This window comes from Bacillus sp. EU55, assembly GCF_038005925.1.
Lineage (GTDB): Bacteria > Bacillota > Bacilli > Bacillales > Bacillaceae > Bacillus > Bacillus velezensis.
Window position 1 is genome coordinate 4129322 of sequence record NZ_JBBOUE010000001.1, and the last position, 57671, is coordinate 4186992.

At 43.8% G+C, this 57671-nt stretch carries 49 protein-coding genes, 4 pseudogenes and 1 riboswitch (2 of these 54 running past the window's edge); of the genes and pseudogenes, 18 read left to right on the top strand and 35 right to left on the bottom strand.

Going from position 1 to position 57671, the window contains the following annotated elements; genetic code table 11:
* The 4 genes from iolD to iolA form a co-directional block, all read right to left on the bottom strand.
* On the bottom strand, positions 1 to 1661 hold the 5' portion of the coding sequence (gene iolD, locus NYE50_RS21065; RefSeq protein WP_022554007.1) for a 3D-(3,5/4)-trihydroxycyclohexane-1,2-dione acylhydrolase (decyclizing). It extends 253 nt beyond the left edge of the window; 1661 of the gene's 1914 nt are visible here — the first part of the coding sequence; its start codon is at positions 1659 to 1661; its stop codon lies off the left edge, out of view.
* A 24-nt stretch (positions 1662 to 1685) separates the two neighbouring features.
* The gene (gene iolC, locus NYE50_RS21070; RefSeq protein ID WP_014419293.1) at positions 1686 to 2678 is read right to left on the bottom strand and encodes a 5-dehydro-2-deoxygluconokinase; all 993 of its coding nucleotides are present in this window, start codon (positions 2676 to 2678) and stop codon (positions 1686 to 1688) included.
* Between the two features lie 23 nt (positions 2679 to 2701).
* Complete coding sequence (gene iolB, locus NYE50_RS21075; RefSeq protein ID WP_022554009.1) at positions 2702 to 3517, bottom strand: 5-deoxy-glucuronate isomerase; 816 nt, start codon at positions 3515 to 3517, stop codon at positions 2702 to 2704.
* 73 nt (positions 3518 to 3590) lie between these two features.
* On the bottom strand, positions 3591 to 5054 hold the full coding sequence (gene iolA, locus NYE50_RS21080) for a methylmalonate-semialdehyde dehydrogenase (RefSeq protein ID WP_045209395.1): 1464 nt from the start codon (positions 5052 to 5054) through the stop codon (positions 3591 to 3593).
* A 445-nt stretch (positions 5055 to 5499) separates the two neighbouring features.
* Between iolA and NYE50_RS21085 the strand changes: the two genes are divergently transcribed.
* From NYE50_RS21085 to NYE50_RS21095, 3 genes are all read left to right on the top strand, one after another.
* Positions 5500 to 6255, top strand: coding sequence for a DeoR/GlpR family DNA-binding transcription regulator (locus tag NYE50_RS21085; protein ID WP_007614879.1), 756 nt, complete (start codon positions 5500 to 5502; stop codon positions 6253 to 6255).
* Positions 6256 to 6332: 77 nt separating this feature from the next.
* A complete protein-coding gene (locus tag NYE50_RS21090; protein WP_007407843.1) occupies positions 6333 to 7265 on the top strand; it encodes an aldo/keto reductase in 933 nt (310 codons plus the stop codon).
* Between the two features lie 120 nt (positions 7266 to 7385).
* A complete protein-coding gene (locus NYE50_RS21095; protein ID WP_168984717.1) occupies positions 7386 to 8774 on the top strand; it encodes a sugar porter family MFS transporter in 1389 nt (462 codons plus the stop codon).
* Between the two features lie 42 nt (positions 8775 to 8816).
* Here NYE50_RS21095 and htpG read toward each other — a convergent pair whose 3' ends face one another.
* On the bottom strand, positions 8817 to 10697 hold the full coding sequence (gene htpG, locus NYE50_RS21100; RefSeq protein WP_172869668.1) for a molecular chaperone HtpG: 1881 nt from the start codon (positions 10695 to 10697) through the stop codon (positions 8817 to 8819).
* Positions 10698 to 10868: 171 nt separating this feature from the next.
* Positions 10869 to 11117, bottom strand: a complete 249-nt coding sequence (locus tag NYE50_RS21105; protein ID WP_014306134.1) for a hypothetical protein — start codon at positions 11115 to 11117, stop codon at positions 10869 to 10871.
* Positions 11118 to 11245: 128 nt separating this feature from the next.
* On the opposite strand from NYE50_RS21105, the gene NYE50_RS21110 reads away from it, so the two are divergent.
* The gene (locus NYE50_RS21110; protein WP_172869666.1) at positions 11246 to 12067 is read left to right on the top strand and encodes an SDR family oxidoreductase; all 822 of its coding nucleotides are present in this window, start codon (positions 11246 to 11248) and stop codon (positions 12065 to 12067) included.
* A gap of 56 nt (positions 12068 to 12123) precedes the next feature.
* On the opposite strand, the gene NYE50_RS21115 is transcribed toward NYE50_RS21110, so the two are convergent.
* From NYE50_RS21115 to NYE50_RS21130, 4 genes are all read right to left on the bottom strand, one after another.
* Positions 12124 to 12723 carry a response regulator transcription factor gene (locus NYE50_RS21115; protein WP_007407848.1) on the bottom strand — a complete coding sequence of 200 codons (600 nt, stop codon included), beginning with the start codon at positions 12721 to 12723 and terminating at the stop codon, positions 12124 to 12126.
* A complete protein-coding gene (locus tag NYE50_RS21120) occupies positions 12720 to 13856 on the bottom strand; it encodes a sensor histidine kinase (protein WP_167408867.1) in 1137 nt (378 codons plus the stop codon). Before NYE50_RS21120 ends, NYE50_RS21115 begins: the two co-directional genes overlap by 4 nt.
* A gap of 118 nt (positions 13857 to 13974) precedes the next feature.
* On the bottom strand, positions 13975 to 15024 hold the full coding sequence (locus NYE50_RS21125) for a fatty acid desaturase (protein WP_172869785.1): 1050 nt from the start codon (positions 15022 to 15024) through the stop codon (positions 13975 to 13977).
* A 244-nt stretch (positions 15025 to 15268) separates the two neighbouring features.
* Entirely contained in the window at positions 15269 to 16426 is a 1158-nt protein-coding gene (locus tag NYE50_RS21130) for a TetR/AcrR family transcriptional regulator (RefSeq protein WP_159353632.1), read from the bottom strand.
* A gap of 141 nt (positions 16427 to 16567) precedes the next feature.
* Between NYE50_RS21130 and NYE50_RS21135 the strand changes: the two are divergent.
* Both NYE50_RS21135 and NYE50_RS21140 read left to right on the top strand, forming a co-directional pair.
* A pseudogene (locus tag NYE50_RS21135) lies at positions 16568 to 16807 on the top strand (aldehyde dehydrogenase family protein); the annotation flags it as partial.
* A 590-nt stretch (positions 16808 to 17397) separates the two neighbouring features.
* A complete protein-coding gene (locus NYE50_RS21140) occupies positions 17398 to 17622 on the top strand; it encodes a helix-turn-helix transcriptional regulator (protein WP_025650419.1) in 225 nt (74 codons plus the stop codon).
* Between the two features lie 544 nt (positions 17623 to 18166).
* On the opposite strand, the gene NYE50_RS21145 is transcribed toward NYE50_RS21140, so the two are convergent.
* Entirely contained in the window at positions 18167 to 18385 is a 219-nt protein-coding gene (locus NYE50_RS21145; protein ID WP_025650417.1) for a hypothetical protein, read from the bottom strand.
* A 41-nt stretch (positions 18386 to 18426) separates the two neighbouring features.
* Positions 18427 to 18648 carry a Blp family class II bacteriocin gene (locus NYE50_RS21150; protein ID WP_025650416.1) on the bottom strand — a complete coding sequence of 74 codons (222 nt, stop codon included), beginning with the start codon at positions 18646 to 18648 and terminating at the stop codon, positions 18427 to 18429.
* Between the two features lie 294 nt (positions 18649 to 18942).
* Between NYE50_RS21150 and NYE50_RS21155 the strand changes: the two genes are divergently transcribed.
* The 4 genes from NYE50_RS21155 to NYE50_RS21170 all read left to right on the top strand — a co-directional run bounded on the left by NYE50_RS21155 (position 18943) and on the right by NYE50_RS21170 (position 24784).
* On the top strand, positions 18943 to 19203 hold the full coding sequence (locus tag NYE50_RS21155) for a hypothetical protein (RefSeq protein ID WP_159353633.1): 261 nt from the start codon (positions 18943 to 18945) through the stop codon (positions 19201 to 19203).
* A 118-nt stretch (positions 19204 to 19321) separates the two neighbouring features.
* Positions 19322 to 21505, top strand: coding sequence for a peptidase domain-containing ABC transporter (locus NYE50_RS21160; protein ID WP_025650414.1), 2184 nt, complete (start codon positions 19322 to 19324; stop codon positions 21503 to 21505).
* Positions 21502 to 22971 (top strand): HlyD family efflux transporter periplasmic adaptor subunit, encoded by a 1470-nt coding sequence (locus tag NYE50_RS21165; RefSeq protein ID WP_174747412.1) that lies wholly within the window; start codon positions 21502 to 21504, stop codon positions 22969 to 22971. Before NYE50_RS21160 ends, NYE50_RS21165 begins: the two co-directional genes overlap by 4 nt.
* A gap of 475 nt (positions 22972 to 23446) precedes the next feature.
* Positions 23447 to 24784: an aldehyde dehydrogenase family protein gene (locus NYE50_RS21170; protein WP_095352502.1), complete on the top strand. Its 1338-nt coding sequence runs from the start codon at positions 23447 to 23449 to the stop codon at positions 24782 to 24784.
* A gap of 30 nt (positions 24785 to 24814) precedes the next feature.
* On the opposite strand, the gene NYE50_RS21175 is transcribed toward NYE50_RS21170, so the two are convergent.
* Together NYE50_RS21175 and NYE50_RS21180 are read right to left on the bottom strand one after the other, a co-directional pair.
* Positions 24815 to 26038: an outer membrane protein assembly factor BamB family protein gene (locus tag NYE50_RS21175; protein WP_224988561.1), complete on the bottom strand. Its 1224-nt coding sequence runs from the start codon at positions 26036 to 26038 to the stop codon at positions 24815 to 24817.
* A 130-nt stretch (positions 26039 to 26168) separates the two neighbouring features.
* Positions 26169 to 26588: a DUF5391 family protein gene (locus tag NYE50_RS21180; RefSeq protein ID WP_022554012.1), complete on the bottom strand. Its 420-nt coding sequence runs from the start codon at positions 26586 to 26588 to the stop codon at positions 26169 to 26171.
* Between the two features lie 142 nt (positions 26589 to 26730).
* Between NYE50_RS21180 and NYE50_RS21185 the strand changes: the two genes are divergently transcribed.
* The 3 genes and pseudogenes from NYE50_RS21185 (at position 26731) to NYE50_RS21195 (ending at position 28798) form a co-directional block, all read left to right on the top strand.
* Positions 26731 to 27042: an ArsR/SmtB family transcription factor gene (locus tag NYE50_RS21185; RefSeq protein WP_014471266.1), complete on the top strand. Its 312-nt coding sequence runs from the start codon at positions 26731 to 26733 to the stop codon at positions 27040 to 27042.
* 77 nt (positions 27043 to 27119) lie between these two features.
* Positions 27120 to 28273 (top strand): annotated as a pseudogene (locus NYE50_RS21190) (MFS transporter).
* A 69-nt stretch (positions 28274 to 28342) separates the two neighbouring features.
* Positions 28343 to 28798 (top strand): RDD family protein, encoded by a 456-nt coding sequence (locus NYE50_RS21195; protein WP_004393190.1) that lies wholly within the window; start codon positions 28343 to 28345, stop codon positions 28796 to 28798.
* Between the two features lie 66 nt (positions 28799 to 28864).
* Here the strand turns inward: NYE50_RS21195 and NYE50_RS21200 are convergent, their stop codons facing one another.
* Entirely contained in the window at positions 28865 to 29551 is a 687-nt protein-coding gene (locus NYE50_RS21200) for a VOC family protein (RefSeq protein WP_022554015.1), read from the bottom strand.
* Between the two features lie 298 nt (positions 29552 to 29849).
* On the opposite strand from NYE50_RS21200, the gene ahpC reads away from it, so the two are divergent.
* Positions 29850 to 30413 (top strand): alkyl hydroperoxide reductase subunit C, encoded by a 564-nt coding sequence (gene ahpC, locus NYE50_RS21205; RefSeq protein ID WP_004393188.1) that lies wholly within the window; start codon positions 29850 to 29852, stop codon positions 30411 to 30413.
* 13 nt (positions 30414 to 30426) lie between these two features.
* Positions 30427 to 31956, top strand: coding sequence for an alkyl hydroperoxide reductase subunit F (gene ahpF / locus NYE50_RS21210; RefSeq protein ID WP_224988547.1), 1530 nt, complete (start codon positions 30427 to 30429; stop codon positions 31954 to 31956).
* 42 nt (positions 31957 to 31998) lie between these two features.
* Here the strand turns inward: ahpF and NYE50_RS21215 are convergent, their stop codons facing one another.
* Together NYE50_RS21215 and NYE50_RS21220 are read right to left on the bottom strand one after the other, a co-directional pair.
* On the bottom strand, positions 31999 to 33231 hold the full coding sequence (locus NYE50_RS21215; RefSeq protein ID WP_061861691.1) for a Fic family protein: 1233 nt from the start codon (positions 33229 to 33231) through the stop codon (positions 31999 to 32001).
* A gap of 139 nt (positions 33232 to 33370) precedes the next feature.
* Positions 33371 to 34717: an amino acid permease gene (locus NYE50_RS21220; protein WP_224988546.1), complete on the bottom strand. Its 1347-nt coding sequence runs from the start codon at positions 34715 to 34717 to the stop codon at positions 33371 to 33373.
* A 145-nt stretch (positions 34718 to 34862) separates the two neighbouring features.
* Positions 34863 to 34943: riboswitch (glycine riboswitch) on the bottom strand.
* Positions 34944 to 35241: 298 nt separating this feature from the next.
* Between NYE50_RS21220 and fbp the strand changes: the two genes are divergently transcribed.
* Positions 35242 to 37167 (top strand): fructose-1,6-bisphosphatase, encoded by a 1926-nt coding sequence (gene fbp / locus NYE50_RS21225; RefSeq protein WP_224988545.1) that lies wholly within the window; start codon positions 35242 to 35244, stop codon positions 37165 to 37167.
* 39 nt (positions 37168 to 37206) lie between these two features.
* Here the strand turns inward: fbp and NYE50_RS21230 are convergent, their stop codons facing one another.
* The 6 genes from NYE50_RS21230 to NYE50_RS21255 all read right to left on the bottom strand — a co-directional run bounded on the left by NYE50_RS21230 (position 37207) and on the right by NYE50_RS21255 (position 43541).
* Positions 37207 to 37665, bottom strand: a complete 459-nt coding sequence (locus NYE50_RS21230) for a (2Fe-2S)-binding protein (protein WP_224988543.1) — start codon at positions 37663 to 37665, stop codon at positions 37207 to 37209.
* Entirely contained in the window at positions 37658 to 38500 is an 843-nt protein-coding gene (locus tag NYE50_RS21235) for an FAD binding domain-containing protein (RefSeq protein ID WP_224988541.1), read from the bottom strand. The genes NYE50_RS21230 and NYE50_RS21235 overlap by 8 nt, the downstream gene beginning before the upstream one ends.
* Positions 38487 to 40817: a xanthine dehydrogenase family protein molybdopterin-binding subunit gene (locus NYE50_RS21240; protein ID WP_224988539.1), complete on the bottom strand. Its 2331-nt coding sequence runs from the start codon at positions 40815 to 40817 to the stop codon at positions 38487 to 38489. Before NYE50_RS21240 ends, NYE50_RS21235 begins: the two co-directional genes overlap by 14 nt.
* Positions 40818 to 40822: 5 nt before the next feature.
* Positions 40823 to 41443, bottom strand: coding sequence for an NTP transferase domain-containing protein (locus NYE50_RS21245; protein ID WP_159353639.1), 621 nt, complete (start codon positions 41441 to 41443; stop codon positions 40823 to 40825).
* Positions 41440 to 42456 carry an XdhC family protein gene (locus NYE50_RS21250; protein ID WP_159353640.1) on the bottom strand — a complete coding sequence of 339 codons (1017 nt, stop codon included), beginning with the start codon at positions 42454 to 42456 and terminating at the stop codon, positions 41440 to 41442. The genes NYE50_RS21245 and NYE50_RS21250 overlap by 4 nt, the downstream gene beginning before the upstream one ends.
* A gap of 68 nt (positions 42457 to 42524) precedes the next feature.
* The gene (locus NYE50_RS21255) at positions 42525 to 43541 is read right to left on the bottom strand and encodes an FUSC family protein (protein WP_159353641.1); all 1017 of its coding nucleotides are present in this window, start codon (positions 43539 to 43541) and stop codon (positions 42525 to 42527) included.
* A 268-nt stretch (positions 43542 to 43809) separates the two neighbouring features.
* On the opposite strand from NYE50_RS21255, the pseudogene NYE50_RS21260 reads away from it, so the two are divergent.
* Positions 43810 to 43978, top strand: a pseudogene (locus NYE50_RS21260) (fructose-bisphosphatase class III); the annotation flags it as partial.
* Positions 43979 to 44162: 184 nt separating this feature from the next.
* On the opposite strand, the gene NYE50_RS21265 reads toward NYE50_RS21260, so the two are convergent.
* From NYE50_RS21265 to NYE50_RS21295, 7 genes are all read right to left on the bottom strand, one after another.
* The gene (locus tag NYE50_RS21265) at positions 44163 to 45035 is read right to left on the bottom strand and encodes a macro domain-containing protein (RefSeq protein ID WP_159353642.1); all 873 of its coding nucleotides are present in this window, start codon (positions 45033 to 45035) and stop codon (positions 44163 to 44165) included.
* A 118-nt stretch (positions 45036 to 45153) separates the two neighbouring features.
* Positions 45154 to 49068 carry a reverse transcriptase gene (locus tag NYE50_RS21270; RefSeq protein WP_159353643.1) on the bottom strand — a complete coding sequence of 1305 codons (3915 nt, stop codon included), beginning with the start codon at positions 49066 to 49068 and terminating at the stop codon, positions 45154 to 45156.
* Positions 49069 to 49444: 376 nt separating this feature from the next.
* Positions 49445 to 49924 (bottom strand): 23S rRNA (pseudouridine(1915)-N(3))-methyltransferase RlmH, encoded by a 480-nt coding sequence (gene rlmH, locus NYE50_RS21275; protein ID WP_007407874.1) that lies wholly within the window; start codon positions 49922 to 49924, stop codon positions 49445 to 49447.
* A gap of 80 nt (positions 49925 to 50004) precedes the next feature.
* A complete protein-coding gene (locus NYE50_RS21280; protein ID WP_159353644.1) occupies positions 50005 to 50175 on the bottom strand; it encodes a CxxH/CxxC protein in 171 nt (56 codons plus the stop codon).
* A 153-nt stretch (positions 50176 to 50328) separates the two neighbouring features.
* Positions 50329 to 50499, bottom strand: coding sequence for a hypothetical protein (locus NYE50_RS21285; protein ID WP_004393146.1), 171 nt, complete (start codon positions 50497 to 50499; stop codon positions 50329 to 50331).
* A 318-nt stretch (positions 50500 to 50817) separates the two neighbouring features.
* Positions 50818 to 51981 carry a hypothetical protein gene (locus NYE50_RS21290; protein ID WP_224988537.1) on the bottom strand — a complete coding sequence of 388 codons (1164 nt, stop codon included), beginning with the start codon at positions 51979 to 51981 and terminating at the stop codon, positions 50818 to 50820.
* 10 nt (positions 51982 to 51991) lie between these two features.
* Positions 51992 to 52741: a YiiX/YebB-like N1pC/P60 family cysteine hydrolase gene (locus tag NYE50_RS21295; protein WP_159353645.1), complete on the bottom strand. Its 750-nt coding sequence runs from the start codon at positions 52739 to 52741 to the stop codon at positions 51992 to 51994.
* Positions 52742 to 52923: 182 nt separating this feature from the next.
* On the opposite strand from NYE50_RS21295, the gene NYE50_RS21300 reads away from it, so the two are divergent.
* Entirely contained in the window at positions 52924 to 53904 is a 981-nt protein-coding gene (locus NYE50_RS21300) for an aldo/keto reductase (protein WP_159353646.1), read from the top strand.
* A 29-nt stretch (positions 53905 to 53933) separates the two neighbouring features.
* Here the strand turns inward: NYE50_RS21300 and NYE50_RS21305 are convergent.
* The 5 genes and pseudogenes from NYE50_RS21305 to NYE50_RS21325 all read right to left on the bottom strand — a co-directional run.
* Positions 53934 to 54407 (bottom strand): annotated as a pseudogene (locus NYE50_RS21305) (GNAT family N-acetyltransferase).
* 47 nt (positions 54408 to 54454) lie between these two features.
* A complete protein-coding gene (locus NYE50_RS21310) occupies positions 54455 to 54589 on the bottom strand; it encodes a hypothetical protein (protein WP_004393139.1) in 135 nt (44 codons plus the stop codon).
* Entirely contained in the window at positions 54576 to 55691 is a 1116-nt protein-coding gene (locus NYE50_RS21315) for a response regulator aspartate phosphatase (RefSeq protein ID WP_072176788.1), read from the bottom strand. The genes NYE50_RS21310 and NYE50_RS21315 overlap by 14 nt, the downstream gene beginning before the upstream one ends.
* A gap of 130 nt (positions 55692 to 55821) precedes the next feature.
* Positions 55822 to 56712 carry an arginase gene (gene rocF, locus NYE50_RS21320; RefSeq protein ID WP_076424846.1) on the bottom strand — a complete coding sequence of 297 codons (891 nt, stop codon included), beginning with the start codon at positions 56710 to 56712 and terminating at the stop codon, positions 55822 to 55824.
* 73 nt (positions 56713 to 56785) lie between these two features.
* On the bottom strand, positions 56786 to 57671 hold the 3' portion of the coding sequence (locus tag NYE50_RS21325) for an amino acid permease (protein WP_159353647.1). It continues 515 nt past the right edge of the window; only the last 886 of its 1401 coding nucleotides appear in the window; its start codon lies off the right edge, out of view; its stop codon occupies positions 56786 to 56788.

Sequence of the window (57671 nt, forward strand, 5' to 3'; positions counted from 1 at the left end):
TAATCAACGTTTAAAATCTGATTGTCCTCGGTGCGGAACTCGCAGAAATAACTGCCGCTCCCGTGATCCATCTGCAGGTTGTTGATACAGCCGAATCCCGAGTTGTCAAAAAGCAGGACATTGATTTTTTTGTTATATTGAAGCGCGGTAATCAGCTCTGAGTGCAGCATCAGAAAGCTTCCGTCGCCGACGAGTGAATAGACTTCTTTGTCGGGATGAGCCAGCTTGAGGCCGAGCGTGCCTGATACTTCATATCCCATGCAGGAATAGCCGTACTCGAGGTGGTACGTATTCGGGACGTTGGAATGCCACAGCCGCTGCAAATCTCCCGGAAGAGATCCCGCCGAACTGATGACGACGCTGTCTTCAGGAATCGTGTCATTGATGGTCAACAGCGCCGTTGTTTGCGGCAGCTCAGTCTCGAGCGCGTCGGCATACTCGTTTAACACATCCTGCGAGAAATGGTTTTTAATTTCCGGTTCGAACGCATCACGTGTAAAAGTGACCTTGCCGAGCCGGTCCCGTTCAGCCAGCCATTCATCTTTCCAATCTTTAATCGCCGTGCCGAATGCACTTTTATATCCGTCTAATAAGCCGTGCAGTCTGCCGAGCGTCACTTTCGCATCGGCTACGACCTGAAACGCGTCAAGCTTGTAAGCCTGCATGCGGCTGACGTTGATATTCAAAAATTTTGCTTTGTCAAAATCAAACGCCGTTTTCGAGGATGTCGCAAAGTCCGTGTACCGTGTGCCGACACCGATGATCAGATCAGCCTGGCGGGCGGCTTTGTTTGCGGCGAGTGTGCCCGTGATGCCCATGCCGCCCAGATTGTTGGCGAAATCGGCTTCAACCGTTGACTTGCCGGCCTGCGTTTCGACAAGCGGAATGCCGTATGTTTCAGAAAGCGCGATTAATTCCTCACGCGCGCCGGAGTATTTCGCGCCTCCGCCCACTAAAATGACGGGACGGCTGCTCTCCTTAATTTTTTCCGCGGCGCCTTTCAGCTCACGCTCGCTTGGCTGCATCCGGTCAATGTAATGAACGCGTTTTTCAAAGAAGCTTTCATCAAAATCAAATGCTTCTCCCTCTACATCCTGAGATATGCAGATTGTCGCCGGACCCGCTTTTGCCGGATCTGTCATCACTTCAAATGCCCGGATTAAGCTGCTCATCAGCTGCTCGGGGCGGGTGATGCGGTCCCAATAGCGGGACACGGGCTTTAACGCATCGTTTGTCGTGACGGCGGCACTGTATTCCTGCTCCACCTGCTGAAGCACCGGGTCAGGCTGCCTCGTCGCAAAGGTATCGGCCGGAAGCAGCAGCACCGGGATATTATTGGCCAGCGCCGTACCCGCGGCAGCCGTCAAGTTAGCGGCACCCGGACCGACTGATGTCGATACCGCGTAAATTTTTCTTCTCAGCATCTGCTTGCTGTATGCCATCGCGGCATGCGCCATGCCTTGTTCGTTTTTGCCTTGATAGACTTTCAGGTGCCCGGCGTCCTGCTCAAGCGCCTGCCCGATCCCCAACACATTTCCGTGGCCGAAAATCGTGAAGATGCCCTCAACGAACGGCTCTTCTTTTCCGTCAACATGAATGTACTGCCGGTTCAAGAATTTAATCAGCGCTTGTGCTGTCGTTAAGCGAATTGTCTTACCCACAAACGATCCCACCTTTTATACGTTCTATTTACCGTTAAGACTGTGCTGCGCTTCAATCAGTTCGATGATTTCACCGGCAGCCGGCATTGCTTCTGAGGAGCTGTGTTTGCTGACGACGATGGAAGCGGAAGCGCTCCCGTATTTTAAAGCCGTTTCAATATCCCGGCCGCTGACAAGTCCGTAGATGAAAGCTGACGCATAGGAATCACCCGCTCCGAAGGTCTTCAGCACCTTTGTTTTATAGGCATGCGCCCGGAAAACTTCTCCCGATCTGCTGTATGCGTATGATCCGTCAACGCCGTGCTTAATGACGACAAGGTCAGCAGAGTGCGCAAACAAATGGCGGACGGTTTCATCGTTATCTCCGCCGCTGTGGTTTTCCATTACGTCAAATTCGTCACGCGTACCGATGACGATATCGGATTGTTCCGCCGCCAGCGTGTAGTACACGGCTGTTTCTTCTGCCGATTGCCATGTATACGGACGGTAGTCGAGCTCAAACACGACTTTTACGTCATGTTTTTTTGCGATATGCACCGCTTTTAAGACGGCTTCGCGCGACGGGCTTTTTGCAAGCGCCGTGCCTGACACGAGCAGCATTTTCGCGTTTGCGATGTAGCCTTCATTGACTTCGGACGGCTCAAGATACAAATCCGCCACGTCATCCCGGTACATCAGAATGCTGCACTCTTCGGGACTGAGAATTTCCGTAAAAGCGAGCCCGGCTTTGCGCCCTTCTCTGTCAACGGTCATTTGTGACGTATCAACGCCCTTTCCCTGCATATAAGAAACGATGAATCTGCCGTGCTGATCATCCGGGATTTTGCCGATAAAACCGGCTTTTAATCCGAGCTTGGCGCTGCCGATCGCAATATTTGCCGGGGAGCCGCCGACATATTTAGAAAACGTCATCGTTTCTTCCATCGGCCGGTTGTATTCCGCAGCGTTCAAATCAATACACGCGCGCCCGATCGCGACAATATCAAACTCTTTTTCTTCATTAAATGTATATTTCATCGTTATCTGCCACTCCTCACTTGTTAGCGTTCCAGGATCCATTCATGGGCCGGATCATTATGAAACTTCCATTTTCGTGTCGGTCCCGCCATTACATTCAGGTAGTAAGAGGTATACCCGTCCGGAACACCAACCGGGTGATAGCCCGCCGGCACGATGACAACGTTTTCATTTTCTGCGGTCATCGTCTCGTCAATCGAGCGGTCGTCCGTGTACACACGCTGGAAGACAAACCCCTGCGGCGGGTCCGTTTCATGGTAATAGGTTTCTTCTAAAAAGGATTCAGCCGGCAGATTGTCTTGGTCATGTTTATGAGGCGGGTAGCTCGACCAGTTGCCGCTGTCCGTGTAAACTTCAACAACGAGAAGGCTGTTTGCCGATGGATCTGAATCGGGGAGAATATTATGAACGGTTCGTTTGTTTGCCAGCTTGCCGCGATGTTCCACACCGTTGTCTTCCGCTTTAATCAGCTTTGTCGGAAGCTGGTGTTCGGACGGAGAATAGCACAGCGCGACCCTCGCCCCGCTGACGGCTGTGATTCCAAAAGAGCGGTCATTGGACACATAAACGCTGTCCGTCGGTTTTCTTTCAAATACGCTTTCACGGGTGCCGATGCTTTCAAATGTCTGATCATAATCAGTGACGGTGATTTTTCCCGTTACCGCAACGATGCAGCACTCCGTCTTTTTCAAATCTTCTGTATATGCGGAACCGGGAGTGAGGTCAACGACTTTGAATCCGACGTATTTGAGGTCTGAATTGGCTGAAGTGACGTCATGTATGATGTTCACGCCTTGAGACATCTCATCGGCCTGCGGTTTGCGCAGCAAATGACTCATGTTTATTCCTCCTTAATTGATGGTAAAAGAAAACCCGGACGGAATCTCGAAGCCGTCCGGGCCGGCTGTCAGATCAATTGAAGTCAGGAGACGGGTATCGTGCCGTCACGACTTTTTTACGTGTATAGAAGTCGACGCTGTCTTTTCCGTTTGCGTGCAATGTGCCGAAGAAAGAAGACTTCCAGCCTGAGAACGGGAAGAATGCCATCGGCGCCGGCACGCCAAGGTTGATGCCGAGCATCCCCGCGTCAATATTTTCACGGAAGTAGCGGATCGCGTTCGCATTTGAAGTGAACAGACACGCGCCGTTCGCAAATTCAGACTGGTTGGCGATGTCCACCGCTTCTTTTAAGTTTTTCACGCGGATGACCGACAGAACGGGCGCAAAGATTTCATCTTTCCAGATCGTCATATCCGTCGTCACGTTGTCAAAAATCGTCGGTCCGACGAAATAGCCGTCTTCCGTTGCGTTTTCACGTCCGTCACAAAGAAGTCTCGCTCCTTCTTCGATGCCTTTTTCAATATAGCTGTGCGTGCGTTTTTTGTTGTCCTCGCGGATGACCGGGCCTAAGAACACGCCGTCATCCAGTCCGTTTCCAATCTTGATGTCCGCTGCTTTTTCCTGTAATTTCGCCATAAACTCATCGGCGATTCCCTCTTCAACCGTCACAACCGCGCATGCCATGCAGCGCTCTCCTGCCGAACCGAATGCCGCGCCGATAATGTTTGTCACCGTATCTTCAAGGTGGGCGTCATTTAACACGATCGTATGGTTTTTCGCGCCCGTTAACGCCTGCACGCGTTTCAAATGTTCGCTGCCTTTTTTGAAAACATACTCGCCGACAGGTTTTGAACCGACGAATGAGATGGCTTTAATCTCCGGATGTTCAAGAACGCCGTTTACGACGTCATGCGCGCCGTGCACGACATTGAAGACGCCCTTCGGCAGACCGGCCTGTTCAAACAGCTCTGCCAGTTTTTCCGTTAACAGCGGCGTGCGCTCAGACGGCTTCAGAATGAACGTGTTTCCTAATGAAATCGCCATCGGGAACATCCAGCACGGAACCATCATCGGGAAGTTGAACGGTGCGATACCGCCGACCACCCCGATCGGATAGCGGTAGTTCGCCGCCTCTACATCCGTCGCGATGGAGGCGAGTGAATCGCCCATCATGAGTGACGGCGCGCCCGCTGCGAATTCGACGTTTTCAATTCCGCGTCCCACTTCACCGAGTGCTTCCGTCGTGTTTTTACCGTTTTCCAAAGTGATCAGACGGGCAAGCTCTTCTTTGTTCTGCTGGAGAAGCTGCTGATAGTTAAATAGAATTCTCGCACGGCGCGGCACTGCCGTCTTTGACCATGTTTGAAACGCCTCTGACGCTGAGCGGACGGCGTATTCCACATCCTCCCGCGTAGAAATCGGAACCTGGCACATCACTTCTTTTGTAGCCGGATTGACAACGTCTTCATATTGATCTGTCTTACTTTCAACCCATTCACCATTGATGTAGTTTTTCAGTTTTCTGATCTCTGCCATTCTCATTGCCTCCTTAAATAGTAAACATCCTGTTCAGCTGGATAATAACGGATGAATATATTCATCTTTTACATATAAAAGACATGAATTAAACGCTTACAAATGCTAAAATGATGGTGACTCCCAATCTTCCCATGTAAAAGTTGGTCATGTACCGGGAAAAGCAAACGGTTACATCTTTCACTTTTGATTTTACAGGTTATATTTTGGTCATTTCTTGGTTACATTGTAAGCCCAACACATCTTCAAGTCAATCTAAAAAATCAAAATTTTTTCATTATTTTTATCATACTTTTTTTGATCGGGAAAACAGGAACTTGGAGAACCGTGTCGAATCGTACGGTGTGAACCCTCTTTTTTTATCATTTGTTAAGTAACTATTGATTAACTTCTGGTGTTTATTATATATTTTAATTACTTTAAGAATTCTAGAAGGAGTTTTTTTATGAAACTGATGCGGATTCAGGAGATGGAAGAATACATTCTCAAACACGGAGCCACTTCGCTGGATGAGTTGTGCGAGGTATTCAACGTCTCTAAAAACACGGTCAGACGCGATATTAATAAGCTTGCGGAAAAAGGGGTTATCAAAAAGGTGTACGGCGGCGTGACATCAGCCGAAAAATCTGTGCTCGTCCCTTTTGAGAACCGCACCATTCAACATCAGGATGAAAAAATCAAAATCGCCCGCTATGCGTCACGGTTTATCGAGGATCACGATCTTGTATTTATTGATTCCGGCACGACGACCAAATCGATGCTGGAGACGCTTGATCCCGATAAGAATGTAACGGTTTTGACGAACAGCCTTGATATTATTAATGCGGCTTCATCCATGAAAAATATCGACCTGATCATCATCGGCAATAACTACAAACGGAAGACAAGGTCGTTTGTCGGCATTGATGATCCGAGCACACTCAATAAATACAACATTAACAAGGCGTTCATGTCCGCTACCGGGACAACGATCACCCACGGCCTGACGAATTCCGACTTACTGGAATACGAGGTGAAAAAGAGAATTTCCGAAAAGGCGAACGAAGTGTATCTGCTTGCGGATCATTCCAAATTCGGCAAATCCACGCTTTTGACATACGCGCCTTTCGACCGGCTTCACAGCATCGTCACTTCTCAGCAGCTGGATGAGGAATATACGAAGTATTGCCAAGAGCATCAAATCGACATTCACTTGGCATAGCGTTATAGTTAATAGAGAACGCTGCCGTATTTTTCCGGCAGTCGCTATGATATCCAATTTTTTCAGGGGGCGAAAACATGAGCAAAGTAACAATCGGCAAAACTGACCTAAAGGTATTTCCGATCGGTTTGGGAACAAATGCGGTCGGCGGACACAATCTCTATCCGAATCTGAATGAAGAAACGGGAAAAGAATTGGTCCGGGAAGCGATTAAAAGCGGCGTTACCATGTTAGATACCGCCTACATTTACGGTGTGGGCCGTTCTGAAGAATTAATCGGCGAGGTGCTGAAAGAATGCAACCGCGAGGATGTCTTCATCGCCACAAAAGCCGCTCACAGAAAAGAAGGCGATGACTTTGTTTTCGACAATTCACCGGCCTTTTTGAAACAATCGGTCGAAGACAGCTTGAAACGCCTGCAGACTGATTACATCGATTTATTCTACATCCATTTCCCGGATGAGCACACGCCGAAGGACGAAGCCGTTCAAGCATTGAATGAGCTGAAAAAAGAAGGAAAAATCCGTTCCATCGGCGTATCCAATTTCTCTTTGGAGCAGCTGAAAGAAGCCAATAAAGACGGCTTAGTCGACGTGATTCAAGGAGAATACAACCTGCTGAACCGTGAGGCGGAAAAGACTTTCTTCCCTTATACGACAGAACACGGCATCTCATTCATTCCGTACTTCCCGCTCGTATCCGGACTGCTGGCCGGCAAATACGACGAGAACACAACCTTCCCTGAAGGCGACCTGCGCAATGATCAGGCGCATTTCCAAGGGGAGCAGTTTAAAGAAAACATCAAAAAAGTCAACCAGCTCAAACCGATTGCCGAAAAGCACAATGCCGATACGGCGCATATCGTGCTTGCCTGGTACTTGGCGAGACCTGAAATCGATATCCTGATTCCGGGCGCCAAACGCGCGGATCAATTAAAAGACAACATGAAAGCAGCCTCCATTACGCTATCTGCTGAAGAAATCGCGTTTATCGACAAGCTGTTTTCCTAAGAAAAAAAACACGCCTTTTAAAGGGGCGTGTTTTTTTTATGTTTATATTTTTCTCTTCGGGGAATGAAATAGTTATCTAAATAAACTATTATGCGTTCCAAAAGATGAGGAGGATCATCTGTGAAGAAAAACACCAAAAAATACCTGATTTACTTTTTCGGAGCATTAGGCGGGCTGCTTTACGGCTATGATACCGGTGTGATTTCAGGGGCTTTGTTATTTATTAACAATGATATTCCTTTAAACACGCTGACCGAGGGATTGGTCGTCAGCATGCTGCTGCTCGGTGCGATTTTCGGGTCCGCCTTAAGCGGGACATGCTCTGACCGATGGGGCCGGAGAAAAGTGGTTTTCGTCCTTTCACTCATTTTTATTATCGGCGCGCTTGCGTGTGCGGCTTCGCAAACCGTCACTATGCTGATTATCTCCCGTGTCATACTCGGGTTAGCCGTCGGCGGCTCAACGGCGCTGGTTCCCGTTTATCTATCTGAGATGGCGCCGACAAAAATACGCGGAACGCTCGGCACATTGAATAACTTAATGATTGTAACCGGAATTTTACTCGCATATATCGTGAATTACATATTCACCCCGTTTGAAGCTTGGCGCTGGATGGTCGGTCTCGCGGCAGTACCGGCGGCGCTTTTATTAATCGGAATCGCGTTTATGCCGGAATCTCCGAGATGGCTCGTCAAACGCGGCCGTGAGCAGGAAGCCAGACAAGTCATGGAAATGACCCACGACAAAGAGGATATCGCCGTTGAATTGGCGGAAATGAAACAAGGAGAAGCCGAGAAAAAAGAATCTACGCTCGGCTTGCTGAAAGCCAAATGGATCCGCCCTATGCTGCTGATCGGGATCGGCCTCGCCATCTTCCAGCAGGCGGTCGGTATCAACACGGTGATTTACTATGCGCCGACCATCTTTACAAAGGCCGGACTCGGCACTTCGGCGTCCGTTCTCGGCACGATGGGCATCGGTGTCTTAAACGTCATCATGTGTATCACCGCCATGATCTTAATCGACCGGATCGGCCGGAAAAAACTGCTGATGTGGGGAAGCATCGGCATTACCTTGAGCCTGGCGTCACTATCAGCCATTCTCCTTCTGGCCGGCCTGTCAGCTTCAACAGCATGGCTGACCGTGCTGTTTCTCGGCATCTATATCGTCTTCTACCAGGCGACATGGGGTCCCGTCGTATGGGTTCTGATGCCGGAGCTGTTCCCGTCAAACGCACGCGGAGCCGCAACCGGATTTACGACATTGATCCTGTCGGCAACCAACCTGATCGTTTCACTGGTATTCCCGCTTATGCTGAGCGCCATGGGCATCGGCTGGGTATTCGGAATATTCTCAGTCATTTGCCTCTCATCCTTCTTCTTCGCCGCTTACATCGTTCCTGAAACGAAGGGCAGAAGTTTAGAAGAAATCGAAACGCACTTGAAAAAACGGTTCTCCTTAAAGAAGCGCAGCAAACAAAATCAAATTCTTAAACAGCGCACACTGTAATAAAAAAAGGAATCGCCCCCGCCGGGCGATTCCTTTTTAGCGTCATACCATAACTTTGCAGATGTCATTCGTAAACTCGACCGGATCATGGATCGGCAGCCCTTCAATCAGAAGCGCCTGATTGTACAGCAGGTTTGTGTATAATGCCAGCTTTTCCCGATCTTGTCCGTGCGCGTTCTTTAACGTCTCAAACACTTCGTGATTCGGGTTGATTTCCAGCACTTTTTCCGCTTTGACCTGCTGGCTGTCAGGCACGGCATTCAACACTTTTTCCATTTCGATCGTCACTTCGCCGTCTGTCGCAAAGCAGACCGGATGAGATTTTAAACGTTTTGATGCTCTGACGTTCTTTACTTTATCCGCAAGAATCTCTTTCATGCTTTCGAACAGGTCTTTATATTCGTTTTCTTCGGCTTCAGTCTGCTTTTCATCTTCGTCACTGTCGATGCCTAAGTCGGCGCTGGATACGGATTTGAACTCTTTTTCCTCGTAGCTTGTCAGCATTTTGATCGCGAATTCATCAATATCTTCCGTGAAATATAAAATCTCGTAGCCTTTGTCCGCCACCATTTCAGTTTGCGGCAGCTTTTCAATCCGCTCATATGAATCGCCGGACGCGTAATAGATATATTTTTGATCCTCAGGCATTCTGGACACATATTCGTCCAGAGTGACGAGCTTTTTCTCCTTAGATGAATAGAAGAGAAGCAGATCTTTTAATACGTCTTTATTCGCGCCGAAATCATTATAGACGCCGAATTTCAGCTGTCTGCCGAAAGATGCATAGAAAGATTCGTATTTTTCCCTTTTGTTCTTCAGCAGGCTCTTCAGCTCGGCTTTGATTTTTTTATTGATGTTTTTCGCAATCAGCTTCAGCTGGCGGTCGTGCTGCAGCATCTCTCTGGAAATGTTCAGCGACAGATCCTCAGAATCCACCATGCCTTTTACAAAGCTGAAATGGTCCGGCAGCAGGTCGGCGCATTTGTTCATGATCAGCACGCCGTTGGAGTACAGCTCCAATCCTTTTTCGAATTCCTTCGTATAATAGTCAAACGGCATGTTTTCCGGAATAAACAAAATCGAATTGTAGCGCACCGCTCCATCGACGCTGATATGCACATGGGTCAGCGGTTTATCAAAACCGTAATGCTTCTCGGCGTAAAAAGCCTCGTAATCCTCATCCGTCAGCTCGCTTTTGTTTTTTCTCCAGATCGGCACCATGCTGTTGACCGTCTGTTCTTCCTGAACTTCTTCAAATTCGTTCTCGCTGCCCTCTTTCGGCTTGTTGACCGTCTCTTCCATTTTGATCGGGTAGCGGATAAAATCAGAGTACTTTTTCACGATCGCTTTGATGCGGTAGTTTTCTAAAAACTCATCATAGCTTTCATCTTCTGTGTTTTCTTTTATTTTCAAGGTGATTTCCGTACCGACGGTTTCCTTGTCACACGGCGCGATCGTGTAGCCGGCAGCCCCTTCCGACTCCCATACATACGCTTCGTCACTGCCGAGCGCCTTACTTTTCACCGTGACTTTATCAGCCACCATAAATGCCGCATAAAATCCGACGCCGAACTGGCCGATAATGTCATGGCCGTCTTTCGTGTCATTTTCTTGCTTGAAAGCGAGTGAACCGCTTTTCGCAATCGTGCCGAGATGCTGTTCAAGCTCGTCTTTTGTCATCCCGATACCGGTGTCTGTGACGGTGAGCGTTCTCGCTTCTTTGTCCGCCGTCACTTTTATGTAGTAATTGTCTTGATCAAACGTTAATGAATCATCGGTTAACGCCTTGTAATAGATTTTGTCAATCGCATCGCTCGCGTTGGAAATTAACTCGCGGAGAAAAATTTCCTTCTGCGTGTAAATGGAGTTAATCATCATGTCCAGCAATCGCTTGGATTCTGCTTTAAACTTTTTTTTCCGCACTTCAGATCTCTCCTTTAATTATGCTTTGATGTTATGTAAAATCTTTTCAGCATCTATTTATCATATACAGTGACAATTGTCAACCAGGATTAGCAGATGCATATATTGTAAATTTAACATGTTAATGGATTCATTTCACCCATTTTATCAATAAAAAAGAGAGAATGTTGATCATCCTCTCCTCTCTGCTTCTTTCCGGCGGCCGAATTCCTTCTTCATCCATATGTATGACGGGTAGAAAAACAAACTAAATAAGATAAGAGATCCCAAGTTTCGCAAAGACTCATGCAGAACATTTCTTACAGTGAGAGGAAATGTGATGTCCTGAAATAGAATAGAGATAACGGTGTAAATCACAAATCCCATAGGAACAATGGCATAACAATAAAACGCTATCTCCTTCTTATGCTGTATCTTCAAAATATGTAAACCTCCCAATGATGTATATACATAATATTAACATATTTAATAGGTATTTAGAAACAGACCTCCGTATGTTTATCCCCCTATTCAGCGGGAACAGATATAAAAAAAGGAGGAATCGCAATATGGGAAGATTAACAGACAAAACCGCAATCATCACAGGGGCCGCGACAGGCATCGGACAAGCGACGGCACGGGTTTTCGCCGATGAAGGCGCCCGCGTGATCTGCGGTGACATCAATGAAAGCGAACTGAATGAAACCGTCAGCGCCATCAGAAAAAACGGCGGAGAAGCAGAAGCCTTTCACCTTGATGTATCAGACGAAGAAAACGTAAAGTCTTTTGCGGAAAGCATTCAGCAAAAGTACAGAACAATTGATATTCTGTTCAACAATGCCGGTGTTGACCAAGAGGGCGGAAAAGTCCATGAATACCCGGTCGACCTGTTTGACCGGATCATCGCCGTCGATCTGCGCGGCACATTTCTGTGCAGCAAATACCTGATTCCGCTCATGCTCGAAAAAGGAGGCTCCATCATCAACACCTCCTCCATGTCCGGCCGGGCCGCAGACCTTGACCGCTCCGGCTATAACGCCGCAAAAGGCGGAATCACGAACCTGACGAGAGCGATGGCCATTGATTACGCCAGAAGCGGAATCCGCGTCAATTCCTTATCGCCGGGCACAATTGAAACGCCGCTCATTGATAAATTGGCAGGCACGACAGAAGACGAAATGGGCGAGGCGTTCCGTGAAGCTAACAAATGGATCACGCCGCTCGGCCGGCTCGGAAAACCGGAAGAAATGGCAGCCGTCGCGCTCTTCCTCGCTTCAGACGACAGTTCTTACGTCACGGGAGAAGACATCACCGCAGACGGCGGCATCATGGCATACACTTGGCCGGGAAAAATGCTGATTGATAAGAAGTGGAAGGAAGAGACGGAGTGACAGTGAAAAAGAAACAAACCAGTGCAAAAACACTGGCTGAACAAGCTGAGGGCGGGTTACTTAAACCAGCCCTTTTCCTTTGACCGGGTAATGGCTTCAATTCGATTTTTCACTTCTAATTTATCCAGGATCATCGAAACGTAATTGCGGACTGTGCCGCTTTTGATGCTGAGGGCGTTTGCGATTTCTTTCGTGTTTTTTCCGTCCGCGACAAGCTCAAGCACCTCTTTTTCCCGTTCGGTCAGCGGGTTTTCTTCACTATAGATGTCCTCCATTAATTCAGGTGCGTAGACGCGTCTTCCTTTCATGACGCTGCGGATGGCGCTGACGAGCTCATCGCTCGGGCTGTCCTTGAGCATGTACCCGCTGACGCCTGCTTTTAGCGCCCGCTGAAAATAGCCGGAGCGGGCAAAGGTCGTCAAAATGATGATTTTCACACCGCTGTCCTTGAGTTCTTCTGCCGCTTCAAGACCTGATTTCCCGGGCATTTCGATATCCATCAGACAGATGTCGGGCGCATGTTTTTCCACGAAATCGATGGCATCCTGGCCGCTTGTGCCTTTGCCGACAACCGTCATATCCTCTTCTAAATTCAACAGCGAACCGAGTGCGCCGAGCAGCATTTGCTGATCCTCGGCAATGAAGATGTTGATCATCTGCTACCATCCTTTTCTTTTGATTTTGAATCATTCGGGATTCTCATGGTCAGCTTTGTTCCGGCGGCTGTATCGATGGCTAAACTGCCGTTTGCGAATTCAAGACGTTCCCTCATTCCAAGCAGGCCGTGCCCCTTTGAAAAAAAGCGGTCTTCTTTGCATTGAAAGCTGCCGTCATCTTCTACCGTAATGACAACCTCTTTCCAAAGCTGCTGAATGGTGATGCGGCATACTTTGGCGCCGCTGTGTTTCACGACATTGGTGACGGCTTCTTTAATGCACATGCTGACGATGTTTTCGTTCAGCAAAGAGATATGTTTGGGCGCTTCTTTTTCTTCATAAACAAAATCAATTCCTGCCGCTTCAAGAATTTGCCGAACATTGCCGAGCTCATCCTTCAATCGGATGCCTTTCATCGATGAGACGATTTGTCTGACCTCATTTAACGAGGTGCGGGCCGTCTGCTGCACGCTTTTCAGCTCAGTGCGGGCCTGTTCAGGGTCCTTATATATCAGCTTTCGGGCGAGGTCGCTTTTCAATCCGATTAAGGAGAGCTTTTGTCCGAGTGTATCGTGAAGGTCCCGGGCGATGCGCTGCCTTTCTTCCAGCTTCACAAGATCGGCGATTCGTTCATTTGCATATTCTAATTTCTCCTCAAGGCGCTCTCTTGCCTTTCTGCTTCGAATGGTGAGCGGGAGCAGGATGGCACTGATCAGTGTAATGACGATAAACGGAATTTGTGTCAAAAACCACCCTTTTTTCAGAACAAGACTGAAGTTGACGGCAACCGCCGCACTGATGATATGAATGTAATATAAGATGTAAAAAGGAACTTTGTCTCGGATATGGCCGATGAAGTAGGCGATAAAGAAGGCGAAATAAATATAGCTGAACAGCATAACTGAGCCGGTCGAAATGCCGATCAGAAGAAGTGCCCATAAGTAAAGCGGCCAGCCTTTTGCAACAAATGCAAAGCGGTATGCGCCAAAGAAAACAAGTGTGAAAATGATGCCGGCCACGATGACAAAGGTAGAAGAGCTTTTAAAAATAAAATAAAAAGGCAAGATGAAAAAAATCGTCCATATATAAGGGGAAATCCCATTCAGTTTTTGAAATTTAAAATACTTCTTCATCTTTGTTCCACCTTCTGCTGCTTGTGTCTACCATCACTTTATCAAAACACCGCCTTCATTGCATCCTCACGCATGAAGAGAAGGCCCTTTCTGATAAGAGAAAGAGCCGCGCGCCATATCAGGCATTTTTCTTTAAAGGTTCTTTCGGTACCGGTTGGGGCAGCGGTGTTTTCCGCGCCTCCCGAAAGGTGACAAATTGCTTTTCGTCCTCATCCCACAGACGGAATTTCATGGATTCAAGACTTGTTTTAAGCGTAATGGTCGGTACGTTTTTTAAAGGCTCGTGCCCCTCATGAGCGGCTTCCAGCTTGTAGTTCGGCACTTTCGGGCTTAAGTGGTGGACATGATGGTAGCCGATATTGCCCGTCAGCCATTGCAAAAGCTTCGGAAGCTTGTAAAAGGAGCTTCCTTCTACCGCGGCCTGCACATAATCCCAATGCTCATCGGCTTCAAAATAAGAATCCTCAAACGTGTGCTGAACATAAAAGAGCCAGACGCCGATTGACCCCGAAATAAGGAAAATCGGACCCTGAACAAGCAAAAAGTTTTCCCAGCCGACAAGCAGGCACGTCGCAGCAGCCAATAAGACAATCGCCGCGTTCGTGAAATAGGTGTTCCAGCGCTCCTTGCGGCGGGCGCCTTTTACATTGAAACGGTTTTTAATCAGAAATACGTAAATTGGGCCGAGAATAAACATAATAAACGGATTGCGATAAAGTCTGTAGCGTACTTTTGTCCAAGCTGACGCTTCGTTGTATTCCTTGACGGTCATCATCCAAATATCGCCGGTGCCCCGTTTATCTAAGTTGCTGCTCGTCGCATGATGGATGGAGTGGCTGCGCTGCCATTGAAGGAACGGAAACAGTGTCAGCACACCTGAAATAAACCCGAACAGCCGGTTCAGCTTCTTTTGTTTGAAAAAGGATTGATGGCAGCAGTCGTGGAAAATAATAAAGATTCTTGTCAAAAATCCCGCTGCTATAACAGTAAAGGCGAGGGTCAGAAGATAGGAGACATCGAGGCTGAAGTAAGCAAGAAACCAAAGGGCAAAAAACGGCACAAACGTGTTGAAAAGCTGAATGACACTATGCTTTGTATCGGCGCCGGAAAATGCGGCAACCTGCTTTTTTAAAGACGCTTGTTTTTGAGTTGCGGCGTGATTGATCATGAATGTCATGTCCCTTCTTTTTCATTATGATCCCAAGTATAACGGGGCGCCAGACGCTTTTGTAGTAGCAGCCATCATGCCTCGAATATGACATTTGTCATGTTTGGCGGCAGAATGCTGATCAGGCATCATATGGAAGGTATCTTTTTTATAAGAGATAAAGCCGGACACTTCATATCGGCACTTCTCAAAGAAAACAGCAAAAAAGAACCCCGCCTGTTTTCGGAGTTCTTTTTCATCATCCTCACAGCAAAATCACCCGATACTTCTTCACATCCAAAAACTGCAGAAACTCCAGGGCCAGCATGTCCGGCGCGTGGTCTTTTCCTTCATGAAGACGATATTGAATCAAGCCGGCGAGCATGGACGCGACATAGTATGCATAGAGCTTTTTCCCCGCCTGAATGTGCAGAGGCTGATGAAGATAAAACGATTGCAGCGCTCTGAACATTTCCGGGATGACGTCAGGCACTCCCGAACCCTCTCTCAGAAAATGAACGAGCGGCAGGCCATCCGACAGTGCGGAAAAGAGACGGACGAGCGCGGCTTCCGCTTCTTCCATGGAGCAATCGGCAGGCTCTCCTTTTACCGTCAATAATCCGATCAGATCCCGGCATGATTGATGGATGATCGTTTTCAGCAATGCTTCTTTGTTGGCGTAATGGTCATAAAAAGTGGCACGGCGGAGGTTGCTTTGACGGGCAATATCGGAAATCGTAATCGCCGCGTACTCTTTTTTTTCCGCCATTAAGCCGATCATGGCTTCTTGCAAGGCCTGCCTCGTCCGGGTCACCCGGCGGTCGGCGGGCTTTTTTTCTTCTTGTTCCGGCACCCGGCGGCCGAACAGCCAGTAAAACCGTTTTTGAGAAATTAAATCCCACACCTGTCCGCTGATCGCTTCCGGGGATGCCCCGGGCTCCTCATTCAGCCAGTACAACACAATGGCATATGTGTATAACGCGCGGTAATGAATGTACATATCCTGTTCGGTCGGTGAGAAATCCGCATTGACCGGTGACAGCAGCACATCATGCCGGAACACATCTTTTAAAAAAGCATGAAAGTGAAAATACGGCATTTTATGACGGTCCATCATCGTTTGAAAAAACTCCCGATGCCGGTCAACAAAAGACAGGGTCGGATGCACTTTTTGCCATCCGCCATGTAAATGAAGCACATCTTTATTCTTCAGCGAATCATACAGCGCTTCGCTCAGCCCGTCTTTCATTTCTTCCGTTATATCTTCTAAAATCGCATATTTATCTTCGTAATAAAGGTACAGTGTCCCCCGGCTCACATGCGACCGTTCGGCGATGTCCTTCATGGTCACACGGCGGATATCCCGCTCTCCAAGCATGGCCAAAAGCGCTTGTTTGATGTCAGTTGTCACAGAATCCGGCATAAGAGACACTCCTTTCATTAGACAGATCACCGCAATTTGTACGGTAACGTATAGATGCGTTTACGCTGTCTTTGCCGCAAAATCACATCACACTATAATAGGCCCTGAAGAAACAAAAAAGCAACCAGAGGAGGAAGACCGATGGATCAACATATAAAAGCAGACATCAAACGCGTCTTTGAGCTTCAGAAAAAAAATCAAAAAACACTGCGTGCTTCAACAGCCGAGCAGCGCAGAGAAAAGCTTCAGCGCTTTTTAGATGCCGTCACCGCTCATGAAGAAGAAATCATCGAGGCGATCAGACGGGACGTCCGCAAGCCTTATCATGAGGATGGCGCCGAAACTTCTTCATGTCCGGCAGGCGGATGTAAGGAGAACTTGCTCGCTCACATTCCGCTTTTACCCAACCTGCAATAGCGAAGCCCATGCAGCTGTTTGGAATATCTGCAAAGCTTCGCTCTATTTTTTATTTTCTTTTTTTATAAAGTTTTTTTCTTGAAACAGACAAGCGATTTTGTCTGACCTTTTCCCTATGGTTTACCTATACATGCTAAGTAATATAATTTTCTTCCGGTTCTTTGATTTTCTGCAGTTCTCAAGCAGTGGACATGGAACATATTTCAGGATTTGATTGATATGACCGGCAGCCTTGTAGTCAGTTGTTGAGTATGTAGTGTTTGCTGATTTCGAGAAATGTATCTATCTTGTTCATTGTCATAATGAATTTCCACTTTGGAAACAATCCTCTTAAAGAGATGATAACGTCTATATGCAAAGACACCATCCTTAAATATCCATTCTCATGTACAATACAAGAAATTCTTCTCAAAACACAGTCATTTATTGAAAGTCACTTAACTTGCAAAAGTGTTCCAATAGCTTATTTCAGTTTTAGAATCCAAATCTACGCAATATATATTTTGCAAAAAGGAATATATATGTTACAATATTAATTAATAAAGGAGGATGCCATGAATAATAAAGTTAAAGTCGAAAGATTAACACTTGGTTTAACTCAAGCAACATTGGCTGAAAAACTTGGAATAACAAGACAAACTGTGAGCTTAATAGAAAAAGGACAGTATAACCCCAGTTTAAACTTATGTATAAAAATTTGTAATGTTTTTAATAAGACTTTAGATGATATTTTTTGGCCTTCTGATATTAAGAGAGAGGATAGAGAGAATGATAGATGAAAGAATACAACACGAACAATATAAACTGAGCTATTACAGTTTCGGACTGTCTATAATTTTATTTATTCTTAGTTTTTTTGTTTCTATTCTAACCAAAAACTTATTTTACACTCAACTAAGTATAATTATATCGTTTTTAGTTGTCAGCACTTTTTATTCAATTTTCGCAATAAAAAGGGGGTTATTAATACAGAGAAAAAGAAAAAGATTAAAACATTTCTTTATTTTTATATTGAGCGGATTATTTTGGGTAATGATAAGTTTTCTTTCTAAAGAAATTACCAATGTGAGAGAATTACTGATTCAGTTATTATTATTCTCATTTTTCTACATTGTATTATTTCTAAGTGTCCATTCTTTGATTAAGTATTCTCATAAAAAATCTAATTAGTCCATTAAATTGGCTAAGTAAACCTTGTGAGGAATTAACACAAATTATTTAGTTTTCGTTCTTCAATTTAAAACTGCATGGAAAGGTATGCAGTTAAGATTCCTTTTAATACAGAAAAGCTGTCGGCATAAGACAGCTTTTCTATAACACAAATTATTTTGCATGCCCTGGTCTTGTTAAGATTGCCAGCCCTATTCCCGCAGCAAAACCTACTGGGCCACCAGCAGCTCCTAAAGCCATTGCTGTACCTCCCATTACTGCAGCGCCTGCAGCAGCGCCTGCTAAATCTCTCCAGCCCCCGCCGTCAGTATCTAGCATTTCTTGTTCACTTAATTCAATCATATTATTACTTTTTTCAAAGTTATGTAACATAATAAACCTCCTATATATAATTTTTGTTCAATTTATGTTTTTTATTTATGACCAGAAATTAATGCATCTACACCATACGCTGCAGAACCCCAGATAGCTCCAGCATTAGCACCTAAAACAGCCCCGCCAGGTCCTCCAAGCGCTGCTCCAACAGCAATTCCTGTTCCGACTCCTTTTAATAAATAAGAACCGTATCCCCCGCCATCTATCATTTCAGCTTCTTCTACTGTTAAAGACTCAAATCTATTGTTTTGCTTTTCCATACTACTACTCCTCCTAAGTCCGAACTTGGTAAATTATTGTCGACTTGTATTAGTATAATTGTGATTTACACTTTTTTCAATACTCAAAAGCAAAATTACATGACATTTTTCATCTAAAATTCCTACAAAACGTCTATTCGTTACAATAACCACTCTCTTTTTTATGATTCTCACTGAAGAAGATTTAATCTTATACTCTGATTAATTAATTGAAACTTTAACTAAAAGTACTTTTATGTTAGTCTTACATTATGTTTTATTTACATTGTGAATTAAGCTCAAGGAGGACATTTGATGGATTTTTTGTACATGCTAGTTGAGACTATATTATGGATTATTGTTACTACCATACCATCAAAGAGAAATTTGAAATTTAGAAGAAACTTAAAAAGTCTAAAAAAACAAGCATGGTTTTGTGAATTAAAAAAGAATTACGGACCGTTGTTTTTAATGAATTCAACTATTCAAGACAAGATTATTGAATATAATGAAAATAATGATTTGGAAACTTATAAGGAAGAGATAGAAAATTTAGCAAAAAGTATACATGTATAAAAATTTTTTATTCAAAAACAAATATATTTCCTCCCGGAACTATTGATATATTCATACTTATTGTATTATGATAATAATTTTTGTATAATTCAACAATTCTATAATATGGAGATTAAAAATGTTTTTTAAAAAATATCACTGTGTAAAACAAATGGATGAAAAAGATTGTGGAGCTGCTTGTTTATCAACCATTGCAAGACAATATGGTTCAAAGCTCTCTATAACTTATATCCGTGACATTGCCGGAACTGATACACAGGGAACTAGCGTTCTTGGAATGGTAAAAGCCGCTGAACAATTGGGGTTCTCTGCAAAGGCGGTGCGAGCAGAGCATGCAGCTTTCGATCAATCTATTACTCTTCCGGCAATAGCACATATTGTTATAGATCAACAATTATTGCATTATGTTGTTATACATAAAATCAGTAAAGAAAAGATAATCATTGCAGACCCCGGCAAAGGGCTTATTAAATACAAAAAAGATGATTTTTTAAAGATCTGGACAGGGATCTTAATACTTTTAACACCCACCGAAGCCTATGAAAAACAAAAAGAGATAAGGAATATAAGTTCAGATATTTTCAGGTTAATTCTTCAACAAAAATCCTTGATTATACATACATTCTTAGCATCTTTTATTATTACAATCTTCGGAATTCTGGGTACTTTTTATTTTCAAACGATTATTGATCAAATCTTGCCGAATGGGCTAAGTAATACATTACATATTCTTTCAATCGGCCTTTTAATTATGTATCTATTCAAAGTTTTCTTAATAGGATTTAGGCAATATATGATGATCCTGCTGGGTCAGAAATTAAGTATTACCATTATGTTCGGATACTTCAAACATGTACTTTCTTTACCAATGAAGTTTTTCAGCAACCGAAAAGTCGGAGAAATCATTTCGAGATTTACAGATGCTAATAAAGTAATTGATGCTGTTGTCAGTGCATCCCTTTCTATCCTGCTCGATACGATTATGCTTATTATGGTCGGTATATTTCTGTACCTGCAGAATGCTACGTTGTTTCTCATCACTTTAGCTTTCGTACCACTTTATATTCTGACAGTTTGGATCTTTATAAAGCCCTATGCAAATATAAATAACACCGAAATGGAAAACAATGCCCAGCTAACATCGAAAATTGTTGAAACGCTTAACGGCATTGAAACAGTTAAGGCTTACAATGCTGAATATATGATGACTTTTGAAACAGAAAAAAGGTTTGTGAAATACTTACGGTCAGCTTTTAAACATGGAGTTATTGATAATCTCCAGAGTTCCATAAAAATGTTTTTAGATTTAGCAAGCGGTGCATTGATACTGTGGATCGGGTCTACCCAAGTAATGAAAGGCAATCTCACCATCGGTCAGCTCATTACGTATAATGCCTTATTAACCTACTTTTTAAATCCTTTACAAAACATTATCGGCCTTCAATCCAAGTTTCAATCAGCTTCTGTCGCTTCTAAAAGACTCGGTGAAATTATAGAGCAAGATCCAGAAATCAAAGACAATGAGAAACGAATAACATCAATTTCTTCAATAACCGGCCCCATTGTTTTTAATAAAATTAATTTCCGCTACGGAACTCGAAGGCTCATCCTAAAAAATATTGCACTGCAAATTCAAAAAGGGGAAAAAGTTGCCTTTGTCGGAGAAAGCGGTTCAGGGAAATCTACTTTGACTAAGCTTTTAATGAAGTTTTATGCTGCCGAGTCAGGCGAGATTTTAATCAATGGGTATCATATAAATGATATCCACACTAACGCGTTAAGGGAAAGCATAAGCTATATACCTCAAGAATCACATTTTATACAAGGATCTATTCTTGAAAACCTTTTGCTTGGGAATTCAGGAAGTTTTACCTTTGAGGAAATTATAGAAGTTTGCAAACAAACGAAAGTACACGATTTTATTGATCATTTACCAATGAGATACGATACTCTTATAGAAGAAAACGGATCTAACTTATCTGGCGGTCAGAAGCAAAGACTGGCAATTGCAAGAGCATTATTGAGAAAACCTAACATTCTCATTATGGATGAATCCACAAGCAATCTTGATACGACTACTGAACAAGGAATATCAAAGATGATATATGATCAGACTTATAATATAACAACGATTATCATCGCTCATCGTTTAAGTACAATCATGAATTGTGACAAAATATTTGTCATGGAAAATGGAGAAATCAAAGAGTCTGGAAGTCATCATGATTTGTTAATGAAAAAAGGCAAGTACTATGAACTGTGGGAAAACCAAATACCATCAAAAGAGATGGTGACAATATGAAACGAAACTTTTTCACATTACAAGAGTTGAAAGACAGCAGAGAACTTTATGAATCAAAGCCAAAACCAATCGGTCTAATCTTTGTATATTTACTCATAGGCATATTAATATCAGCCATTGCTTTCAGTTTCTATGGCAAAAAAGAAGTCATTCTAAAAACAACGGCTGATATTCAGTACAGTAAGCCTAACAGCAATGTAACAAATGAAATAGCGGGTAAAGTAAAAACAGTTTCTTTTAAACAAGTGGATAAGGTGAAAAAGGGAGACACTTTGTTTACTCTGGACGATACCGAAATTCAAACACAAAGAAAAGCCTCTAAAGCTGATATTAATGATTTAAAAGAACAAATCGCATTAAACAAGACTCTTAAAAAGAGTATTGAAAATGACAAAAACTTATTCAGCGAGGATGATCATTGGGGTTTTCAAGATCAATACCTCTCTTATAAAAAACAAATAAACTTGTTAGAGACATCAGAAGAAACTGTAAAAACCCAGAAAGAAAAAATCGACAAACATACAAAGAATGTGAAAAATAATCTGAACAAAACCAAAAGCAAGGTTACATTAAAACTTCAAAGAATTTCTGATCTGCAAAACTCAATTAGAAGAGATAAGTCTTTTGCCAAGCAGGATGATAAATACAGCTCTTACTATAATAATTATTTGACCAGCAAGCAAAATGCAGAACAGCAGCTGGAAGATGTAGAAAAGATGAAAGATGAACTTGATAAAAGCAGTTATTCAGAGCAGAAAGAGAATCTGAACGGACAAATTGAAAGTTTAAAACAAGATATGTTAGTAAAACTAAGTGAAGAAAAAGACGAATTAAAACAATCCCTTGATGAGATTAATAGCTCAATTGAAAGTGACAATACTGACATTGATTCCAATGATTCAGAGCAAACGAATTATAGGCTTTCTATTGAACAGCTTAAAACAAACTTGCTGAATCAGACAGCCCAAAAACAAACAGACCTTCAGACCACTCTTAAAGCAAAAGAAGATGATCTGAAAATGATAGATTTACAATTAGAAAAATATAAAATAAAAGCGGCAAATGATGGCTATGTTAACGTATTGACAAATATATCCCCAGGAGACAATTTACAAGCTGGAACGTCTATTTTGACTATTATCCCTGATAAAGAGAAACTTAAAGCTAACATTTACATTCCAAGTTATGAGATCACAAATATTAATGAAAAAGATGAGGTTAAGTTCCATCTTGAAAATACAAGTCAAACCATTAAAGGCGTAATTACTAACATAAGCCGGGACAGTATTAGTAATCAAAAAGGCCAAAAGTTTTATATTGCAGAAAGCACAATAGCAAACAATGAAATCGTTAAAGATAACGGCGAAAAAATACACTTAAAAAACGGAATGCAGACTAATGTATCAATAATCGTTGATACAAAAAGATACATTGATTATTTCCTAGATGTATTGCACTTGCACTAAATTTGTTAAAAGTAGTTCTCATATGCCTCAAAGCGGAAAGAAGATTTGCTTTGAGGCATTTTTTTCAGAAATCCAAATGCTACACCTTATGATCTTCTTTGAAATCCAGCACTTGGTCATCTCGTTTGCAAAATAATTCTTCACAGCCTCCAACTGAAATGCTACACTTTTTCCGCCCGCCTATTCCTAAAACACATCTTATAAAAAGTAAAAATCCCGGATGTTAACTCCGGGCCATGTCAAAGCAATACCACTTTTACTTTTGGCGGATATCCCGCTCCCCAAGCATAACCAAGAGCGCTTGTTTGATGTCAGTTGTCACAGAATCCGGCATAAGAGACACTCCTTTCATTAGACAGATCACCGCAATTTGTACGGTAACGTATAGATGTGTTTACGCTGTCTTTGCCGCAAAAACACATCACATTATAATAGGCCCTGAAGAAACAAAAAAGCAACCAGAGGAGGAAGACCGATGGATCAGCATATAAAAGCAGACATCAAACGCGTCTTTGAGCTTCAGAAAAAAAATCAAAAAACGCTGCGTGCTTCAACAGCCGGGCAGCGCAGAGAAAAGCTTCAGCGCTTTTTAGATGCCGTCACCGCACATGAAGAAGAAATCATCGAGGCGATCAGACGGGACGTCCGCAAGCCTTATCATGAGGTGAAAAGAGCGGAAACGCAGGGAACGATCAAGGCGATTAAAGATAATATGAACAATCTCGACACCTGGATGGCGCCGAAACGCGTCGGCTCATCCGTCAGCCCCGACGCTGACGGCGTATTAATGTACGAGCCAAAAGGCCTTACCTTAATTCTCGGCCCATGGAATTATCCGTTTATGCTGACGATGGCTCCGCTTGCGGCTGCCATTGCGGCCGGCAACAGCGCGATTGTGAAGCTGTCCGATTTTACGATGGAGACGAGCCATATCGCCGCGACAGTTATTCGCGAGGCATTTCACGAAGAAGAAGTCGCCATTTTTGAAGGTGAGGTCGATGTCGCCACAGAACTGCTCGACCAGCCGTTTGACCACATTTTCTTCACCGGAAGCACGAATGTCGGTAAAATCGTCATGACGGCAGCGGCGAAGCACTTGTCGTCCGTCACGCTTGAGCTTGGCGGAAAAAGCCCGACGATCATCGACAGCGGCTATGATTTGATGGACGCGGCGAAAAAAATCGCCGTCGGCAAATTTGTCAATGCGGGGCAAACATGTATCGCTCCTGACTATCTCCTTATGAAGAAAGAAGTGCAGAGCACCTTTACAGATCTCCTGCAAACCATTGTCAATGCAGGTTTTATGGAGGATGATCATACGGTTGACCGCAACAAATTCACGCAGATTGTCAATGACCGCAACTTTAACCGTGTCAAAGCCCTGTATGATGACGCCATTGAAAAAGGGGCGAAGACGGCGTTCGGCGGCGTATTCGATGCGCATGACCGCACGATTTCTCCGACCGTGCTGACAAACGTCACGCCTGATATGAAGATCATGCAGGAAGAAATCTTCGCACCGATTCTGCCGATTATGAATTACGAAGATATCAGTGAAGCCGTTGATTACATCACTGAACGGGACAAGCCGCTTGCCTTGTATGTATTCAGCCATAATCAGGAGCTGATCGATTATGTGCTGCAGCATACGACATCCGGCAATGCTTCTATCAATGATGTCGTCGTTCATTTCACTGACGTCAACCTTCCGTTCGGCGGTGTCAATACGAGCGGGATCGGTTCATATCACGGTGTGTACGGCTTTAAAGAATTTTCTCATGAAAAAGGCGTATTTATTCAAGCCTCTAAATAAAAAAAGAATCCGCGCATGCGGATTCTTTTTTTATGATTTTTTTGGCCCGAATGCGAGCAGTTTCGTATAAGTGCCGACATAAAGCGTGCCGTCTTCAGCCAGAACCGGGGAGGAAATGACATTGCTGTCTGTTTGATAGCGCCATTTTTCATTACCGTCAGCGTCAACCGCATAGACATTTTTATCGTCAGAACCGAAGTACACATTGCCATCCGCATCAATCAGCGGCGCCGTTCTCACAGGCCCGTCCGTATAGAAAGACCAGTTCATATTACCGGTTTTGCTGATGGAAAACAGCTCGCCGCTTCCGGAACCGATATACACATTGCCGTTATGGTCGATCGCTAATGAAGAGCTGGAGAAACCGTTTAACGGGAACGTCCACTTTACAGCACCCGTTGATGTATAGGCATATAAGTTGCCGTCCTGGTTTCCGGCGTAAACGGTGCCGTCTCTATCTATAACCGGATAACCTTTAAACCCGTTGGACGTCGTTTTTGACCATTTCACTTGGCCCGTTCCGGAATTGATCGCGTAAAAGATATTATTGTACGTTGCCGTATACAGAGTGCCGTTTGATGCTAACACGGGAGCGGAGCCGACCACGCCGTTTGTTTTAAACTTCCACTTTTGCGTCCATGTCGAAGGCGACGTCGGTTTAATCGCATAGATATAGTTATCCAGCGTCGACACATACAGCGTGCCGTCAGAGCCGATAGCCGCATCGGAACTAGGCGCTCCGCTCAGCGGAACCGATGTTAAAATGTTTCCGGTTTCTTTGTCGATGAAATATAGTTTTTTATCGTGAGAAGGAAGATAAATGACACCGTTTGTTCCGAGCACCGGAGTCAGCGTATAGGTCGTCCCGAGGTTTTCCGTCACCCATTTCACAGTACCGTCCGGATGATACGCCGTCAGCTTCCCGTCTTTTGATTGAATAAATACGGTGCCGTCCCCGTCAACCGCGGCTCCCGCACCGTTTTGAGGGGTGGCCGGAACATTCTTTTCCCATTTTAATGCGCCATCGGCAGTGCTTGTAAACCGGCTTTCTCTTGACCAGTTGAACATCGTCGGAGACATCGCCTGCGCGTCATACCGTCCCGCCAAGAAACCGGATGCCGCATGATTTTGTTTAAATACCGTTTCCGCAGCTTGAGCAGCCGCCGGATGCAGCCATTTTGCCCCCGGCAGATCAGAAACCGCTCCCACAGATAAAGCCGCAGCAACCGCAGCGCCGGCCGCCAATGTTTTCATTCGCAATGAAGCTGTCTTTTTTTTCAATGTCAGTTCCTCCCGTTTCTATTAAAAGCTGCTATATCACTTTGATCATACCATAATTAACCTATGAAATATTTGTATTTTCGGCAGATTTATAGAACAAATGTCACATAGCCTGCTGATGCTTCGGGGATGATCGAAACGCGGCAATATACCACACCACATTGACGATAAAAGCCGCGCCTGACCAAACGAGAAGGCCGTAATAAAGAGACAGCTCCTGCCCTAAGGAAATTGCGGTCAATAACGTCACCAACAAGACAGCCGCGCAAATGATAAGCCCGATTCCGCAAAAAACGGCCATGATGATTTTCATGACACGAATACCGAGAATATACAAAATGAGCGGGACCGCATATATAACAAAGATCTGGCCGACGGCGGCCCACATGCCCGCGGAATTAAAACGATTCGCGTTCGGCCCCGTTTCCGCAAGCGGAGAAAGCGAGACGAGGACCGGCAATAAACAAAACAGCAGAGCGGAAAGCAAGGTCACCGCAACCGTACCTTTTTTCTTTTGATTCATGTGAATATCCTCCTGACAATAACCCGGCTTTTTTACCGGTAATCTGATAATATGTTATATTTTAGCACGATTTTTACTTAATTTGAGAATGTTTTGTCAAAAACGAATTTACAAATCCAGAAAAATAGATATAATAAACGTTATGGAACCGATATTGATTCATAAAGCGTTATCTAACAAAACACGAAGTGATATTATGACGTGGCTTAAACACCCGGAGGACCATTTTGATGAAAAACCTTACCTTGAGCAGGGACTCAGTTTCCGCACCGGAATTTGCGTCGGTGATATTCAGGCAAAGTCGGGGCTTGCGCAGTCCGTCATCTCCAGCTACCTGCTGACCATGCAAAAAGCCGGCCTGCTGGAATCCGAACGAATCGGAAAATGGACCTATTACAGAAGGAATGAAAAACAAATTAAAGCCTTTGCTGACTATGTTCAGCACCAGCTATAACCATGAAAGGAGGTTTTTTTTGTTCTAACATATCTATTTTTCTGTATATGTAGTTATAAAAGGAGGCATACATAACAATGAAAAAAAGCAGCTCCATCTTCATTCTGTTTTTGGCATTAGGGGTTTTCGGAATTATCACGACTGAAATGGGCATTATCGGCGTTCTTCCGCAAGTGGCGGACAGATTTCATATTTCTGCTTCAAATGCGGGGTGGCTTGTCAGCATTTTCGCGTTCATCGTCGCTGTGTCGGGACCGTTTTTGACCTTGCTTGCTTCAGGTATAAACCGGAAAGTCATTCTGCTTTTGGCGGTGCTGATGTTTGCCTTTTCAAATGCGGTCTACGCGTATACGGCGCATTTCAGTGTCATGCTGGCGTTTCGGATCATTCCGGCTTTATGCCACCCGGTGTTCTTTTCTGTAGCGCTTGCGACCGCGGCCCGGCTTGTCCCCGCCGGCCAATCCGGAAAAGCCGTAACGAAAGTCTTTTCAGGCATCACCGCCGGCTTTGCGTTCGGCGTGCCTTTCACGTCTTATCTGGCGGATCGTCTATCCCTTGAAGCCGCCTTCTTATTCGGCGCTATCATCAGTCTCATCGCATTCACGGGCATTCTTCTCTTTTTGCCATCCATGCCGGTCACAGAAAAATATCTTTCAGAAGTCAGCTCGGCATCCTTCGCAAACCGGCTTTGTGGCTCAATATCGCTGCCGTCACCTGTCTCTTTGCGGCCATGTTTTCTGTCTACAGCTATTTTGCGGAGTACCTCGGACGGGTGTCCCATATGGTCAGCTTCATGCTGATGAGCTTCGGAGTGATTATGATAGCCGGGAATTTCGTCTTCGGCGCTTTGTTATATAAAAATATGAAAAAGACCGTCATCCTGTTTCCGCTTCTTTATACAGCCGCCTACTTGCTCATATACGGGTTTGGAACGTCTTTCGCGCCGATGGTCGTTCTCGTCTTCGTATGGGGCGCCGTTCATTCCGGCGGTCTCATTGTCAGCCAGACATGGCTTACTGCGGAAGCAAAGGAGGCGCCCGAATTCGGCAACAGCCTGTTTGTCTCTTTTTCCAACCTCGGCATCACCATCGGAACGGCGGCGGGCGGCTGGTTTATTTCACATTGGGGAATCCATCAGCTGATGTGGTGCGGCATCATGTTTGCCCTTCTGGCTTTCGGGATGATCATGGGACGCTTGGCATGGGGAAAGAGGCTGCTCGCAGAAGCTTAAGCTCCGTTGCAAAATCCGGAATGATTACGTATAATATTCCAGATTAAAGAAAGGGAGAGAAAAAGATACATGGAAAGACCGGCAGGATTTTGGATTCGGTTTCTGGCTTACGTCATTGATCAAATCATCATAGGAATTCCGATTTTTATCATTCAATTTATGGTCTCTTTTTTATTTGCGGCAGGCGTTGCGGCGGCTGACCCCTTCATGACCGAAAATCAGTTTAACATCTCTTTTCTGGTGTTCGGCGTCATCCCGATTCTTGTGAGCTCTTTTGTGATCAGTATCTTATATTTCAGCCTGCTCACGGCCTCAAAGATGCAGGGGACACTGGGAAAAGCATTGCTAGGCCTTAAGGTCGTCAATGAAGATGGCGGACGCATTTCCATCGGCCAGGCCTTCGGACGCGCTTTCGCATATATCATATCTAAGCTCATTCTTTATATCGGATTCATCATGGGTGCCTTCGGAGAGAAAAAAACGCTGCACGACATCATGTGCAGCACCCGTGTTGTCTATAAATAATGACCTCAAGTCCGGGCCTTTTGAGTCCGGGCCTTTTGAGTCCGGGCCTTTTGAGCCCGGGCTTTTTTATGACGGCTGTGCCCGCCTGATGTCAATGCCGCCCTTTCCGTCAGCCTCAATGCGGATCGTTCCGTTCACAATAACAGACAGCGGATGAAACTCCGCATGCTGATCAGAAAAAATCCAGCGGCGGCCGCTCGGCCCTAAAAGCAAAAACGCCCCATCATTGTAATCACCCATAAAATGAAACCCGTTTTCACTAAGAGGCGCATGCTTTCTCACCGGAATGCCGAAACGCTGCAGCTCCCTCCCGGTTGATACGACCTCGGCAGCCGTCAGATTCACCTCACCGATGTTCAGAACGGACTCAATCGAAAAACGTTCCGCGCTTGGCGGCGATGTGCCTCTCGCGATGAATTCCGCCAGATTGTTGGACGGATCTTTAAAATAAAAGGAACGCGCCTGAATATGGGAGAAATACACCTCATCCTCCCCATCTTCCGTTTGAAAAACGACTTTATCCTTTATCCACGCCTTCGCCTCATCAAAACGATTATTCGGAATGTTAAACGCAAAATGATACGTCGGTTGAGAGTGAGAATCGGCACGCCTGAATTCCAACTCACTTTCTCCCGCCTTGATGGTAAACGAATCACCGGACTCATCAATTAAAGGAAAACCTAACACCCGTTCATAGAAGTGTTTCGTCTCCTCCAACGCACAACTGTACAAAGTAATGTTATTTATTTGCATGATCATACCCCCTTTGGTTTATACTGCCATATAGAAGGGTTGATTCCTACTGTTTCGATTCACCAATTGAGAATCCCCCTTTCGCCCGGCGCTAAACATGACAAACAGCGCCAAACCGCTTATACCAGGCGTTTTTAAACGTCTAAAGCAAAAAAAGCAGAAAATAATACCCCATATAGCTTGACAAAAAATAAATGTTATTTAATAATCTATATATAATTAGAATTATTATTGAAAGATAAAGTGAATGCTTTGTCTTTTTAATATATTTCAAATCACATTTCAGGAGGAAGATATTATGTCTTTAATCGGAAAAGAAGTACTGCCATTCGAAGCAAAAGCTTTCAAAAACGGTGAATTCATCGATGTAACAAACGAAGATTTGAAAGGTCAATGGAGCGTTTTCTGCTTCTACCCAGCGGATTTCTCTTTCGTTTGCCCGACTGAACTTGAAGATCTTCAAGGACAATACGCTGCACTGAAAGAATTAGGTGTTGAAGTATACTCTGTTTCTACAGATACTCACTTCGTACACAAAGGCTGGCATGACAGCTCTGAAAAAATCGGCAAAATCACTTACGCAATGATCGGTGACCCATCTCAAACGATCTCCCGCAACTTCGACGTTCTTGACGAAGAAACTGGTCTTGCTGACCGCGGAACATTCATCATCGATCCTGATGGCGTCATCCAAACAGTTGAAATCAATGCAGGCGGTATCGGCCGTGACGCAAGCAACCTTGTAAACAAAGTAAAAGCAGCTCAATACGTTCGTCAAAACCCAGGTGAAGTCTGCCCGGCTAAATGGGAAGAAGGCGGCGAAACACTTACACCTAGCCTTGATTTGGTAGGTAAAATCTAAGGAGTGCATTCCATTGGTACTTGACGCAAATATCAAAGCACAATTAAATCAATACATGCAGCTAATTGAGAACGACATTGTTCTCAAAGTAAGCGCCGGTGACGATGACACTTCTAAGGACATGCTGGCTCTCGTTGACGAGCTGGCTTCCATGTCATCTAAAATTTCAGTTGAAAAAACTGAATTAAACAGAACACCGAGTTTCAGCGTTAATCGTACCGGAGAAGACACAGGCGTTACATTCGCCGGTGTTCCTCTCGGCCACGAATTTACATCATTAGTGCTGGCATTGCTTCAAGTCAGCGGCAGAGCGCCTAAGGCTGATCAAAAGGTCATTGACCAGATTAAGAACATCAGCGGAGAATACCGCTTTGAGTCTTATATCAGCCTGACGTGCCACAACTGCCCTGATGTCGTCCAAGCATTAAACATGATGAGCGTGCTCAACCCGAATATCACACATACAATGATTGACGGCGCGGCATTCAAAGAAGAAGTAGAAAGCAAAAACATTATGGCTGTTCCGACTGTTTTCTTAAACGGTGAATCTTTCGGAAGCGGCCGTATGACCATCGAAGAGATTCTCGCGAAAATGGGCAGCGGCGCAGATGCGTCTGAGTTTGCCGACAAAGAGCCATTTGACGTTCTTGTTGTCGGCGGCGGACCTGCCGGCGCAAGCGCGGCGATCTACACGGCGCGTAAAGGCATCCGCACCGGTGTCGTCGCTGAACGCTTCGGCGGCCAGGTACTCGACACCATGAGCATCGAGAACTTCATCAGCGTCAAAGCGACTGAAGGACCGAAGCTCGCTGCAAGCCTTGAAGAGCACGTGAAAGATTATGATATTGACGTCATGAACCTTCAGCGCGCGAAACGCCTTGAGAAAAAAGACCTCTTCGAACTTGAACTCGAAAACGGCGCTGTACTGAAAAGTAAAACAGTGATCCTTTCAACAGGTGCCCGCTGGCGCAATGTCAACGTACCTGGTGAGCAAGAGTTCAAAAACAAAGGTGTTGCATACTGCCCGCACTGTGACGGACCATTGTTTGAAGGCAAGGACGTAGCGGTTATCGGCGGCGGAAACTCCGGAATCGAAGCGGCGATTGACCTTGCAGGTATCGTCAATCACGTGACTGTGCTGGAATTCGCGCCTGAACTGAAAGCAGACGAAGTCCTGCAAAAACGTCTTTACAGCCTGACAAACGTCACTGTGCACAAAAATGCACAAACGAAAGAAATCACAGGCGACCAAAACGTAAACGGCATTACGTTCGTTGACCGTGAAACAGGCGAAGAAAAACACGTTGAACTCCAAGGTGTATTCGTCCAAATCGGTCTCGTGCCTAATACAGAATGGTTAGACGAAACTGTCGAACGCAACCGCATCGGCGAAATCATCGTCGATAAGAGCGGCGCGACAAGCGTTCCCGGCCTATTTGCCGCAGGGGACTGCACAGACGGCCCGTACAACCAAATCATTATCTCCATGGGATCAGGTGCAACTGCCGCTTTAGGCGCATTTGATTATTTGATCCGGAATTAATGTGAAAGCCGCCATTCATATGGCGGCTTTTTTAAATATGAATTAAGAAGGCAGTATCTCCTCTAAACAATCCTCGCTGATTTTATAAGATTTTGGCCTTCTGCTTACCAGCTCAACAAATCCTTGCTGTTCTAAATAATCCATTACTCTGTTAATTTTATGTCTCGATTTATTTGAGAGCTCCATTAAATCTTGCACCGACAGCGTAACCTGATCATTTACAAATACATTAATCGTGATAATGATATTAAAAATATCTCGTTCATCCTTATAATCAGCCCATTGATCGCTATCAATATAGTTCCTAATTCGTTTCAGTTTCATTAAATTAAATTCAAGATCCTCAATAATCCCTTTTTGACCTGACAGAAGCAATTCCAGCATATCCATTAAATAAAAAGTCAGCTCTCCCCGGTTTAAAGGTGCGGGAATTTCCTCTAATGCCTTATAATACTTATCTTTGTTCTTATTAACTGCGTAAGAAAAAGTGATGGCTGAATATTTTTCTAAGTATCGGGACAAATAACTCCCAACGATAAGGCGTCCTGTTCTTCCATTGCCGTCATAAAAAGGGTGAATGTATTCATAGTAGTAATGAGCTGTCATGTAACGATACAGCTGGGGATGTGTTTCATCATGAAGATAAGCAATTAAAGCCTCAAGCGCTTCTGTTATCTTCTGTTCAGAATTAACACCGATATGGGTGGTCATGTTCCCATCGTCCACTTCAACATAGCCTTTTCTGAATAGCTCACCATCCGGCGCATCTTCTGCTCCGATTTCATCTGCGACCAGCTCGTCATATAATTCCCTAAAGTCATGAATGCTTGTAAACGACGGAATTCGGTCTATAAATTGATATGTTTTCATCAATCCGACAAACCGCTTATGTGAGGGCTCAGATTGTTCTAACGCTTTAAGAGCCTCTTTCAATTCTTTTTTTGTACTGCGGATTCCTTCAATTTCATTATTACTCTGTGCTTCATTAATAATTAATTTATCAAAATAAGGTTTGACGGCAAATTCGGGGAGCTGACTGATAAGGGATGAAATTTTGGAACTGTTTAACAACACTTCATTATTCAGCTTCATGAGTTTATGTGTATTCACATAGAATAACTCAAATGAATCGCCCGTGGGTCGGCCTTTTCGGAACCCCCGTATGTTTAATGATGTTGAATAACTGCCATAGCTGCTTGTTCTCTTTTTACATTCTTTCTCATATGAATCAGCATCCATTTTATAAAAAAGCTTAGATAACTTCTCATACTTCATATTACCACCTCGCTTAATTTAAAATTATACACTTTTTTAAATTATACAATCATTATAGCCTGATTCCTAACAAATATTCTCGCTTTCCAATCAAAACAAAAAACGGCGTACTGCATGGCAGTACACCGTCTGAAGCAATTCAATCTGTCTTTCTCCCTCTCGCCCAATAGATAAGAAATAATCCAATAAACCACAGCGGCGTCAGCAGCAAAGCCGGGCGCGTTGCATCCGCAAACAGCATAATCACCAGAATGACGGCAAACAGCGCCAGCACGGCGTAATTGATAAACGGCGCAAACGGCGCCTTGAAAGACGAGCTTGCATGTAAGTCCGGACGGGTTTTCCTGTATCTGATATGACAGACCAGAATCACGCCCCACACCCAAATGAAACAAATCGCGCTGATGGTGGTCACGATGCCAAAGGCTGCTTCCGGTATCAATTTGCTTAAAAGAGCGCCAGCTGACAGCACAATAACCGATATCCATAATGCGCGGCTCGGCACATGATTTTTATTCAGCTTCGCAAAACTTGCCGGCGCTTGTTTCGTTTTGCTTAAGTTATACAAAATCCGGCTTGTTGAAAACATCCCGCTGTTACAAGCAGAAGCGGCAGACGTTAATACGACAAAATTAATGATTCCCGCGGCTAACGGGATGCCGACCAGACTGAAGGTCTTTACAAAAGGACTTTCCGCCGCATTCAGCTGCATCCACGGATTAATACATAAAAGAATGAGCAATGCTCCGACGTAGAAAAATAAAATCCGCAATGGAATTTTATTGATAGCGGATGGAATATTTTTTTTCGGATTTGACGTTTCCGCCGCCGACACACCCACTAATTCCACACCGACATAGGCGAAGATCACCATCTGGAACGAAAGCAAAAAGCCTGAAAATCCGTTCGGAAACAAGCCGCCGTGCTCCCACAGATTCGCGACTGAAACCGTTCCGGTATGCGTTTTGAACCCAATCACCAGCAGAACCACACCGATGACAATTAACGCGAGAATCGTGACTACCTTAATTAAGGCGAACCAAAACTCCAATTCTCCAAAAATCTTAACCGTTAACAGATTAAGCCCTAATAAAATGAGCAAACAGATAAGCGCCGGAATCCACTGCGGAATATCAAACCAATATTTCACATACACACCGACGGCGATCACATCCGCCATAGCCGTCATAATCCAGCAAAACCAGTAGGTCCAGCCGGTGACAAACGCTGCACGCGGCCCTAAATACGCCTCGGCAATATCCGTTAATGATTGGTAGCCCGCTTTAGATAACAGCAGTTCTCCCAGCGCCCGCATGACGAAAAAAAGCGCAATACCTACAATAAAATACGCAAAGATGATAGAAGGACCCGCCAGCTGAATCGCCTTACCGGACCCTAAAAACAATCCGGTGCCGATCGTGCCGCCAATGGCGATCAGCTGCACGTGCCGATTCGATAAGTCCCTCTTTAGCTCTCGCTGCTCCACATCTGACTCCTCCTTACCTCTCTAGTGAACGACGAGCAAAAAAAACCAATAAAAAAAGAGATTGGATGCCCTCCAATCTCATGGTCATAAGAATATCAAATTATATCTGCGCCGCTGACAATCAACAGCATGACAAATACATATTCGGTACTCTTCTGTCCTTTTGCCTGAGATTGTGAACCCTTCGGCGCCGCGGAAAACCCGCGGTCTCTCCAGAAGCCGCTCCTGCTGTAGTTCGACCCACAGCAATCATAGCCTGCTACGTATTGAGTTTCTGATAGGAATACCTATCAGCTAACTTTTTATTTTAATGGAAGTTGAATTCATTGTCAATAGGGGGATGAGCTCACGGCGTTATCCCGGTCCAATTTCCGATGCCTGAAGCGCCGTATTTTCCGTTTTCATTGTCTCAAAAAGGCGTTATGCGGTACTATCATATAAGGTCTAATCATTTAAACATTATGTCATACTTTAAATTCACTTTATCATACAATTGCTCGTAAATAAAAAGGGGATGGACGAGATTGGAAACGAAATATTTAGATCTGCTCGCACAAAAATACGATTGTGAAGAAAAAGTGGTCACGGAAATCATTAATCTGAAAGCGATACTGAACCTGCCGAAAGGAACCGAGCATTTCGTCAGTGATCTGCATGGGGAGTATCAGGCATTCCAGCACGTGCTGCGGAACGGTTCAGGAAGGGTAAAAGAGAAGATCCGCGATATTTTCAGCGGTGTCATTTACGATAGAGAAATTGATGAACTGGCGGCTTTGGTCTATTATCCTGAGGACAAACTGAAGCTGATCAAACATGACTTTGATACGAAAGAGGCATTAAACGAGTGGTATAAAGAAACGATTCATCGGATGATTAAGCTCGTTTCTTATTGTTCTTCCAAGTACACCCGCTCCAAGTTGCGCAAAGCGCTGCCCGCCCAATTTGCTTATATTTCTGAAGAGCTGCTGTACAAAACAGAACAAGCCGCCAACAAAGAACAATACTACTCCGAAATCATAGAACAGATCATTGCGCTCGGCCAGGCCGATAAGCTGATCACCGGCCTTGCCTACAGCACGCAGCGTTTGGTGGTCGACCATCTGCATGTTGTCGGCGATATTTATGACCGCGGACCGCAGCCGGATAAGATCATGGAAGAACTGATCAACTATCATTCAGTGGATATTCAATGGGGGAATCATGATGTTCTCTGGATAGGCGCTTATTCCGGCTCAAAAGTATGCCTGGCAAACATTATCCGCATCTGTGCCCGCTATGACAATCTGGATATTATTGAAGACGTTTACGGCATCAATCTGAGACCGCTATTGAACCTTGCCGAAAAATATTACGATGATAACCCGTCTTTCCGCCCGAAAGCGGACGAAAACAGACCGGAAGATGAGATTAAACAAATCACAAAAATTCATCAGGCGATCGCGATGATCCAATTCAAGCTTGAGAGCCCGATTATTAAGAGACGGCCGAACTTTAATATGGAGGAACGGCTGTTACTGGAAAAGATCGATTATGACCGCAATGAAATCACGCTGAACGGAAAAACATATCAACTGGAAAACACCTGCTTTGCGACGGTGAATCCCAAACAGCCTGATGAGCTGTTAGAAGAAGAAGCAGAAGTCATGGACAAGCTGCTGTTCTCTGTTCAGAACTCCGAAAAGCTGGGCCGCCATATGAATTTTATGATGAAAAAAGGCAGCCTTTATTTAAAATATAACGGCAACCTGCTGATTCACGGCTGTATTCCCGTCGATGAAAACGGCAGCATGGAAACGATGATGATAGAGGATAAAGCTTATGCGGGCCGTGAGCTGCTCGATGTATTTGAACGGTTCTTACGGGAAGCGTTTGCCCATCCGGAAGAAACCGATGATCTGGCGACAGATATGACTTGGTACTTATGGACAGGCGAATACTCTTCCCTCTTCGGAAAACGCGCCATGACAACCTTTGAGCGGTATTTCATTAAAGAGAAGGAAACGCATAAAGAAAAGAAAAACCCGTATTACTATTTGCGTGAAGACGAAACAGCCTGCCGAAACATCCTGAAGGAATTCGGCCTCAACCCGGATCACGGCCATATCATCAACGGCCATACACCGGTAAAAGAAATTGAAGGCGAAGATCCGATCAAGGCAAACGGAAAAATGATCGTCATCGACGGCGGCTTCTCCAAAGCCTACCAATCCACAACAGGCATCGCCGGCTACACGCTCTTATACAACTCCTACGGCATGCAGCTCGTCGCCCATAAACACTTTAACTCCAAGGCCGAAGTGCTGAGCACTGGAACCGACGTCTTAACAGTGAAACGATTAGTCGACAAAGAGCTGGAGCGGAAGAAAGTGAAAGAAACAAACGTCGGTGAAGAACTGATGAAAGAAGTGGCGATTTTGGAGAAACTGCGGGAGTATCGGTATATGAAGTGAAGAATATGGAGTTCAGGGATGATTCTCTGGGCTCTTTTTTTACGGTTTCCCTGTATGTAAAACCGATTTAACCGCTTCTTCAATCTCCCTATAACCCGTACATCTGCAAATATTGGACTCCAGCCAATTTTTTATCGTGTCATCACTTGCATTCGGCTCAGTATTCACTAAAGCATGACAATTCATGAGAAAACCCGGTGTGCAATAACCGCATTGAAACGCGAATTTTTCAATAAAAGCCTTTTGAATCGGCGTATTGATCAGTCCTTCAATTGTCGTAATATCCTTTCTTTCCCCTTCTGCCGCAAGCATTAAGCAAGATTTCATCGGCACCCCGTCCGTTAATACCGTACAGGCGCCGCAATCCCCATTTAAGCAGCCCGGCTTTGCACCAGTTAATCCGAGACGAAGACGAAGAGCAAATAACAAAGTATCAGCCGGTCTGACCGTAATCTGTCTTTCCTCGCCATTTACTTTCAACGTAATAGGATCAGACATTTGGACCTCCTTCTAATTCCCGTAAGGCATCTAAAATTGTATGTTGCAAGACAAATATTCGGTATTCACTTGAGCCTTCTGCATCATCAAGAACAGGTTTGGGTACATATTGTAAAGACCTGCGTACTCTTTCTTCGGCTGATCGGCTTTTATCGTTAAGCACAGCCTCCATTTCAGCAGAACGAAACGGAAATGGACATACGCCGCTGAAGGCCATTCTGATCTCATCATCTTTTTTCAGCGCACAGACTGTCACCAATGGATACCCGACATTCCACTGCTGTCTTCTTTGGATACTGACAAATGGCAGGTCAACGTACGCTCGATCGACAACGACATGAAATAAAAAATCTCCTTTTTGCAATTGTATTTCCTTGTTAAATACTTTATTTATGGGACGGTAATGAATCCCCGCTCTCCCTGCAATCCCTATCAAACTATCAGAAATCAGCAACGGCAGCACGGCCTCACGGTAATAGATGCCCCCGCAAATGTTTCCGCCCAGGCTGATCTTATTTCGAGTCGTCCGATCGGCTATTTCACTGACTGTTTTACTTAATAGCGGAAATGGATTTTCTTCCTCCAGTTTCGTTAATGACACGCCCGCTCCGATCACCAGATCATTTTCATAAAAGCGGATGGTTTGAAATTCCGGAAGCGCGTTCATATCTATCGCCGCATCCGTATAGATGATATTCAGCCTTCCTAACGTGATAATTTCCGTGCCGCCGGAATAATACATTGGTGTTTTCTTTTCGGCCGCAAGCGAGTGAAATAGATTGATTGTTTCTTGAATGGTCTTCGGTTTAAAATAATCAAAATCAAACGGTATCATCTTTCCACCCCTCTTGCGTCCTCCATAATCGTTCGGGAATGAGAGGAAGTTGATTCAATTGGACACCTAAAGCGGCGGAAAGGCAATTTCCCAATGCTGCCGGCATCCCCAACAGTCCGTGTTCCCCGCCTCCGCGCGCTCCATAAGGGGCAATCACATGCGGGGTTTCAACAAATTCAATGATATATTCAGGCTGCTCTCCATAGTGAAGGGGGCGGTATGTTCTAAGCTGAGGATTTAATACTCTGCCATATGAATCAAATACAAAGGTTTCTCTTCCTCCAAATGCGATTCCCATACTCATCCCCCCCATCACTTGACCCCTAGCAGCTTTTTCATTCAGTACAGTTCCTATATCCACAACAGAATAGGCTTTTGTAATTCGATACGTATAATCCCGTTTATCCAACTCAACTTCAATTCCCTGAGCACCGACAGCCCACTCGGGTCCCGGCTTCCCCCTTCCCGTTTCCCGGTCTAAATTCGTCATCCGGGTTAATGTGTAATTGCCGCTCGCAATGATTTGGCCGCCAATGGTATTTCCATTTGGAAACGTATATCCGTAAGCAATGTCTTTTATTTCAACATGTACAGAAGGATGATCTATAAAATAAACCTTTCCGTCGGCCACTTCCAATTCCTCGACAGGAACCCGCAACACACATGATGCCACGTCTTTCAGCTTTCGAATGGCTTCCTCCGCTGCATTCAGTACGGCTCTTCCGGCCATTAACGTCCCTCTGCTCCCCACGGTTTTCCAATGCTCGGGTGTTGTTTGTGTATCTATAAGCATTTTTACGTGAATTTTGCTTATATCCATTTTCATTCGTTCCGCTAAGATTTGGGCTAGCACTGTTTTTGTCCCTGTTCCAATTTCCACTACCCCTGACATCAAATTAATGCTTCCATCGGGATTAAAGGTTAGAATCACCCCGGACGTTGCATTTGTATCAAATGTTGAGGTTTTCCAAATGCAGCTGATTCCCTTCGCCCGTATCTTCCGGCCGTCGATTTCAATTCGCTGTCCCTCGTCCCAATTCATTAATTCCTTCAATCTCTCAATGCATTTCGGCACATTTCCGACCGTGCTTGAATTGAGAAGAACTTGAGTCGGTGTAGTGTCACCGGGGCGAATGGCATTTTTATAGCGGAGTTCTAATGGATCCATGTTCAGCTTTTCCGCCAATACATCCATCGTCCGCTCAAAGGCAAATAACACTTCAGCATGGCTGTAGCCCCTGAATGCACTTGGATATGGATGATTCGTATACATACAATATGAATCACACCGTATATGATCGATAGCGTACGGACCCGTACAATCAACCACCGCAGCCCGGCTGATGTCCACTCCTTTATCAGAATACGCTCCGCCATCAAATAAAAGCTGAATGTCTGCCGCCTTTAAGATTCCATCCTTTGCAGCCCCTAATTTGACAATGGCATCCAATCCTATATGAACGGGAGATGTGATCATATCCTCTTCTCTCGTATTAAATAATTTGACGGGCCGGCCTCCGACTGCTTTTGATGCCAAATAGGCAATCACCTCTAACTGAACGGCTGCTTTTCCCCCGTACGCTCCTCCTACTAAAGGCGTTTTGACGATAACCTTTCCGGGTTCGATTCCAAAATACCACTGCATTAATTTTTTAATGGCAAAAGGAGCTTGAGAGGATGTGGTAATGATAATCTCCTCATCCGCGCGAATTTCAGCGATCGAGCACCTTGTTTCCATCGCAGCGTGATCAGAAGGGTTAAAGGAAATCTGGAATTCTGCTGTCACATCACTTTCCCTAAACCCGTCTTCAATATTTCCTTTTCTAACCTTATCCAGGTTTGCGATATTTGTCTTCGGAACCGGGAATACACCTTTTGTCTTCTCATAGCGGTCCGCATTTTCATGGACGAGTGGCGCATCCTTTTGAAAGGCCTCACGGGGGGAATTGACGACGGGAAGAGGTTTATAAGATACTTTGATGGCATCCGCTGCCTTTTTAGCTGTAATTGGATTTTCCGCAACAACAACAGCAACCGGCTCACCATGGTATCTGACCCTTTTATAAGCAATCGGCGATCTGTCTTTAATTTCCTCACCTGCAAGCGGAAAAGGTTCATCACCCAATATCGCTCTCACGCCGGGAATCTTCCAAGCTTCTGAAAAGTCCATAGACACAATATCGGCATGAGCATATGGACTGACCAGCATTTTTGCGTGTAATGTGCCTGTTTCTTGAAAATCATCCGTATATTTCGCTTTACCCGTCACTTTTTCAAGGGCCTCTTTTCGAATGACACTCTTCCCGATATACTCCAACTCATTCACTCCCCGAATTTATTCAGCAGCAGCGTATAATCTTCAACTGTATCGACGTCATAAAAAAGCAAAGGGTCTTGAAAGCTGATCATTTTTCCCATATTGATCATACTTTCACGGATGACGTGCCGGGCGCCCTGATCTCCCTTTAACTGATGCAATACCGGAAAACATTGATTTGAGAATAAAATGGGGGGCATAGGAAGATGATGATTTTCAGCGGCGATAAATGAATAGCGGCGCTCCTTTTGATAGGAATCAATTAACGTATTGATGATATCTGCGGTGACAAACGGCTGATCTGCAAGGAGAATGATAACAGCGTCAGCCTCGTACTCTGCCGCTTTTTGTAAACCGCATTGTATAGAATGGCCTTGGCCCTTATCCGCTTGCTCACATTCTGCCTGACTCCACTTATTTGATAAAGGATTTAAAAAGAAAACATCCGAAAGCCAATGCAGTGGATCTCCCTTTCCCGTAATAACGAAAATATGATCTAATTCAGATAACAAGGCATTTTTAAGAGCCATACTTCCAAGGGAAACTCCATTGAGAACTAAACTTCGCTTATCCGTCCCCATGCGTCTGCTTATACCGGCTGCCAGGTAAATGGCTGCTGTTTTCATAAAGCAGACCTTTGCTTTCGCATTTTTTTAATCATCTCGCCGACAATACTTACAGCAATTTCCTCAGGCCCTTGTGCCCCGATGGGAAGCCCAATAGGGGAATGAATATCCTCCGGAATCTCCGCTCCGCCTAATAGCCGCTCGGTGCGCCTTCTGGGGCCTAATACACCTTTATAAAACACATTCTCGTTTTTTAATGTATGTAAAATGATCTGATCTTTTTGAAAGCTGTGCGTCATAATGACAACAAAATCTCTTTGGGTCATGCACAGGCCTTCCATGACTTCTTCCGGTGCTCCTGTTATCAAATGGCCGGCTTCAGGAAAATGGCCGTGATGACATAAAGCGGGACGCCAGTCAATCACCGTCACATGAAAGCCAGTGCCAGCTGCCAAAGAAACTAACGGCTTCGCATCTTCCCCTGCTCCGAAGACATATAAACAAGGTTTTGGCACCATCTGATGGATAAAAAATAAATCAGAGGTATGTTCATCCCTCTTGATTCCCTTTTCCGTCTGTCTCAGTTTTTGAATGCAGCCTTGTTCCATAACATCCCCGGTTCCAAACACGCTGCCGTCTTCCACTATGTACAGATCTTCCTTCGGCTCTAACGTTTTAGTGAATCGTTTCATTCGGGTCACAGACTTTTTTTCATCTAAGCATGTCTTGACTGTCATCAGATGTCTTTCCAATTCTCCTTTTACAGGCTCAAGTAAAACCGTCAAAACACCATTACAGCCAACGCCCTGTCCCCAGGATAAATCGTCTTCCGCGCTCATATCAAAGCGGACAATCACCGGCTCTCCTGCAGCCCAGACCTGTTCTGACCGTTCAACGAGATCTTCTTCCAGACAACCGGCGGATAACATTCCGACTCTTGTTTTGTCCCCTAAAATCAGCATGGAGGCGCCTTCTTTCTTATAAGCGGACCCCTCAGTTTTAATGATGGTAGCCAGTACCTTAGCTTTTTTAGAAGTGGCGATGACATCCAAAATCCGGTGTATATCATCCATTTCATGTCCCCCGTTTTACCTGATCATATCTGCATCTGTATATCCGTATTCTTTAATTCCGGAAAACATTACAAACGCTTCAGCAATTTCTTCGTTTCTAAAAAAAAAGAGTCTTTATAGACCTTATGACCGGGCGGGGGGTGCGACAGCATGTCGGAACGGAGAGATTCCAATAACATGTCCTGTTCCTTCTGTTTCCAATTGTCTGTTTCACCCTGCTGTATTCCTTTAAAACCCGCAAAGTATTCACTTAACACTTGTAAATCATTCCCCAGCTCCCTTTTGTCACTTGAAGATAACTCCCCCTCTTTTTCCCATTCTTTTAACGTTTTCACTATATTCGATAAATACTCAAATCCGGCGTTCAACTTTTGCATCTCTATTTGATAGCTTGAAATGATGTTTTTATGTTTTTTTCTGACGGGGTTGAATTTTAAGCTGTCAGAGGCTGTTTGCAGCATCTCTTTTGCCGTATGCAGCTCTTGCAGAAGATTGTTCATTCTATACGCCATAAGGTTCCCTTTTCCTTGCCCCCACTCTGATTGCACCCATTTGGAAAGGTCTGAAAGTGTGCCGGAAAGCTGACGAGCCAATGTTTGAAAAGAGTCCGCTGCCCTTTTTGTATAGTCCGGCGGGAAAAGGAACATATGAACCAGAATCGCAATAACGACGCCGATCACCGTATCGATGATCCGATCCATTGCATAATCTTTAGAGTGTCGTTCAAACGTAAATACCAATAAAATGGTGAGGGCTACCTGATGCAGAACCGTTTCATCTATTCGTAACCACTTTGCAACGTACGTCCCGCCTAATAGTAACAGCCCCAGCATCCAGCCATTCATTTGTAAGTAACTGACAAGATAAGAGGTTAACATGATTCCGATGACCGTTCCCTCAATCCGATGAAAAGAAAATCGAACCGACTGATCTATGGTCGATTGCAAACATAAGATAACGGATAGAGGAGCCAAATACGGATGTTTAGAACCCGCCAGCTTTGCCGCTTCCCAAGAAACCGCAGAGGCAATCGCCATCTTCCAAACCAAAGATGTTTTGTTTTGAATTTTTTCACTTTTCATCATACGCCCCCTCCTTTCAGAAACCTTTTCCACTAGGTTTCCGTGACGCAAAGGGATTTATACTGTTGTAGGGAAAATGCGAAAAGAAGCTGTTGTTCAGAGGGGAATTCTTGAATGACGGCTTCTTTTTGGGGTTGGGGAACATTAGGAAACGATGCATTATTAACGACTCTTTGCAATACAGGGGCTTCAAAAACATGAGGCGGCAGGTTGGACTAGAGGAGAACTATATTTAATTCTTTTTTTGTTCAAAACTTAATTACATAAAAAAGTTTTATTCCAATGGGGGAATCATGATGTTCTCTGGCTAGGCGCTATTCCGGCTTCAAAGTATGCCTGGAAAATATTATCCGCATCTGTGCCCGCTATGACAGCCTGGATATTATGAAAACGTCTACGGTATCAATTCGAGGTTGCTACTGAACCTTGCTGGAAAATATTAAGATGCTAACCCGACTTTCGTCTAAAAGGATAAAAACAGACCAGAGTATGGATTAATAGAAAGGGGAGTCATGATTTTCATGGCCTTCCCCGTATAAACAAAACCTTAATTTAACTATCTGCTCTATATATTTAGGTTTATAAAAGCGGTAGTAATTCTAAATTCAGACACACGATCATACTCTAAAAACTAAATTTATCAGAACAAGCTAAATAGTTCTCAATATCATCCATATTACACTTATTTTCCAAATATACTTTTGGCAAGATTGTAAGCGTTAAGCGACTAGTAAACTTTCTCTGCTGTATAGCACTTAGAAATGTACTAACAATTTGTGCAATTAACTTATATCTATTAAATGTAAGACGTTGCCGACCACTTCCAATAATAGGCATAACCAATGGCTTAGTAGTTCCTTGCTCTCCAATATATTTCCACAATGAGCTTAATGCTGCCCTTAAATCGTTAATATTAGGCTCTCCTCTGCCAAACTCATTCAATTCCGCAGAAGCAAGGATATAGGCTGTTCGCCCATTAAAACCAGGTACTTTTATTTCAGCTACCGTCCCTATTGGGTACTTATATACACTTTTACCATTAAAAATAAATTCCTCTTTGGAGATATTTTCAAGTGCATTTGCTATAGCCTCATCAAATTGTGCGGAATTTGGAAAAAAACGATTACGAAATTGAACAATCACAGCATTTTCATCAATATGATTGTGTTGAAATGAAGTGTTTGATGGAATAATAAGTGATTCCTCTTTAAAATTAAAAATATTATTAACGTCAATTTGTAGTGTTATATCCTTATCCACTAGAGAAACGGTTCTGAGTAATCTCGGTCTACTAATCCATATAGAGATTATCAACCCCGTCATCAAAATTAACCACACATTAGGCTTCAATGAATGTTCACCATTTATAAAAAAGTAATCAAAAAAATCAATTAATGTCCAAATGACACCAAATACAGCGAGCCAATTCATAAGGAATTTTTTTATACTTAATGAATGTCTCCAAGCATGAACAGAAAAAAACGCTTTTAGTTTCAAAGTAAATAGTCTCCTTTAATTTTATTTGTTAATTTCAAAATATAAATAAGAAGGATCAGGACCTTTTACTATCCTCCCTGATTCTTAATTACATGTAACTGAGGTGGTTAAAAGCTTTTTAATTTCTTCCTACATATCCTGCCGGAGGAGTCTTAATATCAGGAAATGACTCTGGTTTAGATTTTCGTTTAAATACGGACGGGTCTATTTCAAAAATGCTAATAGCAATTTGTTGATTTCCATGAACATGAGCAATAATGCGCTGATTGTTTGAAAATGGTGCCTGGACAGTTGAACCTCCAAATTGACCTGTATTTGCTAGTATAACTGGTTGATACATATGATAATGTAAATAACTAACCATATTGTCAAATGTTTGAATATCCTTATTCATAGCAGAAATGATGAACACATCCGAAACATCACGTAAATCAGCAGCAATCGATAAATCAGTAGCATCATAACAAATTGCACCAGCAAGTCGAATTGTCTCTTCTCCATTCCATTCTAGCTCAATTACTGCTTGGTAAGGCCGGTAAGATTCAATTTCCATTTGTGATTCAGGTTTAGTCATATGTTTTTTTCCTTGATATACATATGTAAATTCTCTTCCAGAGTCGGTTTCTGATCTAAGAAGCCATAAAGCTTGATTTATAGGTTTTTGTTCAGAGGTTGAATGTAAAAAGGTCAAACCAGCAAAAATATGTGCATTTGTTTCATCCGAAAGACCTCGTAATAATTCGATATCATCAGGGTGTACGGATAATTCAGGAAATACAATTACATCTACTCCAGCAAAGGTATCCCCATTATCATTTTCAGTTAAGGGTTTTTTTGCCGATATGGTTGATTTAACCTGTTTGTTCACTAAATGACATATTGATGCCAAATGATCTCTATGTTTCTCTCTATATAATTTACTCCAACTTGTTGGATCCTTTACATTAAAATCCTCTAATTGTGGGAGAAGTGGCTGTACCACAGCAAATCGAAGCTTTAGATTTTTATCTTTTAGATGTCTTGAGACAGGTAAAGTATAAACCGGCGTACGAGATAACTTACCATATATTTTTCTTTGGTGATCTAGTCTTTTTCCAATAATGAGTTGTAAATCACCTATATTACTTACATCCTTCCATTCTCTAATAAGTATTTCCCTATAATTTATACCTGGCCATTGTAATAATTTATATAAAAATTCAATGAGCCATGGAGTAATAGGTGATGGCTCTTCCACTAGGCCTTTTCCATTATTAATTAAAGCAAATTTGCGAGTGTAAGAAGTAGATTTTATCCCTCTATATATTCCAATATCTTCCCTATGAAGAAATGTATTGGATGTAAAGTCATATTCCCCTGTCAAACAAGCCCTTAAAATGGCGCCTAAAGTATACATCCACTTAAAATTTTCTCTGATCCAACTTGGTGGTTGAAATAGATTAAATGTATTTTCCTCTCTTTGCTCATTCCATTTTATTGATAAATTAGTACAGGAGGGATTTTGCACCCCATTCCAGTTTTTACAGCTAATTCTTATATCTGCAACACCCCATCCTTCATTTAATTTCTGTAGCGTATGGGGATCTTCTAATATGGCTTTAGTAAGATTTAGTAGTGCATTTTCCTGTTTGAAAGGATTATTTTTACTACCGATAACCTCCATTAATGAAACAAACCCTTTTAAATTACTATTAAAATTTAACCCTTTTTTTTCTGTTAAGTGAATTCTTATACTACTAGGAATAAAATTCCTCCAATTTGATTTTTTTGTCTTACTCGATAGAAGAACTTTTGAAAGTAAATCAGGTCGATTAGTTAGCAGCATTTGAAGTACTTGTTTTTTGTAGTTATCATCATTTAAATTATTTATCCAATCAATAAACCATGTAGCGTATTTCTCCCTATTAGGGTTTAATTGCTGAGCAATCAAGGAAGTAGAAAGTCTATCTAATATTTTACTATTACCTTTTATTCGGTAAAGGCTTGAATCATGTAATAACTCGTATAGATTTAGTCCGTCTTGATCCTCATCAATAGAGAAACCATAATCCCCATTGGTAATTAAAAATAAAATAGCTTGTTGTTTTACATACCAAGGAAAGTGTTTTTCTGTACTTACCAGTTTTTTTGCGAATACAGCTAATTCTTCTCGAAATCCATTCAAATTCACTGATTCAGGATAAACATAACCAGGTTTATATCCTATACTTGTAGATGCAGCTCTTAATAGATCCGAAATAACATATTCAGCAGTTTTAATTTCATCCGGTGAAACAGATTTATCAAATAGTTTTAATTCCAATGCCTCAAGTACAGGATATAATAATGTGACATCAGGATATAACTCAAAGCCACACTTTAAGAGCAATGATAAAGAAGGATTCTCTGCCCAAGATGAAATAAGTTTTCGTGCTACAGTTTCAAATTCATGTTCTAGCATTTGACTTGCTGTCATAACTTTTGTACCTGTCTCATTAATTGCAACTTGTTCATTATGTACAGTCATACTTTTCTTAAATCGTAATGTTTTTACAAGTCGTGTAGCACTAAAACGTTTTAATGTTTCGTCACGAATATCCATGTGCGGAAGGTAGATTCTGGAAAGCTCCAATTCATTTCCCTTCTTTATTCCTTCTCCCTCTAAGGCATCCGACATTCTGAGTAGTCCAAACAACTCGCCAATAATTTGTTGAAGTGAATCTGCATCAGGCGTACCACTTATTCCGTGCTGGATAGTATTCATTACTGCAGAAATATTGCTTTTATTAGATAATTGACGAAACGATACAATACTTGTTTTCTTCTCATTAATATCTATAATTTTTTCTTTATCTATATCTTTTTCTTTATTACGTTTTAGGTTTATCATTAAATGCTGTTTTAATAGGCACTTTATTAATCGAGAAACTTTCTTCTCGATTATTTCTGGTTTAATATTACCAGAAACTTCTACAACCAAACGAATATCATCAACATATCGACAGTAGTCCAATATCTCAATTTTCTCCAGTTTTTTTCGGCCTTTTTTTATTTCCTCCTTCTGGTTCTTTTTTAGATTCTCTTTCAAATACTCTCCAACCATTCGATCAAACCTTATTAAATACGCATTTGCAAAAAAACCACTCGCAACAAGCCCTTGAGGTAAACCCAGTGATGATTTCGCATTTTCAATTATATTATTATTTTTAGTGTAATCTGATTTTGTCCATTCCCATTTAAAAATCTCTTTAACTTTTTTCCAAAATAATTCTTCATCCTTATATTCTTGTGAAAAGTTATAATAATCAACATATTCTCTATATAGATACTTTAATTCCTCTACTAATAAATTAAGATCTATATGATTATAAAATTTACTTAAATCCAGAGAAACTACGTATAACTCCTTATTAGGAGGTAAGGTAGATTCATAATAATTGCAGACATTTTGTGGCCTTTTTAGAAAACGCTTATAATCATCAAAATATTGGCGATAACTTTTTGAACTTCCCCAACTAAACCTAGCCTGCCTTTTTTTATTAAAGTGGGAAATCCATTCACAATGTAGACGATTACCATAGCTGTAGATTTGCTCTTGTTGTGCTTTAATAAAATCAGATTCTTCTGTCGGTCCCTGAACAGATTCAACAGCATCTGCTATACAAAGCATTATTGCTGTATTAACGGTTTGATCACGAATTGAAATATGTGCTAATGGTCGTAATGGCTGTTCTGTCTTATTGTTTTCCCCTTTAGCAGGTAACCATGATTTTTTATCATCGTCTGGAAAAACCCATTTTTTATTCTTAGGGGCCAATATAACCCTCAATGGATCTGGTTTATAAGTGGAACCTTCTGATAAATCTAACGCATATTGCTCGAGTTTTTTTTCCAAATCAACAACTGTGCAATCAAGTTCTAATATATCAGCATACCAATTATGTCTTCTTATATATGAATTTGATTTCTTCCAAGCTTGACTTAAAATTACCTCATCTTTTAAATATTGCAGTTTTGGAGCTAGTATTTGATATTTTTCATTTATAATACTCATTTTTCCACCCTTCATCACTTTTCTTAAATACAAAAGTAATCAAAATACTTATTTCGAAATTACAATTTCTTTAAAGATCGAGTAACAAAAGTTCATACTACAAAATACGGAGTTTAAACCTTTGAGTTATCCCTCCTTTAAAGAACAGAAAAAAATAATTGTTTGATCAAGAGAACTTTTCAAAAAATAATTGATTTCGAAAATTTAAGATAAATTCTTAAGATAAAATCATTGTTATACAAAACGATAAACAAACTTATAGCCTAGAAAATAGAGCTAGATTTTTAATTTTTCACAATGTGACTAGGTAGATTCGTTCACTTCGATTATCATTTCAGAGAATTCCCCACACAAAATGAACGGTTCATAAACCTCACTACTTATGATAAGGCTCCCCACGGTTAATCCGAAAAGCCCGATAAATCTGCTCTACTAAAATCAACCTCATCAGCTGATGAGGAAACGTCATTTTCGAGAAAGACAACTTTTCATCCGCTCGCTTCATCACTGCGTCACTCAATCCGAGTGAGCCGCCGATGACGAAGGTGATTTTGCTTTTTCCATAAGTCGCCAGCTTATCTATTGTATCGGCCAGTTCTTCGGATGTTTTCATTTTTCCTTCGATGGCGAGGGCGATGACGTGGGTGTCCGGGCTGATTTTGGCCAGGATGCGTTCGCCTTCTTTGTCTTTGACGATTTTCATGTCTTGGTCGCTCAGGTTTTCCGGAGCTTTTTCGTCTGGGAGTTCGATGATGTCGATTTTTGCGTAGGCTGAGAGTCGTTTTTTGTATTCTTCAATGCCTTGCTTGAGGTATTTTTCTTTTAGTTTTCCGATGGTCACAATATTGATATTCACAGGTCATCCCCACTTTAGAAACAAGTTATTCATATATATTGTCCACAATTGTGGATATCTTTTCTGTATTTTGTGTAGGATCATTCGTTCCCTACTAGATATGTTGCAGTGTTCCCACATAATTCACAGGCTGTGGATAAACTGTTAGTATTTTCGATTTTTCTGATTTCGGGCGGAAGCTCATGATCATCTATGTACATGTCCAGCACGGTTTCGATATGTTCTTCACAAGAATAATAAGCGGTTTTCATTGTTACATCCTCCGGTTTTCTTTTGCGCGCGGCAATTGTTCTCTTCTCAATATAACCTATTTATACACATGTTAGTAGTGCTTCGGGCTGAGTTTTATCCACAATTCGGCAAATCACGCGCAAAAAGAGCCGGCGTTTGCAGCATCCGGCTCTTTACGTGTTTTCTCTTTTTTCTAAGCGAAGGACGAACAGAATTCCTAATAGACACGCCAGCAGCGTACAGCATACATCAATCCAGTCCGGCTTTCCGCCGTTTAAAAAAGAGTTGGTTATCACGGAAACCAGGAGAATGGTTACAGTCACCGCGGCAAGCTTTTTCTTCATCGGCTCCCTCCTTCATCTGACTGTCTTCTGCTTTTACGGTGCAAATTCCTCTATTTCTATGTTCGGTCGGTTTTCTTCTTGCTATATCGCCTTATCATGAGGGTCACCACGATATATACAATCATAATCAATGTTCCGTTGCTCACATCAGGGTATCCAATCAACATATTCATTATGACAAAAACAATGGTTATACAAATGACGGACAACAATAAGAAGAGACTGAATGATTTCAAATGAACACCTTCTTTCTTGCAGTAACGTTTCATTATAAAAAGCTTACCAAAAGCGGCAAGCTCTTCCCAAATTCATACTTCTTCAAAACCCGCCCATCACCTGCACATCGTACAGTTTGAGATGGCTTTTCGGCGTAATGATGTCTTTCAGGCTGGGGATGGTCCGGTCGTTCAGTTTTTTGCCCGTTTTCAGGTCGAAGGATTCGATTTTGGCCGGCTTTTTGTAGCTGTATGTGAACAGATACAGCTTTCCGTTTTGATGGGTCAGCTCCTTGAAGTCGGCTTTCATTCGTGATACGGGGAGGGTGAAGGCCTTTTTGCTTTTACCGGTCTTAGGGTTGATGCGGTAGACGGTTCCGAAGCCGTCAACGAAATAGAAGCTGCGCTGCTCCATGAAAAAGCTTTTTTTGAAGCTGAACGGCATGGAGTCATAGATCGTCTGTTCGTCATTTCTATAGGTGGCGATGTCATATGTTTTGATCGCGCCGCTCTTTCTCATAACTTTCACCATTTGGTAGATGTGGTCTGCTTTTTCCCCTCTGGTGACAAAGCAGACGGCGCCATCGTCCGCGGCGAGCTGGGATTCGACTGACGTGCCTTCTTTATACGTCCATGTCGCAATTGATTTTGTATGGAGCTTTTCTTTATCGGCTTGAATATCTTGGACGTGATAGCCTTTTTCGTCATCTGTCGGGGTGAGTGCGAAAAGATGATCTTTAAAAAAACCTGAAGCGCGGATATAGTGCGGGATGACGTCTTGCTTCCACTTGCCGTCAATCTGGCGGTACAGCTCTGAGCGATAGCTGCCGCCGCTCTTGTCGTAGCCCGAATTATACAGCGTGTAAAAGCCTTTCGCCCGTTCGATATATCCCGCGCTGTCTCCCGTATGCTGGTACGCTCTTTTATACGTGTGAAGGCCGCCCTGAACGGTGTAGATTCCTTTTTTGTCCTCCATCAGCACGCTGCCGTCATGCACTTTGGCCGATCCGAGCTCAAGCCCCTTCATTTGATAAGAAGAGAGCCGCCCCTTTTTATCGGCGAAGAGGGCATAGCTTTTTCCGCCGCCGAACGTGTCTTGGTCAGCCGCAGTGGAGAAATACAGCAGCGCTTCTTTATCTTTCAGAAAATCAGGGTCATTTAATGTTTCCCTATCAACCTCCGCAGGCTCTTCCGTGCGGAAATAGAAGAAGCATAAGACCGCTGCGGCAAGGATGAGCACTATGGGTATCCAGATGATTTTTTTCACGTTGTTCCCCTTAGTGAATGGTCAGAATCGTGGTCGTGTAAGACGAGCTTGTGATGTCGCGCGGATATACACCTAAGCCGCCGTTAGAGTCGATATCAATCCCGGCTTTTAAAAGGAATGCCGACCACAGCAGTTTTGAGCAGTTTTTGGCACCTTCATGGCCCGTATTTCTGTTATTGACGAAGTTGAAGGAGTATTCATCACCCACTCTTGATACAGCCCAGTCAGCGGCGGCTTGTTTTTGGGCATCAGTGACTTTCACGGTCTGGACGATTGAATTGTCTTCGACTTCTCTTCCGTTATAAGCAATCTGGCGGACGCCGTCTCCCGGCACGGATTCGACAATTTTATCAGCGGATGAATACATGCCGACATGCCCGTGGTTGTAATAAGCCGTGTATGAGTTCGTGTAATAAATATTGCCTTTTGTGCTTTTCGGAAGTTTTTTTGTGCCGGATGATCCGCCCATTGCAGAGAGCCCGCCTTTGGAAGCGATTACATTTCCTTGCACCTTGTCTGCCGTGATTTCTTGATGAAACTGCTTGAGAATCGCTTCTGTTGAAACGTGCTTCTGCTCGGCAAGCTCTTTGGCGGATCGGAGAACGTCTTGCGGGGTTGTGCCCTGCTGAAGCTCTGCGATTTCTTTTGCGTAGCGGGCTGCTTCTGGTTCTTTCGCTTTGACATTCGTACCGGAGAACGACAGAACCATGGTGAACGACAGGGCAAACGGGAGAACGGCTTTGAACAGCTTTTTACACATATTACTTCGCCTCTTTTCTCAAAGTATAATTTTTCCACATTTGCATTATATGACGGAATTGCGATAAAAAAATAGCCAATTTACAGATTTTTAAAAATTTTATAACAATATGTAAATATTATGCTTAAAATATTTTCAAATATAAGGAAATCCGGTTATCATACAAGAAAGGGGGAGGACATATGAAGGACAGAACGATCGGTTCGATGCGGGTTTCCGCAATGGGGTTAGGGTGCATGGGCATGTCGGAATACTATGGCAGCCAGAGTGAGGAAGAGTCGATATCCACACTGCATCATGCCGTTCATCTCGGCGTGAATTTGTTTGATACGGCTGATCAATATGGATTGGGTGCGAATGAAGAACTTGTCGGCAGAGCGCTCGCCCCATTCAGAAAGGAGCTGTGCCTCGCGACGAAATTCGGTTATGTCCGAAGCGAAAAGGGTGAGTTTATCGAAATCAACGGACGGCCCGATTATGTGAAAAAAGCGTGTGATGCCAGTCTGAAACGTCTCGGGACGGATTATATCGACCTTTATTATCTGCACCGGGTTGATCCGCGGGTGCCGATTGAAGAAACTGTCGGCGCCATGAAGGAGCTGATAGACGAAGGAAAGGTGAGATTTATCGGATTGTCAGAGGCTTCCGCAGAAACGATCAGGCGCGCCGTCCGCATTCATCCGATTGCCGCGCTTCAATCGGAATATTCTTTATGGAGCAGGGAAGCGGAGGAGCATGTGCTGCCCGCCTGCCGTGAGCTCGGCATCTCTTTTGTGCCTTACAGTCCGCTCGGCAGAGGTTTTCTTTCCGGAAAGATGACGTCGACCGATCAGCTGGATGCCGATGATTACAGAAGAAGAACGCCGAGATTCCAGGGAGACAATTTGGCGGTGAATATAGGGCTCGTCCAAAAACTTACCGCCATTGCCCGGGAAATGAATATCAACGCGCCTCAGCTTGCGCTCGCATGGGTTCTCGCAAACGGCGATGACCTCATTCCGATTCCGGGTACAAAAAAGAAACACTACTTGGAAGAGAACCTCGCCGCTCTCGACATTGTGCTTCCCGAGGATGTGAAGGCGCGTTTGGATGAGATGTTTCCGATCGGCACCGCGGCCGGCGAGCGTTATCCGGAACACATGATGACATTGTTAGATGAATAACAAAAGAGGCCCAGCGTGCGGGCCCCTTTTCACGACAGCTTTTTGCTCATGATGACATCCGTCTCCAGAAATCCCGTCTTCTCATACAGCTTCCGCGCCGTTTCGTTATGAGCGAACACATGGAGAGAAATCTTGCGGACACCCAGGTCTTTGGCTTTGTCCTCCAGCCTTGCGAGTGCCTCTTTTGCATAGCCTTTGCCGCGGAAAGGCGGATGAAGGCCGAAATCATAAATAAATGCGTCCTGCTGCGGGTGGTCCGGATCGGCGTGAAGCCACAGCCAGCCGGCATTTTCCTTTCCGTCCAATGTCAGCGTCCATAAATAGTGATCGGCCGTCTCCAAGCCGTCAGGAAGCAGGTCTTCAAACGCCAGCTCCGCTTATTCCGGCGCTTCGTCAGGCAGCCATGTTCCCGCTTTTACCTTTTCTTCAGCGTAATGCTTGGTTGAATGGGCGAGATAGGACTGAAATTCTTGTCCTGTCATCGGCTGCAGCGTGATAGCCATTGAATCACTCCTTACAAAACACGGACTGAAAGCGGTATCATGCAGTATTATCCGAAGGCTCCGTTTTCCGCCGGTTTTATGATTTGGTCGGCTTGTGCCGTTGAACCAGTTTGCGCAAATAATCCAATCGAAATGAGACTTGCCAAGGCTGCTGAGAGTACAATGAATTTACATGTTTTCATTACGAATCCCCTCCGTCAATCTCAAAATTTGGTCATTGGCATCAATTGATTCCTGAAAATACTTCGCCGCCAGTTTGTAATTCTCCTGTTTTTTAAAATGCGCAGCGGCTTGATACGACAAATCGGAAACGTCACTCCACAGCTCTTTCCTTCTTAACTCGGCGAAAGCTGATTCAAGCGATTCTTCACTCTGGTCAATAAAGACATGCTGTAAGATGCTCAGCTTTTGGGTGTATACGGGCTCGTTTTTTTCTTCAGCGGCATTCAGCGCTTTATGCAGCCAAAACCGGCCCTCATCCGTCTGTTCCTGTTTCAATAACACTCTGGCCAGCATGTACAGACTCCGCACCGAATATGCTGATTGCAAATGCTCCTTTTGATCGAGAGCCGTTTCAAACTCGACCCGCGCCTCCTCAAGCTTTTCCTGTCTTTCATAGCAAATGCCTGCGTTAAAGTGGGCGAGCGCCTCAATATGCGGATCGCCCGCTTTGGCGGCTTGATGAACCGCCGTCTGCAGGAGCTCTTCGGCTTTCTGGTAGTGAAACAAGTCCATTCTGTTACAGCCGATCACCATGAAACACTGTGCTTCTCTGACCGCGTACATTTCATTGGCTTTGTAGATCTCCAACGCTTTTTCCGCGTGGTTCATCGCAAAGTAGTTTTGGCGGATTTCATAGTAGGCAATCGCCACTTGATAATTAAACTCGGCTCTTTCAATCTCATTCGGTATGTGCCGAAGCCTGCTTTCAGCAATCCGGTAAAAATTTATTGCGTTCATAAACCGTTTACGGTAAAACTCGTGCATTCCGGAAAAGAAATAATAATAGTATTGAATCATCTGGTCTGTTTTTTCTTTATCGGCGTTCAGCTGGATCGTTTTTAAAATGCCGTCTGTTTTCTCATACTCTTCCATCAAAAGCTTATAGCGGGAATCAATTAAATTAAAATAAAGTAGCACCGTTTGATTTTGTGTCATATTTTGCAGATCCGTAAGCAGTTGTTCTCTTAACGCCTCAGCCGATTCGGTGTTGTGCTTTTTGATTTCCTCATACCAGTCACTGATTTTTTTCGCAACTGTTTCGTGGGCCATCACTTCAGCCATCTGTCAGGACACCTCCCTTTCCCATTTTGTGTAATAAATATATCATATTTACAGGTCTAAAAAGAGGGTGGCAGCCCGCTAGTTTCCTCGTGGCAACAAAAAAACCTCCGCAGGTGCGGAGGCGCATATTTTATAACAGTTTTTTTCCTAACAAAGATTCTACCAGCTCGACCGCTGTTTTGCCGGTTTTGTTTTTGTGATCGAGGATCGGGTTGACTTCGACAAATTCAGCTGAAGTGATGATGTCGGCATCATACAGCATTTCCATTGCCAAGTGGCTTTCACGGTAGCTGATGCCGCCGACGACAGGCGTGCCTACGCCGGGTGCGTCGCTCGGATCAAGGCCGTCGAGGTCAAGGCTGAGGTGAACGCCGTCACAGTCTGACAAGTAGTCAATGGTTTCTTCAATGACCTTTGTCATGCCGAGGCGGTCAATCTCATGCATCGTATAGACCTTCATGCCTGTTTCCTTAATGTATTCACGCTCGCCTTCATCAAGCGATCTCGCGCCGATGATGACGACGTTCTCCGGCTTGATTTTCGGGGCATACCCGCCCAGGTTCACCAATGTGTCGTGCCCGACGCCGAGGCTGACGGCCAGCGGCATTCCGTGAATATTGCCTGACGGCGATGTTTCCAGGGTGTTTAAGTCGCCGTGCGCGTCGTACCAGATGACGCCGAGCTGTTTATAGTGCTTTGCCGTTCCTGTCAGCGTTCCGATCGCGATGCTGTGATCGCCGCCCAAGACGAGAGGGAACCGCTCATTCTCAATGACGCTTTCCACCTTTTGGGCGAGCTGCTCGTTCCCCGAGAGCACAGAGTTCAGATTTTTCAGCTCTTCATCATTTTTGAGTTTTTCACGATTGACGGGGATGTCGCCTAAGTCTTCCACCGCATACCCCATGTCAGATAACCGTTCAATGAGATGCGCGTAGCGGATGGCGCTCGGGCCCATGTCCACTCCGCGTCGTGCTTGTCCTAAATCCATCGGCATTCCAATAACTGAGATATTCTTGTTCATCCGTTTTTCCACCTCAACATGTTGTATGTTGTCCTGTGCGGGTTTCTCAAAGATGACTTGGACACGAAAAGATTTAAAGCTCTATCTGTTTTTCTGACTGCTTATGCTTTTTTACATACAGATGATAGACGATAACGCACACCGCCATGAACGGAATGCCGCAATAAAGGGCGAGCCGCTGTTCTGAATCAAATGCGAGGCTGATCAGAACGACCGTGTTTAACGTCAGCCCGATAATAGGCAGCACCGGGTACAGCGGTGTTTTAAACTTCAGGTCTTCCACTTTGCCGCCTTCGCGGATGTATTTCCGTCTGAACATCAGCTGTGACAGGGAAATCGTGATCCAGCCGACCTGCGCGCTTAGTCCGGCTAATGATAAGAGAAACATATAAACGGTTTCCGGCGCTGCCACTTTAGACAGCAGTGACAGGCAGGCGACGGCCAGCGTCACGATCAGAGCGTTCATCGGCACCCCGCGTTTATTTGTTTTGCCGAGCGATTTAAAGGCTTGTCCTTCGTTCGCCATGGCATATAAGATACGCGTCGATGCAAACAGGCCTGAGTTGGCCACTGAGAGCAGCGCAATTAAGATAACAAAGTTCATAATATCGGCGGCATATGGAATACCGATTTGTTCAAACACCACGACAAACGGGCTTTCGACCACTCCCGCCTGCTTCCACGGAATCATCCCGGCAATGACGATGATGGAGAGAACGAAAAAGACAAGCGTTCTCCATACCGTCTGCCGGATAGAGCGCGGAATCGTTTTCTCGGGATTTTCACTTTCTCCCGCGGCAACCCCGATCAGCTCCGTTCCCTGGAACGCGAAGTTTACGGTAATCATCGTAATAAGCATAGCCTTAATGCCGTTCGGAAACAATCCATCCTCATAAAAATGAGAGAAGAAAGGAGCCTGCTCGCCGTGTTTCATGTCAATCAGGCCGAACATGGCGGCG

Excerpts from the sequence above, each read along its gene's own strand:
- NYE50_RS21315 (WP_072176788.1), bottom strand. The coding sequence starts at position 55,691 with ATGGCTGAAGTGATGGCCCACGAAACAGTTGCGAAAAAAATCAGTGAC.
- NYE50_RS21195 (WP_004393190.1), top strand. The coding sequence starts at position 28,343 with ATGGAAAGACCGGCAGGATTTTGGATTCGGTTTCTGGCTTACGTCATT.
- NYE50_RS21165 (WP_174747412.1), top strand. The coding sequence starts at position 21,502 with ATGAAACGAAACTTTTTCACATTACAAGAGTTGAAAGACAGCAGAGAA.
- NYE50_RS21170 (WP_095352502.1), top strand. The coding sequence starts at position 23,447 with ATGGATCAGCATATAAAAGCAGACATCAAACGCGTCTTTGAGCTTCAG.
- NYE50_RS21150 (WP_025650416.1), bottom strand. The coding sequence starts at position 18,648 with ATGGAAAAGCAAAACAATAGATTTGAGTCTTTAACAGTAGAAGAAGCT.
- NYE50_RS21185 (WP_014471266.1), top strand. The coding sequence starts at position 26,731 with ATGGAACCGATATTGATTCATAAAGCGTTATCTAACAAAACACGAAGT.
- NYE50_RS21280 (WP_159353644.1), bottom strand. The coding sequence starts at position 50,175 with ATGAAAACCGCTTATTATTCTTGTGAAGAACATATCGAAACCGTGCTG.
- rocF (WP_076424846.1), bottom strand. The coding sequence starts at position 56,712 with ATGAACAAGAATATCTCAGTTATTGGAATGCCGATGGATTTAGGACAA.
- NYE50_RS21125 (WP_172869785.1), bottom strand. The coding sequence starts at position 15,024 with ATGATCAATCACGCCGCAACTCAAAAACAAGCGTCTTTAAAAAAGCAG.
- NYE50_RS21130 (WP_159353632.1), bottom strand. The coding sequence starts at position 16,426 with ATGCCGGATTCTGTGACAACTGACATCAAACAAGCGCTTTTGGCCATG.
- NYE50_RS21235 (WP_224988541.1), bottom strand. The coding sequence starts at position 38,500 with ATGATACCGTTTGATTTTGATTATTTTAAACCGAAGACCATTCAAGAA.
- iolB (WP_022554009.1), bottom strand. The coding sequence starts at position 3,517 with ATGAGTCATTTGCTGCGCAAACCGCAGGCCGATGAGATGTCTCAAGGC.
- iolA (WP_045209395.1), bottom strand. The coding sequence starts at position 5,054 with ATGGCAGAGATCAGAAAACTGAAAAACTACATCAATGGTGAATGGGTT.
- NYE50_RS21115 (WP_007407848.1), bottom strand. The coding sequence starts at position 12,723 with ATGATCAACATCTTCATTGCCGAGGATCAGCAAATGCTGCTCGGCGCA.
- NYE50_RS21180 (WP_022554012.1), bottom strand. The coding sequence starts at position 26,588 with ATGAATCAAAAGAAAAAAGGTACGGTTGCGGTGACCTTGCTTTCCGCT.
- NYE50_RS21200 (WP_022554015.1), bottom strand. The coding sequence starts at position 29,551 with ATGCAAATAAATAACATTACTTTGTACAGTTGTGCGTTGGAGGAGACG.
- NYE50_RS21140 (WP_025650419.1), top strand. The coding sequence starts at position 17,398 with ATGAATAATAAAGTTAAAGTCGAAAGATTAACACTTGGTTTAACTCAA.
- ahpC (WP_004393188.1), top strand. The coding sequence starts at position 29,850 with ATGTCTTTAATCGGAAAAGAAGTACTGCCATTCGAAGCAAAAGCTTTC.
- NYE50_RS21155 (WP_159353633.1), top strand. The coding sequence starts at position 18,943 with ATGGATTTTTTGTACATGCTAGTTGAGACTATATTATGGATTATTGTT.
- NYE50_RS21230 (WP_224988543.1), bottom strand. The coding sequence starts at position 37,665 with ATGTCTGATCCTATTACGTTGAAAGTAAATGGCGAGGAAAGACAGATT.
- NYE50_RS21120 (WP_167408867.1), bottom strand. The coding sequence starts at position 13,856 with ATGAAGAAGTATTTTAAATTTCAAAAACTGAATGGGATTTCCCCTTAT.
- NYE50_RS21175 (WP_224988561.1), bottom strand. The coding sequence starts at position 26,038 with ATGAAAACATTGGCGGCCGGCGCTGCGGTTGCTGCGGCTTTATCTGTG.
- NYE50_RS21160 (WP_025650414.1), top strand. The coding sequence starts at position 19,322 with ATGTTTTTTAAAAAATATCACTGTGTAAAACAAATGGATGAAAAAGAT.
- NYE50_RS21085 (WP_007614879.1), top strand. The coding sequence starts at position 5,500 with ATGAAACTGATGCGGATTCAGGAGATGGAAGAATACATTCTCAAACAC.
- NYE50_RS21255 (WP_159353641.1), bottom strand. The coding sequence starts at position 43,541 with ATGATGAAAAGTGAAAAAATTCAAAACAAAACATCTTTGGTTTGGAAG.
- NYE50_RS21145 (WP_025650417.1), bottom strand. The coding sequence starts at position 18,385 with ATGTTACATAACTTTGAAAAAAGTAATAATATGATTGAATTAAGTGAA.
- NYE50_RS21110 (WP_172869666.1), top strand. The coding sequence starts at position 11,246 with ATGGGAAGATTAACAGACAAAACCGCAATCATCACAGGGGCCGCGACA.
- NYE50_RS21245 (WP_159353639.1), bottom strand. The coding sequence starts at position 41,443 with ATGAAAACAGCAGCCATTTACCTGGCAGCCGGTATAAGCAGACGCATG.
- NYE50_RS21250 (WP_159353640.1), bottom strand. The coding sequence starts at position 42,456 with ATGGATGATATACACCGGATTTTGGATGTCATCGCCACTTCTAAAAAA.
- NYE50_RS21215 (WP_061861691.1), bottom strand. The coding sequence starts at position 33,231 with ATGAAGTATGAGAAGTTATCTAAGCTTTTTTATAAAATGGATGCTGAT.
- iolC (WP_014419293.1), bottom strand. The coding sequence starts at position 2,678 with ATGAAATATACATTTAATGAAGAAAAAGAGTTTGATATTGTCGCGATC.
- NYE50_RS21300 (WP_159353646.1), top strand. The coding sequence starts at position 52,924 with ATGAAGGACAGAACGATCGGTTCGATGCGGGTTTCCGCAATGGGGTTA.
- NYE50_RS21310 (WP_004393139.1), bottom strand. The coding sequence starts at position 54,589 with ATGAAAACATGTAAATTCATTGTACTCTCAGCAGCCTTGGCAAGTCTC.
- NYE50_RS21090 (WP_007407843.1), top strand. The coding sequence starts at position 6,333 with ATGAGCAAAGTAACAATCGGCAAAACTGACCTAAAGGTATTTCCGATC.
- NYE50_RS21270 (WP_159353643.1), bottom strand. The coding sequence starts at position 49,068 with ATGAGTATTATAAATGAAAAATATCAAATACTAGCTCCAAAACTGCAA.
- NYE50_RS21285 (WP_004393146.1), bottom strand. The coding sequence starts at position 50,499 with ATGAAGAAAAAGCTTGCCGCGGTGACTGTAACCATTCTCCTGGTTTCC.
- NYE50_RS21295 (WP_159353645.1), bottom strand. The coding sequence starts at position 52,741 with ATGTGTAAAAAGCTGTTCAAAGCCGTTCTCCCGTTTGCCCTGTCGTTC.